Source organism: Wolbachia endosymbiont (group A) of Pipizella viduata (assembly GCF_964028555.1).
In the GTDB taxonomy this organism is placed as follows: domain Bacteria; phylum Pseudomonadota; class Alphaproteobacteria; order Rickettsiales; family Anaplasmataceae; genus Wolbachia.
The window spans coordinates 173,015-230,685 of sequence record NZ_OZ034787.1; the positions used below are offsets into that span (position 1 = coordinate 173,015).

Annotated in this window: 40 protein-coding genes, 1 other RNA gene and 5 pseudogenes (2 of these 46 running past the window's edge); 20 read left to right on the forward strand and 26 right to left on the reverse strand. The window is 33.8% G+C overall.

Annotated features, from left to right (window positions below):
* Positions 1–263 carry the 3' end of a hypothetical protein gene (locus ABWU50_RS00905; protein WP_353275981.1) on the forward strand. It extends 358 nt beyond the left edge of the window, so 263 of the gene's 621 nt are visible here — the last part of the coding sequence; its start codon lies beyond the left edge, outside the window; its stop codon occupies positions 261–263.
* Positions 264–484: 221 nt separating this feature from the next.
* On the opposite strand, the gene ABWU50_RS00910 is transcribed toward ABWU50_RS00905, so the two are convergent.
* The 3 genes from ABWU50_RS00910 to ABWU50_RS00920 all read right to left on the reverse strand — a co-directional run bounded on the left by ABWU50_RS00910 (position 485) and on the right by ABWU50_RS00920 (position 3,131).
* Entirely contained in the window at positions 485–1,870 is a 1,386-nt protein-coding gene (locus tag ABWU50_RS00910) for a hypothetical protein (RefSeq protein WP_353275982.1), read from the reverse strand.
* Between the two features lie 75 nt (positions 1,871–1,945).
* Positions 1,946–2,359 carry a hypothetical protein gene (locus ABWU50_RS00915; protein WP_341812713.1) on the reverse strand — a complete coding sequence of 138 codons (414 nt, stop codon included), beginning with the start codon at positions 2,357–2,359 and terminating at the stop codon, positions 1,946–1,948.
* 16 nt (positions 2,360–2,375) lie between these two features.
* A complete protein-coding gene (locus ABWU50_RS00920; protein WP_341812712.1) occupies positions 2,376–3,131 on the reverse strand; it encodes a hypothetical protein in 756 nt (251 codons plus the stop codon).
* 284 nt (positions 3,132–3,415) lie between these two features.
* On the opposite strand from ABWU50_RS00920, the gene ABWU50_RS00925 reads away from it, so the two are divergent.
* The 3 genes and pseudogenes from ABWU50_RS00925 to ABWU50_RS00935 all read left to right on the forward strand — a co-directional run.
* Positions 3,416–4,948, forward strand: coding sequence for a hypothetical protein (locus tag ABWU50_RS00925; RefSeq protein ID WP_353275983.1), 1,533 nt, complete (start codon positions 3,416–3,418; stop codon positions 4,946–4,948).
* 115 nt (positions 4,949–5,063) lie between these two features.
* Positions 5,064–6,242, forward strand: a complete 1,179-nt coding sequence (locus ABWU50_RS00930) for a hypothetical protein (protein ID WP_353275984.1) — start codon at positions 5,064–5,066, stop codon at positions 6,240–6,242.
* Positions 6,243–6,593: 351 nt separating this feature from the next.
* Positions 6,594–6,818: pseudogene (locus ABWU50_RS00935) on the forward strand (IS110 family transposase); the annotation flags it as partial.
* Here ABWU50_RS00935 and ABWU50_RS00940 read toward each other — a convergent pair.
* From ABWU50_RS00940 to ABWU50_RS00965, 6 genes and pseudogenes are all read right to left on the reverse strand, one after another.
* Positions 6,796–7,660 (reverse strand): annotated as a pseudogene (locus ABWU50_RS00940) (IS982 family transposase). The pseudogenes ABWU50_RS00935 and ABWU50_RS00940 overlap by 23 nt on opposite strands.
* A gap of 346 nt (positions 7,661–8,006) precedes the next feature.
* Positions 8,007–9,327, reverse strand: a pseudogene (locus ABWU50_RS00945) (IS4 family transposase).
* Between the two features lie 197 nt (positions 9,328–9,524).
* Positions 9,525–10,613 carry a hypothetical protein gene (locus tag ABWU50_RS00950; protein WP_353275985.1) on the reverse strand — a complete coding sequence of 363 codons (1,089 nt, stop codon included), beginning with the start codon at positions 10,611–10,613 and terminating at the stop codon, positions 9,525–9,527.
* A 212-nt stretch (positions 10,614–10,825) separates the two neighbouring features.
* Positions 10,826–11,281, reverse strand: coding sequence for an Hsp20/alpha crystallin family protein (locus ABWU50_RS00955; protein WP_353269682.1), 456 nt, complete (start codon positions 11,279–11,281; stop codon positions 10,826–10,828).
* A gap of 442 nt (positions 11,282–11,723) precedes the next feature.
* Complete coding sequence (locus ABWU50_RS00960) at positions 11,724–14,564, reverse strand: ankyrin repeat domain-containing protein (protein ID WP_353275986.1); 2,841 nt, start codon at positions 14,562–14,564, stop codon at positions 11,724–11,726.
* 380 nt (positions 14,565–14,944) lie between these two features.
* Positions 14,945–23,542 carry an ankyrin repeat domain-containing protein gene (locus ABWU50_RS00965; RefSeq protein ID WP_353275987.1) on the reverse strand — a complete coding sequence of 2,866 codons (8,598 nt, stop codon included), beginning with the start codon at positions 23,540–23,542 and terminating at the stop codon, positions 14,945–14,947.
* Between the two features lie 55 nt (positions 23,543–23,597).
* Here ABWU50_RS00965 and ABWU50_RS00970 point away from each other — a divergent pair, with 55 nt between their 5' ends.
* On the forward strand, positions 23,598–23,729 hold the full coding sequence (locus ABWU50_RS00970; RefSeq protein ID WP_353275988.1) for a hypothetical protein: 132 nt from the start codon (positions 23,598–23,600) through the stop codon (positions 23,727–23,729).
* A gap of 316 nt (positions 23,730–24,045) precedes the next feature.
* Entirely contained in the window at positions 24,046–24,918 is an 873-nt protein-coding gene (locus ABWU50_RS00975) for an IS982 family transposase (protein WP_353275950.1), read from the forward strand.
* Here ABWU50_RS00975 and ABWU50_RS00980 read toward each other — a convergent pair.
* Complete coding sequence (locus tag ABWU50_RS00980; RefSeq protein ID WP_353275989.1) at positions 24,862–25,980, reverse strand: ankyrin repeat domain-containing protein; 1,119 nt, start codon at positions 25,978–25,980, stop codon at positions 24,862–24,864. The genes ABWU50_RS00975 and ABWU50_RS00980 overlap by 57 nt on opposite strands.
* Positions 25,981–26,075: 95 nt before the next feature.
* Positions 26,076–28,676, reverse strand: coding sequence for an ankyrin repeat domain-containing protein (locus ABWU50_RS00985; RefSeq protein ID WP_353275353.1), 2,601 nt, complete (start codon positions 28,674–28,676; stop codon positions 26,076–26,078).
* 554 nt (positions 28,677–29,230) lie between these two features.
* Here ABWU50_RS00985 and ABWU50_RS00990 point away from each other — a divergent pair.
* Positions 29,231–30,311: pseudogene (locus ABWU50_RS00990) on the forward strand (IS481 family transposase).
* A gap of 436 nt (positions 30,312–30,747) precedes the next feature.
* On the opposite strand, the gene ABWU50_RS00995 reads toward ABWU50_RS00990, so the two are convergent.
* Positions 30,748–31,668: a patatin-like phospholipase family protein gene (locus ABWU50_RS00995; protein WP_065094350.1), complete on the reverse strand. Its 921-nt coding sequence runs from the start codon at positions 31,666–31,668 to the stop codon at positions 30,748–30,750.
* Positions 31,669–31,677: 9 nt separating this feature from the next.
* A complete protein-coding gene (locus ABWU50_RS01000; RefSeq protein ID WP_012673232.1) occupies positions 31,678–31,896 on the reverse strand; it encodes a hypothetical protein in 219 nt (72 codons plus the stop codon).
* Positions 31,897–32,020: 124 nt separating this feature from the next.
* Between ABWU50_RS01000 and ABWU50_RS01005 the strand changes: the two genes are divergently transcribed.
* The gene (locus tag ABWU50_RS01005) at positions 32,021–32,557 is read left to right on the forward strand and encodes an ankyrin repeat domain-containing protein (protein WP_353275355.1); all 537 of its coding nucleotides are present in this window, start codon (positions 32,021–32,023) and stop codon (positions 32,555–32,557) included.
* Here ABWU50_RS01005 and ABWU50_RS01010 read toward each other — a convergent pair.
* The 4 genes from ABWU50_RS01010 to ABWU50_RS01025 are packed head-to-tail and all read right to left on the reverse strand — an operon-like array spanning position 32,523 to position 35,068.
* Positions 32,523–33,503 carry a phage late control D family protein gene (locus tag ABWU50_RS01010; protein ID WP_353275356.1) on the reverse strand — a complete coding sequence of 327 codons (981 nt, stop codon included), beginning with the start codon at positions 33,501–33,503 and terminating at the stop codon, positions 32,523–32,525. The genes ABWU50_RS01005 and ABWU50_RS01010 overlap by 35 nt on opposite strands.
* Position 33,504: 1 nt before the next feature.
* Positions 33,505–33,678, reverse strand: coding sequence for a tail protein X (locus tag ABWU50_RS01015; protein ID WP_353275358.1), 174 nt, complete (start codon positions 33,676–33,678; stop codon positions 33,505–33,507).
* A 10-nt stretch (positions 33,679–33,688) separates the two neighbouring features.
* A complete protein-coding gene (locus ABWU50_RS01020) occupies positions 33,689–34,096 on the reverse strand; it encodes a phage tail protein (protein ID WP_208571643.1) in 408 nt (135 codons plus the stop codon).
* A 3-nt stretch (positions 34,097–34,099) separates the two neighbouring features.
* The gene (locus ABWU50_RS01025) at positions 34,100–35,068 is read right to left on the reverse strand and encodes a phage tail tape measure protein (RefSeq protein ID WP_353276305.1); all 969 of its coding nucleotides are present in this window, start codon (positions 35,066–35,068) and stop codon (positions 34,100–34,102) included.
* 147 nt (positions 35,069–35,215) lie between these two features.
* Between ABWU50_RS01025 and ABWU50_RS01030 the strand changes: the two are divergent.
* Positions 35,216–36,976 (forward strand): annotated as a pseudogene (locus ABWU50_RS01030) (AAA family ATPase).
* A 12-nt stretch (positions 36,977–36,988) separates the two neighbouring features.
* Here the strand turns inward: ABWU50_RS01030 and ABWU50_RS01035 are convergent.
* Together ABWU50_RS01035 and ABWU50_RS01040 are read right to left on the reverse strand one after the other, a co-directional pair.
* On the reverse strand, positions 36,989–38,098 hold the full coding sequence (locus tag ABWU50_RS01035) for a hypothetical protein (protein WP_353275360.1): 1,110 nt from the start codon (positions 38,096–38,098) through the stop codon (positions 36,989–36,991).
* The gene (locus tag ABWU50_RS01040) at positions 38,064–39,260 is read right to left on the reverse strand and encodes a hypothetical protein (RefSeq protein WP_353275361.1); all 1,197 of its coding nucleotides are present in this window, start codon (positions 39,258–39,260) and stop codon (positions 38,064–38,066) included. Before ABWU50_RS01040 ends, ABWU50_RS01035 begins: the two co-directional genes overlap by 35 nt.
* Before the next feature lie 349 nt (positions 39,261–39,609).
* Here ABWU50_RS01040 and ABWU50_RS01045 point away from each other — a divergent pair, with 349 nt between their 5' ends.
* The 7 genes from ABWU50_RS01045 to ABWU50_RS01075 all read left to right on the forward strand — a co-directional run bounded on the left by ABWU50_RS01045 (position 39,610) and on the right by ABWU50_RS01075 (position 46,310).
* The gene (locus ABWU50_RS01045) at positions 39,610–41,226 is read left to right on the forward strand and encodes a recombinase family protein (RefSeq protein WP_353275990.1); all 1,617 of its coding nucleotides are present in this window, start codon (positions 39,610–39,612) and stop codon (positions 41,224–41,226) included.
* Entirely contained in the window at positions 41,156–42,619 is a 1,464-nt protein-coding gene (locus ABWU50_RS01050; RefSeq protein WP_353275991.1) for a YifB family Mg chelatase-like AAA ATPase, read from the forward strand. The genes ABWU50_RS01045 and ABWU50_RS01050 overlap by 71 nt, the downstream gene beginning before the upstream one ends.
* 84 nt (positions 42,620–42,703) lie before the next feature.
* Positions 42,704–43,156 (forward strand): hypothetical protein, encoded by a 453-nt coding sequence (locus ABWU50_RS01055; protein WP_353275992.1) that lies wholly within the window; start codon positions 42,704–42,706, stop codon positions 43,154–43,156.
* A 238-nt stretch (positions 43,157–43,394) separates the two neighbouring features.
* Positions 43,395–44,591, forward strand: coding sequence for a cell division protein FtsZ (ftsZ, locus tag ABWU50_RS01060; RefSeq protein WP_253309308.1), 1,197 nt, complete (start codon positions 43,395–43,397; stop codon positions 44,589–44,591).
* On the forward strand, positions 44,591–44,989 hold the full coding sequence (locus ABWU50_RS01065; RefSeq protein WP_341820687.1) for an EVE domain-containing protein: 399 nt from the start codon (positions 44,591–44,593) through the stop codon (positions 44,987–44,989). Before ftsZ ends, ABWU50_RS01065 begins: the two co-directional genes overlap by 1 nt.
* Positions 44,983–45,435 (forward strand): rRNA maturation RNase YbeY, encoded by a 453-nt coding sequence (gene ybeY / locus ABWU50_RS01070; protein WP_253309310.1) that lies wholly within the window; start codon positions 44,983–44,985, stop codon positions 45,433–45,435. Before ABWU50_RS01065 ends, ybeY begins: the two co-directional genes overlap by 7 nt.
* Positions 45,436–45,521: 86 nt before the next feature.
* On the forward strand, positions 45,522–46,310 hold the full coding sequence (locus ABWU50_RS01075; RefSeq protein ID WP_353275993.1) for a succinate dehydrogenase iron-sulfur subunit: 789 nt from the start codon (positions 45,522–45,524) through the stop codon (positions 46,308–46,310).
* A gap of 3 nt (positions 46,311–46,313) precedes the next feature.
* Here ABWU50_RS01075 and ABWU50_RS01080 read toward each other — a convergent pair whose 3' ends face one another.
* Genes ABWU50_RS01080 through ABWU50_RS01095 form a run of 4 tightly spaced genes read right to left on the reverse strand, consistent with a single transcriptional unit; the run spans position 46,314 to position 49,747 of the window.
* Positions 46,314–47,450 carry a hypothetical protein gene (locus ABWU50_RS01080; protein WP_264731617.1) on the reverse strand — a complete coding sequence of 379 codons (1,137 nt, stop codon included), beginning with the start codon at positions 47,448–47,450 and terminating at the stop codon, positions 46,314–46,316.
* A gap of 42 nt (positions 47,451–47,492) precedes the next feature.
* On the reverse strand, positions 47,493–48,272 hold the full coding sequence (locus ABWU50_RS01085; RefSeq protein ID WP_253309312.1) for a GNAT family N-acetyltransferase: 780 nt from the start codon (positions 48,270–48,272) through the stop codon (positions 47,493–47,495).
* Positions 48,262–48,744 (reverse strand): phosphatidylglycerophosphatase A, encoded by a 483-nt coding sequence (locus ABWU50_RS01090; protein ID WP_264731620.1) that lies wholly within the window; start codon positions 48,742–48,744, stop codon positions 48,262–48,264. Before ABWU50_RS01090 ends, ABWU50_RS01085 begins: the two co-directional genes overlap by 11 nt.
* A gap of 19 nt (positions 48,745–48,763) precedes the next feature.
* Entirely contained in the window at positions 48,764–49,747 is a 984-nt protein-coding gene (locus tag ABWU50_RS01095) for an NAD(P)H-dependent glycerol-3-phosphate dehydrogenase (protein WP_353275994.1), read from the reverse strand.
* Positions 49,748–50,072: 325 nt separating this feature from the next.
* Between ABWU50_RS01095 and ABWU50_RS01100 the strand changes: the two genes are divergently transcribed.
* Positions 50,073–50,843 carry a response regulator transcription factor gene (locus ABWU50_RS01100; RefSeq protein ID WP_096616586.1) on the forward strand — a complete coding sequence of 257 codons (771 nt, stop codon included), beginning with the start codon at positions 50,073–50,075 and terminating at the stop codon, positions 50,841–50,843.
* Between the two features lie 48 nt (positions 50,844–50,891).
* On the opposite strand, the gene rnpB is transcribed toward ABWU50_RS01100, so the two are convergent.
* From rnpB to ABWU50_RS01115, 3 genes are all read right to left on the reverse strand, one after another.
* An RNA gene (rnpB, locus tag ABWU50_RS01105) (RNase P RNA component class A) lies at positions 50,892–51,241 on the reverse strand.
* Between the two features lie 157 nt (positions 51,242–51,398).
* Entirely contained in the window at positions 51,399–53,504 is a 2,106-nt protein-coding gene (locus ABWU50_RS01110) for a hypothetical protein (RefSeq protein ID WP_353275995.1), read from the reverse strand.
* Between the two features lie 261 nt (positions 53,505–53,765).
* Entirely contained in the window at positions 53,766–54,218 is a 453-nt protein-coding gene (locus tag ABWU50_RS01115) for a hypothetical protein (RefSeq protein ID WP_353275996.1), read from the reverse strand.
* Between the two features lie 342 nt (positions 54,219–54,560).
* Here ABWU50_RS01115 and nuoE point away from each other — a divergent pair, with 342 nt between their 5' ends.
* From nuoE to ABWU50_RS01130, 3 genes are all read left to right on the forward strand, one after another.
* Positions 54,561–55,061, forward strand: coding sequence for an NADH-quinone oxidoreductase subunit NuoE (nuoE, locus tag ABWU50_RS01120; protein WP_264731629.1), 501 nt, complete (start codon positions 54,561–54,563; stop codon positions 55,059–55,061).
* Entirely contained in the window at positions 55,062–56,279 is a 1,218-nt protein-coding gene (tgt, locus tag ABWU50_RS01125; RefSeq protein ID WP_264731631.1) for a tRNA guanosine(34) transglycosylase Tgt, read from the forward strand.
* A gap of 143 nt (positions 56,280–56,422) precedes the next feature.
* Positions 56,423–57,671, forward strand: the 5' portion of a protein-coding gene (locus ABWU50_RS01130; protein ID WP_353275997.1) for a hypothetical protein. 245 nt of this gene lie beyond the right edge of the window; only the first 1,249 of its 1,494 coding nucleotides appear in the window; the start codon lies at positions 56,423–56,425; the stop codon falls past the right edge of the window.

Consider the following 57,671-nt stretch of genomic DNA (forward strand, 5'->3'; position numbering starts at 1 on the left):
GTTTTGATGCTACAGACGAAAAAGACAAACCGTTAACGCAACAAAGGCAAGCAATCCTAGCTAGTGTTGTTGGTGCAGTGTTATTAGTGGGTAGCGTTGTATTTTATACATTGAAAATCGATGTTACAGTAGCAGTGGTTGTGGGAATAGTTGGACTAGCATGTATAGGCCTTGCGCTGTATAATATCATAAATCTCAACACCAAGCTCGAGAAAGTAGAGGAACAATCCATTACTGCTCATCCTCCTTTGAATCCAACATAAAAGGCTACATCTAAAAAACCATAAACGTCAGGAAAGTTCTTAAATAAGACAACTTTTTTAGAATAATCTCTAAATTATTAACTCAATACTTATTTCCCTACTACTTCTCCTTACCTTGAGTGTATAGTTTATTGAATACCTCCAAGAATCTTACTTTGAAAATACATCAATTTTTTTTACCCCTCCAAGACCTTTTTTTTGTTTAATAATTTTAGTTGACTTTATGAACACACTACTATTTCTTTCGAAACTTCCATCTTTTGCAGCTGGTCTAAACTATCAATTGGCCTCATAAGAGTAGACGGAGCATCTGATTCTTTTACTACACAATCTAATTGCTTAATAGTTTTACTTGACTCTATAGATACATTTCTTTCAAAATTTCCATCTTTTACAGCTTGTAGAACACTTTTTCCTCCTAAAAGGCAACTTTCCCCTAAACTTGATCGACCTTTTAACTTGTCAAACTTCTCCTGGCTCTCTCCATCAAGCTTTACTTCTATTATATTACTATCTTTATCACTAGAACATAGATGAACAATAATCTTTCCTACTTGAGTAGTAAAAGACATTTCAACGCTACCTCCTAAGACATCTGTATAATTTCTTTTTCCTCCTACATTTTCAACTCTTACTATACTCTCTCCAATATGAAATATATGATGTCTAAAACTTAAATCTTTCACTTTTGGATTATTTATAACTTTTGCAACCTCAACAGTGCTATCTTGCGAATATTTTACATAAAAATATCCATTATCCATTTCTGCGTGTAAAGCTTTGCCTTTGGCACTACTGTTTATAATACCTTCATATGCTACGCTTTTTAGCTTGTTATCGATTTCTTCACGTTCTGCAAAAATCTCATAACTGAACCCATAAGTTGCATACAATAACCTATCATCATAAAAGGAACTGTATTTTACTCTTCCGCCTTTTAATAGTAAATTATTCATGATATTGCGTATAACACCTATATTTTCGTCATCTGACACACCCTCATAGGCAGGAATATCTCTTATTTCCTTAAAAATTAAACTTGTTATAGTATACTCATCATCGTTACATTTTGAATTGAGCCTTATCCCTTTTTGCAAATATTTATTTGTTATGCACTCTATACGTTCTAAAGCAGTGTTTGTAAAATTTTCATGCTTATCCCTATAACCTTGATCATTTTTTGCTACTACACCTTTTAACTCTTTACAAAATTCATCAATTAGGCTTTTCTCATTCTCAGTCAGTGGTAGATCTAGCTTAATTAAAGCAGAGTCTCTTGGATTAATAGGGTAATGACCATCGTTTTTCCAGTATAAATCACTATCATCAGTTTCATTTTGATACGACAATGTATGTTTTACACATGTGCCAGCAATCTTCCCAGTTTCATGTCTCTGATCAAGGTCATAACATTCCGGACGATTACTTATTCCTTGGAAAAACAAACTATAATCACCTGAATCGGCTACGTCATTTTCAGGAGTTGGTCCCTCATTGCTATTACGCTCAATTTTTGACCACCGCGGCCCAGCACTCAATTCCTCTCCCAGCTTTTGGTCACTGATAGGTTCTACAACATGTTCTATAGACTCTGTAACTTCACTCATACCCTCTCCCTAGCACAGACAGACAGTTTATTATGTACGATATGTAACATGAGTCAAGCTAATTTAAACATAATTTTAATGTTTTTGAATAAAACTCCTGCGAGCGAGAGAGGCAACAGGATTACTTAAATCATCTTTTCTCTGCACCCGAATACTTAATTTCTCCGCTTCATCTGCTGTTTTTGAGTAAAGTGCTTTCAAGTTTTCTAAGAAATCTTCAATTGTTTGAAAAGTCACAAACCTTCCTTGTTTTTCTTGATTGTGATAAAGACATTCTAAATCTTTTGTCTCTCGTTCTATATTAGATAATGTTTCATTTATGAAGGTGATCAGCTCTTCATTTTTACTAGAATAAGCGGTCATTTTACCACAAAGAGTCTTGTTTTTTTGAACAAGTAAGTTAACTTCTTCGATTAATCCTTCTCTGTCATCTTCGATTTCTCGGATAATTTTTTCTTTTGAAGCTAAATCTTGCATTTGATTTTGCATTCTCCCTCTTAAATCTCTAACCTAAAGGAAAATGCGCCAAATATTCTTTCTTGTACTTTATTTGATTTAAATTATAATCTAGTGTTGCAAGGTAAGCATCTTTCTCTTCAATTTCCTGTTGCATAGTTTGGCATTTTTCTATAATAGAATCTCGTTGCTTTTTAAAATTTTCCATTTTCCCTTTCAACGTCTTAGTATTGTATTCACTAACCTTCCCTTCATCATCAAGAGCAGCTAACTGATTCTTTAATTCCCAGATTTCACTATCTTTATGACTTAACTCTTTGTTTTTTAACGTGCTTAATTTTTGTATTTCTTCTTCTTGGCTTTTTAATTCTATTTCTAATTTTTCTTTTCCTGTTGTTAATTCAGAAATGCTCTTGTATTTATCATCCAATTGTTGTTTTATATCAATTATCTCTTTATTTTTCTGCTGTAATTGATTCCTTAATTCTTCTGCTTGATTGTTTGCAGTTTCTTTAGCTTTTTCCTTCAGAATTAGTTCTTTTTCTAGCTCTTTTTTAGCAAATTTATTTTTCCTAGCCTCGATCTCCCCATTACTGCTAATTATTTTATATGAAAGTGCAACCGCTAAAAAAGATAGTATAGATAAAACCGTTACGATTGTAAGAGTTGAGTTCAAAAATTCAACTGAAGACAAAAGGCCAAAATAAGAGGCTGCAGAGAGTGCTGCGGATGCGAGCAATGTAAAAGTTGCAAAAGCACTAGCTATAAGATAAAGTGTGTTGGTTTGATTGCATAAATCCCTCATTATCTTTTCCCTACAGGTAAAATGATCGCCACATTATTATAAGCGTCTAAGGAAAGTAAGCTATAAAAAATTAACATAAATCTATACTCACTGTACATTTGCTATTTCAGTTTCAAGTGCTGCTATCTAAAGAGATAATTTTACTATCTTTTTTAGCTTGCAGAAGGTACAGTTAATCGTTATACATGACCTGTTACCAAAACACAGTCATTCTAATTGGCTTAATAATTATGTCAAGCTAAGATTCGTGGTGGTCAATAAAAATTTGTATTGGAGTAGGTGGTGTGAATAGAAAAAATATGCGAAAGGCGAATCTTACACCATTATTTTTTGCGAACAGTGTACCTCGAAAATCTGGTGCTGTTGTTGAGTCTGATTCTAAACAGGTGAAGGATAAGGATGAGAACACGAATTTGGAACAGGAAAGTGGTGTACCTAATACCGGTAGTTTTGATGAATTATGTGATACGCCTAGTAGTACTCGTAGTTTTTGTATTTCGGCTGGCACACCCGATGAAGAGAAGATACTGGGGCTTGAGTGGGATAATTACTCTCTATACTTTACTGATGTAAATCAAGATCTAAAGTTGAGTCAGAAAAGTCAAGAAGAGATTGTAATAACTTTCTCCCAGATTAATGAGAGTACTGACTTGGGCATAGTGCAAGAGAAATCGACAACAGTAGAGAGTAAAAAAGATGCTACAATAAATCTACAGTTAGATGGACAAAACAAAAATAAAATTTTAGTAGCATCGGATGAGGAGGCAAAAGGTTACGATGAGAACAATAACAGTCCACTAGTTAGTAGTGAAACACTATTGTCAGAAGGTGAAAATGATACTTCTAGCAGTGTTCAAGAAGCAACGTTTGCTAGAGATAATCCTAAAGTAATGTTAAGTGAAGAAGATATAGAACTGAGTATCAGTAACAATTTTGATATTAATAACTTTAGTTTTCTCAACTATAACAAAGAAAGTGGTAATGATTCAGGCGCCGAATTCACTGATGGTGATGATTCAGGACGGGAAAAAGTTGATAATGAAGCTGAAATATTTCTAGGATCAAATGAAAATATATCAAGTCCTATTTTAAGTGAAGAAAGTTTTGTTACTGCTAAAAATGAAGGCGAAACATATAAAAGTCCTAATAATAGTATTTTTATACATTCAAATGGTACTCAGTTTGATGTAAGTGAAGATGGTATTTATACACACGATGATTCACAAGATGTTTCATTACGAAATGAACAGAATGTTAGCAAAGAAGGTTTAACAGGGACTTTAGTAAAGTTGGATGATGGAGAAAATAAAAATATTAAAATAACTGGCAAAAGTGCCCCAGGAGCATCGAAGCAAAGTGAAGGTGATAATGATCAATTACTAAATGGCAGTGAACCACTGATTTCAAGAAGTAGTACTCCAAACAATTCACCAAAAGATGTAAATAGAAAGAGCACATATAGTAAATTATCAAAAATCTGTAGAGATAAAAATGAAGGTGAAAAATCAGTCTATAAAACTTCAAGCTATAATCCATCGCAGAAGAATTCTAAAGGAAAGAAGGTCTTTTTGTGTCTTACAGTGTTGTCATGCACTGTTTTTTTTGTATCAATAACTTCTTCATTTTTAGGAAAGCCTCTTATCTCTGATCTGAAAGGTAATCTCATATCATTAGCAATTTTGGGTACCGCTTGTGTAATTTTAGGTGCTATTACCCTAGTTCTATATTGCTATCCTCAAGATAAAGAAAACGAGCCACCTGATGCATTAGAACAAGTTAGCGTGGATGATACTGAAATCGAGATATTGTCATCATAAATTTTTGTGACCATTCGCCGGAATAAAAGGGGTTTATAAAGTTAGAATAAGGTACGGTATTGGCCATATGAAGGTATAACTTAGGAAAAGTTAGAGAAATTATGTAGGATTTAAAATGCGAACTTGCGGATTATTAAGCTTATCACTTTTAATATTAAGTAGTAGTTTTGTATATGCTGATAGAGCAGTGATATCTTCTTGTGATGAAATACCTTCAGATTATAGCGGCAAGGTTTTTAAAATTAAGACTGATTACCCGGTTGAGATTAGTAATATAGAAAGACCATGGGAACATATATCATTTAAGGAGGAACCGCAAAAATACGCCTATACAATTTTAAAGTATATATATGATGGGAATATAGACTGCGATTTTGATTTACATTGCAATAAGGTTGCTAATTGGTATCATGCGCCATGGATGCACTACGGGATAAATGGTAGAGAATTTGTTAATGGTTTAACGAGAGAACGATCCTTTAAGCCTGGTGAATTGCATAATGATCAAAAATCCATGCTACAAAATTGGGCAATTTCTATTGTTAATGAGCAAGGTAGCTATACATATGGGCAAGTCTGGAAAGATATAAACAATCCTGATATTACCAGAGGGGAATTCTTAGATGGTACAGTAAGCACAAAATTAGTATTCACAGAAGCAACACAGAAGGATATTCCAACTCTTAAAAACAGTATCTCTTGGACTAGCTATATTAATCAATCTGAAAAAGGAACTCCAAAGGTATTTAAGCAACTGAGATTATTTCAAATTGACTTTTTAGTCAAAGATAAGAGATCAGAAGAAACAGGATGGGTTGCAGGTACGTTTATTTATGATTGTACCATAAATAATAAAAATCCATGGTTGAATATGAAGTTAATGGGTATTGCTTGGGGTAACGACACTAATTATTTTACGGCAGATTATATAATCGGAAAAAGGTTATTAGAATGTTGGATAAATCCCGATGTGATGAAAAGTTCTTTAGGATATTTAGGTAGACTTAATGGTCCAATAGATAATAAAAAATCTTCATGTTTGTCATGCCATAGTACAGCACAACATCCTGAGAAATCTTCATCAGTACCACCAAAGCATGCAAAGGAACAAGAAATAAAACATTGGTTTAGGAATCTAAAGGAAGAATCATTTGATGATGGAGCATTTAATTTTGATTATTCCAAGCAGTTGAGCCATGGCATTAGAAACTACTATAGTGCTAAAAAAGAAAATGATCCTATTGGGTGTAATGCCTTTAATTATAAAGATATCACTCAAACTCCAATCAACTAATACAGTTTATGGCTTATTTATAATGGTCTTTTAAACGTGTGAGGGTGAAACTGTCAGATGGAAAACACAACAAGGCAATATCTTCTTGTGGATAGAATACCTTTGAAAGAAACACCTAACTTTAGCGTCACAAAAAATTTCATTATTTACTTTCTTCAAAAACACGAAAAAAGTACGTATATTTGTGAGAACAATTTAAACAAAAGCGGCGTTGTGAAAATAAAAACATAAAATTACTGCAACAAAGCTAGGCAAATTAATTCGTATATAAATGTGGCTAAAGTAGGCTAATATAGCTGGTTTTACGATATAGTAGAATTATTATATAGAAAAGTTCGAACGGTACACGTGGTAGCCCACTGTGTATCAAGAAGCAACAGCGTAATAGGTGCATATTGTAGAAGATTAAAGAAACGGCTAGGAGCACCAAAAGCGATTACTGCTACGGCAAGGAAATTAGCGTGTATCTTCTACAGTATGTTAAAGTATGGACAAGAGTATGTTGAGAGAGGGATTGACTACTATGAGAAACTGTATAAACCCCAGTTATGGATTAACCAACACAGTAAGGCTTAGAAATAGAAGGCTTTTTCGACTGCATGAAATATGAAATGAATGTTGAAAAAATATGTACCAAAAAATTTATTGGCGATCTGTGGCGTGTATGTTCAAGCTCAAATTTATTTTTCAAACAACCAAAGACTGTCTCAATAATCGATCTTTTCCTTAGTAAAATCTTCTCTTTAAGTGAAATTAGTGCGTTTTTCATACCTTTTTTTACTTTAGTGACTAGCTTCAGGCCTCTATCGAAGAGTTTCTCAAAGAGCTCTTTCTTTATATAGCCTTTATCTCCAAACAAAAGTCCAGTCAGTCTTTTAGTTATAGTTGGCACAGGCTTTCTGTCATCAACGTTGCCTTTGGTTAGAGTAAGTGATTGAATTTCTCCAATTTCATTAATCACCAAGTGCAATTTAAAGCCAAAAAACCAACCATACGTGCTCTTACCAATTTCTGCTAAACCATCAAAACCTAGAGATCCTTTTCTTGTGACAAACGGCAATTGTAGAAGTGTCGATATAAAAAGTACCTGTCATTTTCGCTTGTTCGCAGAACCATTGAAGAAGTAATACTAAATACCGTAAAACTCTCGGCTTTAAGGCAATAAATCTGTGATATGAAGGCATCTTTGAAAACTCTGATCTATAGAGTAGTTGAAGATAACAAAGATAAAAAGCCTTGAAGTTTTTACATGGCGATTGGTGATATAACAAGATTATGGTTAGAATTTCTGAGTGCGCTATTTCTGGTACTCTTGTTGGTTTCTTGCCATTTGATAAGAACTTATTTGCAAAATTTTCATCTACTGCACGACAAAAATCCTTGACGCAGCAGTAAAGTTCTGTAATATCTTTCTTCATGGGTAACCTCTTAATTTATTGCTAAAATATTCGAGTTTACCCTATTTCCCTCTTTATTAATTCTACTTTTATCTTTTTTCTAATCCATAACTGAGGTTATAAGGAGAGAGTATTGAAGAATTTAAACAAAAAGGCCAGTGAACTTGGTTATACTTTAATAAAAAAACATGAACTAATAGAGGGAGTTTGTTAGAAGCTTTCTTATGAAGTATATAACAATGTTGCAAAAAATAATATCATAGGATTCGGGGGAATGTTCAAAAAAGTGTGTCAAACCGAGAAGTAAAAATAAAATAGAAACAAAAAATGGAGGTTTGACACAGTTTATTTAACCATACGCGTCAAGTTAAGGGAAAATGAGCAAATTTAGGGAAGTTAAGGTAGATACTCTAGTTTTTCTGTACTTGTCTTTTAATGAAAATCGTGACCAAGTTATGGTAAGCTTTTTAAGAAAAATTTTCAAACTATTAACTCTATTCTTTAGTGCTAAAAATAACTCTCTAATTCGCCTTTTAAGCTCAATAAATGCCTTTGTTAAGCTAAGCTCCGTATATTTTTTCAGTTCTGTACAACCCACTATTCCATGAAATATAAGAATTGCACATAATTTAGCATATAATTCACATAATACTCTGTATGGCTTTCCTCTCAGCTTATCAAGCCTTATATTACTCTTATATAATTTGAACAATAATTCAATTTGCCACCTTGCTCTGTAGATTGTTAATACTTGCTCAGCACTAATCTTACTTTTTGGAACATTAGTTATAAATATCGACCAATTTAGTAACTTTTGGTTCCTTTGAGAAGATATGTATCCATGTGATCTTGCTACCCTATTAGCCTTTCTTCTTCTAGCCATAGCTTGTTCTTCAGCTAGTTTTTTACATATAATTCTCACTTTAACCCTTGTTTCTTTTCCTAACAACACCTCCTGTTCTAGAAAAGATCGATCTTCCAAATGTTCTAGTAAATCTATTTTTTGACCTATCTCTATATCATATATATTCGTGTCAGATTTATAACGACTTATAAAATAAGCTCCCGTTTCATTGATCTGTTTAAAAGAACTTGGGACAAAATAACCAAGGTCAGATATTAGCAAATCGTTACTTGATATCTCGATCAAATGCTCCCTATAACCTTGATCTGACCTTACTCCCTCCTTTATGTTAAGTTGATCCAATGTCTGATTTAAGTAATCAAAAACTAATTGTAACTTTATTCCAGACTTAGTGTTACTCTCATAACCTTTGTAACTAGTACCATACCCTTTATATAGATTTTCCATACTGTTAGGCAGAGCTACTATCCAATAACTCGACGCTTTTAAATTGCTGCAAGATTCTACAATCAATTTGCAGGGTATTTTTAAATAAAGCCATAGATTCATTGTACATTCTTTTCATAAATTCTACTACTTCTTTAGTAAACCTGAAATCTAAACCCTGTTTCGTTATTATCACAGATTCTTCATTTAATAATTGGCACATTGTATCTATGCTGCAGTTTGAAACCCCTATATTACCCAAAATTATAGCTTTTATGAATGATGAACCACTCAATTTTCTCTTCCTTTTTATAAATCCTGTTTCAATTGATATTTCATTTGCTCTCTCATTGAAAAATTTGTTGAGGTAATTTGATAAGCAAGTTATTTTATTCATCATTAGTTCTCTCACTAAAATATATCCGAGAGAACTTATACCTTGTTATCCTATCTTCTTCATACCTTTATTTCCTTAACTTGACGCGTATGCTTCTTTGAACGCTCTCACATTCCCTAACCAGATACAACTATAACTTTTATTGTTTAATAACATTTGTGCCATTCTCTCTAACTTGAGCTTATGGTTTAAAGTACTTAATGACCAAGAGCATAATTATTACTACAAATAGGTGGTCTTAGGCTTTCAAGATGACTATTTACTTTCAGCGAATCGTCCAAATCATGCTCTATTTTTTGTGTTTTTATCTCGAATTTAAATCCTAATTTTTCGCAGAATTTTTGAAAATATTCTTTAATAATATCAAACAAGTTTCTACTTTCCCCTTTATAATTTTTTAGTTCCTTAGGAATAGTAAGTAATAATTTGCCATCTTTATAGGTTACACCATCTTTACCATCTTGAGACTCAAGTACAAATTCAAGTGAAGTCGATAGATCGCATATTTTTTCTCCTGGGTTATCAAACTTCGTTACGGACACTAACATATCAGATTTTACTTTTGTACTGATTGGATCAGCACAATCAATACACATTGTTTTATTCTTGCTATATTCCCCTTTTAATCCATATTCCAAGAGTGAACTTTCAAGAATAGGGATGCTTACAGCAAATTCATACCCCGCTTGGTTACAATTAGTGATTATTTCTTCTAAAATAGAGTCATTTGGAACACTTGCTTCTGCGTATTGGAACATTTCCTTAAAAACTTCTTTTACAAATGGGCGATAGTTCTTATTCTCATCTCCTACTTTTAGTAATAGATGCAGATGCTCTCTTCCAGCATTGTAAAATCTCTCAAAATCTTTCCCATATGAGGTGGTTTTCTGATAATCAGGAATTTCAGAATTTTTGCAGTGACTTTTCCATAATTCACATAACGCATTATGTGCAAGTTCCTTTTCAAGATCCTTGAGGACTGAATCAACAAAAGCTCTACCATAATCTGTATCTATTTTTCTTTGTTTTTCTCTTGCGGTTTCAGTACTGTATATATCATAACTATTAAAAAGGTTGCTTTTGCGATATTGAGCTCCTTCCATTAACGCAGAGGTTAAAACTGTATCTATAATTTTTCCATTAATAACAAAGTTCATTCTTGGAAAATCGAAATATATTGTTTCACCAGAGTTTGCTGATTTATTGCTCTCACCAGCCTTTAATTCACTAAAACCAAATTCTTTAATTTTAGCCTTCAATGTAACTATTGGATTTGCCTCACTCATACTCCCTCTTTCTTCAAAGTCAATTATACCATAAGAGTTATTAATAGATTATTGACAATATGTAAGCTTAACAAAGGCTTTACACTATCTGTATAATAAATACGCTAAGACAAAAATTTAGATCTAGAAAAGATAATTGAACTTTATTACATTCCATCTATAATAATTTAAAGTAGCAAGCCTCAAACTAGAAGCCTGCTATTACTTACTGGTTACTTTACATCAATTCTCTTGATATGTTTCTCCGACTTAGGTATGGTTACGTGCAATACTCCATCTGAAAAATTAGCAGACACTTTATCTTGCTCTACATTTACTGGAAGCTGAATAGACCTATAGAAAGATCCATAGTATCTTTCTCGATGGTAAAACTGCTTATCTTTTGACTCGTTATTACACGTCTTTTCACCCTTCACTATTAAGCTGTCGCCAGATATACTAATGTCTATGCTTTCTTTGGAAATACCTGGTAGCTCTAGCGAGAGACAATAGCTTTCTTTTGTTTCATAAAAATCGCAAGCTGGTAATAGACTACTACCTCTTCTGGAAAGCTCTGAGTCCCATCCTGTAAAGAAGCTATCAAATATGTTATCAACGGCTCTTTGTAGTCCTCTTACACTAAAGTTATCACAGTTATTGTTTTTATTTGAATGAACTATATTACTCATGTTGTACCTCCTTTCACTAATATATGCATTACATAATCATTCTACTTACTAATTTCAATCCTAAATCTAAAGTCAGAGCTTTTGTTAGATGTGAAAAGTTGTTCCAATTTACTATGACTTGATTATGAGAAAAAAATCTTATTTGGATTACCATGGGTAATGCTATAAACTAGATTAATTGTAGTACGTAGAGTTATTGCATTCCTCCCATTTCTGCGATTATTTTCTTCATCTTCATTTGATAAGTATTTTACTTTTCAAACTTACCTCCAATGATTTATTTAATATTCCCCAACTTTGAGTGCACTAAATTTGCTCATTTTCCCTTAACTTGACACGTATACTTTTTTGAATATTCCCATAAAACCTTTAAAATAATCTTTAAATTACTAAAGCCATTACTTAATGTTGAAAGTAGCTTGTTCTGCTATTTTTCCTTAACTTAAACGTACTGTACTTGAGATGTACTTGAGGTAATCACTACATTGTTAATATTAGTATTAGGATTACTGATGCTAAGAGGTTTACAAGCATCTATCAAAATTCTTAAGTCTTCGTTACTCAGGTAACTAAATATTTTTTCAGTACAGTCATATGGTAACTCAGGAAAATTGTTAAAGAGAAAATGGAAAATTTTATTGCCTTGTTCAAGTAACTCTTTTCTTTCCATACCCTTTCTGAAATGACTTTCGATCATACTAGCATATATTGGAAATTTTGTTTTATAGTCGTCTGATTTTAAAACCTGCACTATATTTTCATTCCTCATATATATTGCTAATGAGCTTGTACCTTTTGCCAAGATATCATAAAATGAAATGTTAGAATTATTAATCTTCTCACTCTTCATCCTTGCTATTTCTTCCTCACATTCATCCTGAAAGCCACTTATTTCACCACTGATACTCATTGATAGTAAATTTTTTTCACTTACATATAAATTTGCGGTTTTCATTTTAACTATGTGGCGTTTAAGAGCTTCAGCAGTTACTTCACACGAACAGACACCACGATCAGGATCGTAATAACCATCATCATCAGAGTCATAGTTGTTGAGTTGACTATAGAATGACCTTATACCAGCCATAGCAGAATCAAGTGGTGTATGATTATTTCTACTCGTAATATTAATATCAGAGCCATATTCCAAAAGAGTTGTAACAACTTCTTCATGTCCTTCTTTAGAAGCAATGTGAAGTGCTGTTCTGCCATACTCATCTCTAGAGTTAATATCAGCACCAAATTTCAAGATAGTCTCAATAATTTCCTGGTAACCTTTTTGAGCAGCCAGGTGCAGTGGTGTTATGTCACTTTTAATTTTAGAACCAACTTTAGCACCGCATTCTAGCAATACTTTTACAACCTCTTTATGGCCTTTTTGAGTTGCAATATGAAGTGCAGTTATTCCATCTTTTTGCTTAGCGTTTGCGTTAGCTCCTTTGTTCAAGAGCATTTTGCTAATTACTTCATTTCCTTGTTGAGCAGAAAGATGGAGAGGTGTTATATCACTTTTAACTGTAGAATTAACATCTGCATTATATTCTAAAAGAGCTTCAACAACTTTCGTATATCCTTTCTGAGCAGCAGCATGAAGCGTCGTAATACCATTTTTGGTTTGAGCATTTATATTAGCTCCCTTACTTAGAAGCAGTTTAGCAATTTCTCCCTTAATATTAATATCAGGATCTTCATTAGTAAGAAATCCAAAAAAACCTTCACTCTCACTTAAAGCAGTAAAATGCAATGCTGTTCTTCCATATTTATCACTAGCGTTAATATCAGTATCGTGTTGCAAAAGAGCTTCAACGATTTCTATGCATTCCTTCTTAACAGCAATATTCAATAGATCAGGACTATCTTTTATATTAGCTCTATTAGTTAAAAGTAGCTTGGTAATTTTTAAATCGGCATTCTCAATAGCATAAAATATTGGAGTTTTTCCGGTTTTATCTTGAGCATTTATATCAGCTTCATAGCTTATCAACAATTTAGCTACTTCTTCCTGTTTGTTTTTGGCTGCACTATGTAAAGGTGTAAAACCTTCTTTAAATGTTGAATTGTATAACGTATTAACGTCAGCACCATACTTTAATAGGTCTTCAATAATTTTCAAATATCCTTTTTCAACAGCAGCATGTAATAACTTAGGATTATTTGCATCTTCTGGGTTAACAATAAGGCCATATTCTAGAAGAGCCTCAACAATCTTTTTATACTCTTCTCCATAGCCGTGCACTGCGATTTTAAGAGAGCTTCTGTTACTTTGATGATTAATATCAGGACAATACTTTAAAACATCCTCAACAATCATTAAATATCCTTTTTCAACAGCGAGGTGTAGTGTGGTTTTGCCATCTTTGTCCTGATTATCAACTTTAGCTCCATGTTGTAAGAGCAGCTTTACAACTGTTTTACGTCCTGTTTTGGTAGCAATATGAAGTGGCGTTAAATTACTATTTGTGCTAGCATTAATATCAGCACCTTTATTCAAGAATAATTTCACAGCTTCTTCATTGCCTAGTTCAGAAGCAAAATGTAGTGGCGTATATCCTTCCTTCAATGTGAAAGAATGAGTACAAGCACCATGGTTTAGAAGATCTTCGGCAATATGCATATATCCTTTCTTAGCAGCAATATGAAGAGGGGTTATACTATCTTCCCCTTTAACATCAACATTAGCACCTCTACTTAAAAGCAACGTGATAACTTCTTTACTACCTTTTTCAACAGCAAAGTGCAGTGGTGCATAACCTTTTTTCCATGTTGAAGTACACACACAATTAACATAAGCTCCATATTTTAAAAGATGCTCAACAATCTGTAAATACTCTCTCTCAGCTGCAATATGAAGAGGAGTTATACCATCATTGCTTCTGACGTTAATGTTAGCTCCACGATTTAAAAGTAGTTCAGTAATTTCCATTTTCTTATTTTCAATCGCATTGTGAAGCGGAGTTCTGCCATACTGATTTTTAGCATCAATGTTAGCACCTCTGTCTAGAAGCATCTTAACAATTTCTATGTCACCATTTATAGCAGCAAAATGAAGTGGAGTATTAGAAGGTTTTTTGTTTTTGCTGTTAACTTTAGAACCGTTTGTTAAAAGTAGTTTAGTAACCGCTATATGTTTATTCTCAATAGCATCACGAAGTAAAACATATCCTTCTGACCATGCTTGTGAATAAGATAGTCCAAAAGAATTAATTAACTCCCTTGCTCTTTCTAGTCTTCCTTCACGAACTGCAGAAATTAAACTGTAGCTTGTATTATCATTGCCTAGCATAACTACTTACCCTCCAGATTATAACATTTTCCTTATATTAATATAATCATAAATAGATGATATATTATCCACAGTATATAATATAAGTCAAACTAGTTTAAACATAATATTTTTACTATCTTGCAGTGTTTTAGTTTCTGTAATAAATCCAGGTGTTTACATATACTCTCCTTTAACGCAATAAATATGTCTAATAGAATAAAATGGTAAACTTGTAGCTGTGATGTGGAGTATAAAGTAGCCCATGTACCAAAAATTTGTACTTTTTTCTATATCTACTTTCCTTAATTTGACTCTATGGCTTGCTGAAACTCAGATATTGTAACTGATTTAAGTATAATATTAACTTAGGTTATATATAAATATTTCAATAGTATTATTCAAAGTTTCAAACTTTTAACCCCACTTCCTATATTGACGTCTTGTAAATTTTGATCTGGCTTTTTTAGCATTTCTAACAATTTACCCGCAACATTCTTATGTCCATTAGCTATAGCAACTTGCAATAATGTATTCCCTTGATTATTACGAGCGCTCGTTACAGCTAAAAATTCATCTTGCTTTACTACCCTTAGCTTGTTGATAATTTCAACATTATCTTTTTTTGTACCTTCAAACAATTCTTCAACTAATTTCAGGAAGTTAGCAACTTTCTGATCTTTGGAAAGATTAATAGGTGTTTTGCCTTCTTTATTCTCAATGTTGTAAGTTGCACCATGTTTTAATAAAGATTTTACAACTTCTAAGAAGCCATTTTTAGCCGCAACATGAAGTGATGTAGTACCACCAGAAGTTGTTCTAGCATTAATAAAGTCATTTAATTTATCACGACTTACATATTGTAATAAAACTTCAACAACTTCTCTGTAACCTTTGGAAGAAGCTATATGTAATGGCGTATTGCCCTTGTTAGTAATTTGAGCAACTTCAGCTCCATTTTTTAATAAGGTACTTATAACATCTATGTTGCCGTTGTTAACAGCATGGTGTAATGGTGTTCTTCCATCGGTATCTTTGAAGTTAACAATTACCCCTCTTTTGATGCAATTCTCAACCGCTAAAGGATTGTCATTTTCTATGGCCTCAAGTAACTTTTCAGAAAAAGCAGACTGTAACCTCTGATTGATTGACTCTAAAAACCTTTTTACAGGAATGTCAATATTAAGTTCAACCATTTCTATGAACGATCTTACATCTTTCTTTAACTCACTATGCAATAACTTATAATATTTTGTACCTTGCCCTTTGGAAACGAAGCATTCAGCCTTCCCACCGTAAGCTTCATCTGTATACCCTGACGTTATGTGTTTTGGATCAAATTCTAGTGCTACTAGCATATCATTTACTGACTGTATGCTTTTATTATTTATCGAACCAGGTACACAATCTTTGTATACCTCAACTAAGCGATATGCATTTCCTAGGTAATAAGAACCTTCCTTAAGAGTTTTCCAAGGAGAAGTATTCTTTTCTGAACTATATGGTTGCGACATGCTACGCAACATAGGAAGGTAAAGCTCAGAAAAACGGATATGCACCTCTGTAGCACTTTTAAGCTTCTCAAGTTGATCCAACTCACATTCAGGGCTAAACTGTGATTGAACTTGATCTGGCTCCTTCAGCATTTTTAACAATTTAGTTGCAATATTCTTATGTTTATTGGCTATAGCAACTTGCAATAATGTATTCCCTTGATTATTACGAGCATTTGTTATAGCTAAGAACTCATCAGGTTTTACTGCTCTTAGCTTGCTGATAGATTCAACATTACCATTTTTTATATCTCTAAACAATTCTTCGATCAATTTCAGTAAGTTAGTAACTCTTTGGTCCTTAGAAAGATCAATAGGTATTTTACCTTCTTTGTTCTCAATTTTATAAATTGCACCATGTTTTAATAAAGATTTTACAACTTCCAAGGAGCCACCTTTAGCTGCAACATGAAGTGATGTAGTACCACTAGAAGTAGTTTTAGCATTAACAAAGTCATTTAATTTATCACGACTGATATGTTGTAACAGAACCTCAACAATTTCTTTGTAACATTTGGAAGTAGCAGTGTGTAATGGTGTATTACCTTTATTAGTAACTTGACTAACATTAGCTCCATTTGTTAGTAAGATGTTTACAATATCTATGTGTCCATTGCTAACAGCGTAATGCAACGGTGTTCTTCCATCAATATCTTTATCGTTGGCATCAGCTCCATCTTTTAACAGACGCTGAACAGTTCGTATATCACCTTTACTAGCAGCAATGTTGATATCTTTCTGCAGATGCTGGAGAACCTCTGATGCTTCGCTACCCTCAAGCTTAAATCTAAAATTAATCATCTCTATCTTTTTTAAAATATCTAAAACACTCGGATGACTTGGTCCAAAAACAGCTTTTCTTTGATCAAAACTTTCTCTGTAGACTTTAAGTGCGCTGATCCATTTCCCTTGAGCAAAAAGTACATTTGCTATGTTGTATTGAGTATTCAAGGTTTCTGGGTGATTTTGTTGTAAAGCTTTTTTCTGGATATTTAAAACCTCTTGAAAAGCTTTCAAGGCTTCATGATATTTATTTTGATTGAAGAGTACCCCAGCAATGTTATGTAACGTTCTCAAGGTATCAGCATGATTAATACCTAAAATTATTTTCTTCTTTTCAAAAACCTCTTTATAGATTTTTAAGGACTCTTCGTATTTACCTTGGTTAGCTAGTACCATTGCTATATTATTTTTGGCACTCACAGTGGCTAGATCATGTGTACCTAGTGTTTCTTTCCTCTTTTCAAAAACTGCCCTATTGATATTTAACGCTTCTTCATATTTTCCCTGTTTATCTAATACTAATGCCATGTGAAACTGAGTATTTAAGGTATCTGAATGATTTGACCCTAGTATTTCCTTTTGTCTCTGATAGACTTCTTGATAAATATTAAAAGCTTCTTCATCTTTCCCCTGTCTATGCAGCACTAAAGCGATTGTACTTCTTGTACTTAAAGTATCCTTATCGTTTAAATCCAGCATTTCTTTTTGTTTCTGAAAAATCTCTTTAAGCATATTTAAAGCTTCTTGGTAAATTCCTTGCTTATATAGCACTTTGGCTATATATGTCTGAATATCTAAAGTACCAGGATTGTCTGGTCCTAGTATTTCTTTTCTTCTTTCAAATGCGCTTCTGAAAATACTTAAGGCTTTTTGGTAATTGCCTTGATTCAAGAGCACTAAAGCTGTATCAATCTGAGCGGATACGTCACTTTGCGATATCTGCTTCAACTGCTCGACTTTTGAAAAGTTACTATGTACTGCAGCAACTACTAACGTTTTGTTCTCTCTATTACGAGCACTCATCACTGCTTTTACTGTATCAATATCCTTTATCTTATTTAGGTCATTAATAACTTGAGCATTACCATCTTTAACCTTTTTAAATGATTCACTGACTAGTTTAAATAAGCTAGTTATACTTTTATCCACAGTAAAATCTGATGGTGTTTTCCCACTGTCAGAGACAGCATTGTATACTGCACCATTAGATAATAGGGCCTTTACAACTTTTAAGTGAGAGAACTTAGCAGCATAATGCAGAGGAGTAAACCCCTTGTTACCAACCACATTAGGATTAGCTTTATTTTGTAATAGAATATTGACAACTCCATCATAGCCCTTCCATGCAGCATAATATAATGGTGTTACACTATCAGCATTTTTGGCATTAACAAACGCTCCTGCTTTAATGTAATTCTCAACCTCTGAAGAGCTATTACGTTTTACAGCCTCAAATAATTTCTCAGTTGATGCTAATAGATTGATAACGTCTTTATCGTTAGTCATTTCTAATGGTCTTCTACAAAGCTTGTCAACAGCGTTATAAACTGCACCATTTTTTAATAAAACTTCAATAACGTCTTTATAACCAAAATTAGCAGCAATATGCATAGGGGTTAAGCCATTAGTATCTTTAGCATTAACGTCAGCACCTTGTGCTATCAAATACTTTACAACTTCTAACCGACCTTTCATTGCAGCATAGTGTAGTAATGTCTGGTTAGCTGTACCAAGCTCATTAATACTCAACCCCTTGCTAAGGAAAAACTCTACGGTATCTTTATAACCTTCTCTAGCTGCAATGTGTATAGGCTTTGATCCAGAGGCATTTTTAGCATTAATATTAGACCCTTCATCTACTAGACATTTTACCATTTCCAAGTTACTTTCCTGTGAAGCAATGTGCAGTATAGTCCAATCATCATTGCCTTTAGCATTCATATCTACTTTTTTATACTGCAGTAACATTTTAACCACTTGCAAATGACCATGTGCAACTGCTAATTCTAAAGGTGTTCTGCTCTTATTGTCCTTAACATTAACTTTTGCTCCATTACTTAATAGGACTTCAATAACATTAACATGGCCGTGTCCTGCAGCTATATGTAGTGGAGCACCTTCAACATTTACAAAGTTAACGTTAGCCTTGTTTGCTATCAAAATTTCAGCAACTTCTTCATGGCCTTCTTGTGCCGCAAGATATAATGGTGTTGTACTATTAATAGTCATAGCATCAACATTGGCTCCCCTTGCTATCAGAGCATTTACTATTTCCTTGTGGCCTCTTTTAGCAGCCAAATGTAATAGTGTAGCATCTTCAGGACCTTTCATATTAGTACGGGCCTTGTTTTTTAGCAAAATCTCTACAATATCCCTATAACCAGCGAGCACTGCTAATGATAAAGGTTCACCACCTTCTGCATTAACACTAGCTCCATTTTCTACAAGAACTTCAACGATTTCCTTATGATTATGCTTAATAGCAGAAAGCAATGGTGTTAGGTTGTTACTCTTAACATTAACATTGGCTCCATTTGCTACCAGAATCTCAACGATTTCCTTATGACCTGCTTCCACAGCTACATGTAATGGTGTACTGCCTGCAATACCTTCCGCGTTAACTTTAGCTTTATTTTTTATTAAAAGATTAACAACGTCTTTATGGTCTTCTACAACAGCTGCATGTAACGGTGTAAGACCATAATTAGCTTTAGCATTTACTTCAGCTTTATTTTTTATTAGGAAAACAACAGCATCTCCACGGCCATTTAGAGCAGCTGAATGTAATGGTGTCATACCATCATTAGTTCTAGCATCGACTTCAGCTTTATTTTTTATCAAGAGATCAATAACATCTTTGCTACCGTTCATAGCAGCTGCATGTAATGGTGTACTACCCTTAATGTCTTGAGCTCTAACTTCAGCTTTATTTCTTATTAGGAGTTCAATAATATCTTTGTGACCTTTCAGAGCAGCTACATGTAATGGTGTTAGATTATTATTGGCTTTATCATTGATTTCTACTCCATTTTTTATTAAAAGCTCAGCAACTGCCTTATGACCACTCTCTGCTGCATAGTGTAATGGCGTAGCATTATTTTTATCTTTAGCGCGAATGTTAACCCCATGCTCAAGAAGAGCAACAACTATCTTCAAGTGGCCACTCTGCACTGCAAAATGTAGTGGGGTTATACCTTCCACAGTGGCAATACTAGCATTTGCCTTATTTGTCAGTAAAGCCTTAACAATTTTCTCATGTCCATCTTTTGCTGCGTAGTGCAAAGGTGTGTTATTATAGGTTTTGTCAACAACATTAACATGAGCTCCATGCTTCAATAAAATATTAGCTATCTTTTCATGACCGTTTTCTATTGCATAGTGTAATGGTGTACAACCATTTATGACACTAGCATTAACATTTGCCCCTTTCAGAATTAAAGCGTTTACTATTTCCAGATGGCCATTAAACGCCGCTGCATGTAATGGTGTCCAATCTCTGTCATTTCTAGCATTAACGTCTGCCTTATTTTGAAGTAAGAAATTAACTAACTCCAGGTGACCACTTTCTGCAGCTTCATGCAATGGAGTAAAGCCACCCATGGCCTCATTAATATCAACATTCGTATCTTTTTCTAGTAGAACCTTAGCAACATTAACATGATTATTTCTTATTGCATAATATAAAGGTGAAAGACCACTCATATCTTGAGTAACAGTACTGGCTTTATTTTTTAATAAAACCTCAACAGTATCCTTGTGACCATTTTGGGCTGCAATGTGTAGTGGTGTTTTGCCATGATTATCTGCATCATCAACATATAAACCAGCTTCCCCTACAAAAAACTTCACAATATTTTTTCTTCCATGTGCAGCAGCGATCTGTAGTGGGCTTTGACCATTAATATCTTTAACATTAACGTCTAAATTTTGATTAAGAACAAATTTTACAATTTCAAGACTAGGTCCCTTAGCAGCAAAATGTAATGTAGTCCATAAGTTAATACTTCTAGCATTGATGTCTGCTCCTTTTTTGAGATAACTCTTTAAGTCTTCGAGATTCCCTTCTTCCAATGCGACAAACATTCTTTCCTGATTAGTAATAGTAATAAGACCTTGATCGTATTTATCCTTCAATTTGGAAGGATCGTCTCTCACTAACTTGCCAACTTTTTTCTTACTTTTCATTATGTTTTCTGAAGTAAGTTTTTTAGCGTTTAAGATAACTGCTATTGAGGGATCAGATAACAATACATCAACCAAGGCATTATCGTGTGCTAAGTGATTACGCAAACATTTTCCAGTTAGTAAAGGAGTATTCTCATCTAAGAAAAGTAAATTGTTTTCTAGATAATTCTTTGAGCTGCCTAAGATTGACATTATATCCAGAACAAGCATTTCTACTACTGCTTGCAATTTCTTATTACTCTTATAGGAAGGGAGTTTTTCAATTAATTTACCACTCAATGCGTTATTCCTTAAAATACTTTTCAGTTCAGATAGCTTCAGTGTAAGTTGGTTATTATATTTTTCTTCTGTTATATTGTAAGTCTTCTTTTGTTTGTATGCAGGAATAAAAGAACCTTTCTCATTCAACTTTTCTCTTAATTCCTCAATCCATTTGATATCACCTGTTCCAAATTCAGCAATATAAAAAATTTCGTAAGTTAATCTATTTACTTCATCAAGGTTGTCTTCTTGTATTCTTGACTTAACACTATGAGAAATCTTCTTCGATAGCTCAGCAATCTCTTTAAGGCTGTGAGATTCTATTCGGGGAACAATATTCTCTAATGTTTTATTAGCACGAAATTTCATTCCCCTAATAACGTTATGGTCAATCTTATTATCACTAAAGCCAATACTTAAACTCTTTAATAATGCAAACCCTGTAATATAATCAGTTCTGATATTTTCTGATTGAGTTCCTGCACAATTGATTATGTTATTAATTTTATTAAACAGCTCTTGCTCGTGACTTGTCTTTTCAGTTACACTATTGCTTAGTTCTGCAATGAGCTTTTTAAGCTTTTCGTGTTCCATTGTTACAAAGTTTCCTGAGATTATTTCATCTAATTTAGCGTTGCTAAACGCTTCGGTGACTTCTTTTATCTCATCCAAGTTCTCACTATTAATAATTTTTTTTAGAAGCATTCTGATAGTTTTAATTTTGTTGTCATAAAGAATACTAGTAATCACATCACCAACTTTCTTAGTGTCATTTTGAACACCAATAAAAAAATTAACATCTGTATTTTCCTCAATCTCTGTTCTTTTAGAGAGTGAATAAGCATGTGATAGTGAGTTACGTAAATCTATAATGACTTCTCTTGTGTTCTTTGGTAATGATAGTAGAAGAAGCTCGCTTGTAGTGCTAGATAACTTGGGAGATTCTAGAGTGTTTTTTAAATATTCACCAATAACCTGTAAAACCCTTGTAATAATTAACCGTCCTTCCCTTTCTTTAGGATTAGCTGATAATGCCAACTTTATATAATCACTTATTTTCTCTAAAGAATGAATATCCCTAATTTGTTGATAATCGCTATACAACTCTCCAAATTGAGGATAATTGCTAACGATCTCTGCAACAACCCTCTCACGTTTTAACTTCGGGAGATCAGCAAATTTACCAATGTCCACACCTTCTATAATATCTTTTTCTTCTTTAAGTTTCTTTGCAAAATTTTCCAAGTGGTCTAGTATTTTACTTTTATTCAATGTGGCATTATAGAATAGATTCATTTCCTGTCGTTTTATGTGAGAAGAAACAAAACTGATCAAACAAAATTCCATTTCTTCCCAAGGTAGTCTATCGTAGGTTGATTTCAACTGCCGCTTTAATATATGAATATTTTGTGCAATAAATTTTGCTATGAATAAAAACTTTTCATCTACTTTTTCTGTGTTTGAATACTCTGCCTTTAACAGGCTAATATTTTGAAGTACTAACTCAATCCGCTCTCTTATGTTATTAAGATAACTCTTCACATTCTGATCTTGTCCAGAAGCACTAGAGAAAAAACGGAGGTTTATCAACTTATTTTCAACAAAAATTTCTATCTCTTCTGACAAGAATACGTTCTTTAGTTTTAATTCCTCATAAGCTCGTGAAAGAATTTCATCTAATTCCCTGAAATGAACAGCAAAATAATTACCTGGCCATTTATTAATGAGTGTATCAAGAAGTTCAACATTACCTGAACGTATAGAATAATAAAACGCATTATGGCATGTTTCATCCTCATCATCTGGTAATATAGTAGTTTCTCTGATGCCAACAGATAAATTACTGAGAATTTTACTATTACTGCCAAGTAGGTATTCTAAAATCTTTACCTTATTATGTTTACAAGCTAAGATAACTAAGTTAGTACTCTTAACAGGGTTGTTAGCATTATCATAATAGTCTCTCAAAGTTACTTGATCTTCTGCATCACTTATGTAATCAATAAAGTTGCTTAATTTTTTTAAGCTATCGACATTACCATCTGATATTGCCTCTTCGAGTTCAGTTAAAATCAGGAGATAAAGTTCTTTAGCTTTTGCTTTTCTGCAGTAGAGTTTTTTATATTCTCTAATAAACTCCTCTTTTGATGTGTAAGAACGTGATAGAAACTGTTTATCTTCTTGATAAAAGCTGGTTTGTTGTTTAGATACATGCATAAGCTCTCTCTGAGATATATTTACACCAGTATTAGAATAGCAAAGTTTACTTAATATGGCAAAAATTAAAATAGCATCTTTTGTTAATAAAATATTTTTGAGAGAATATCTACTAATCCTGCAATTTCAGGACGAAAAGCCTTCACAACATTTGGTTTTGGGTGTGGGAAGTGTGTTGGTTGTTTAAATTATTAGTAACACCTACTAATAATAACCTGTTTGAAAACAACAAAGAGAAATGATGATTAACTTACATAAAAAAGCACTAAGTTTAGTGTTTTGGCATTATAGCAATCTCTCATGTATCACCTCTCTGGAACCATACGACTAATTGTTGTTCATAAAAATCTAGTACTGACAAAAAATATATTTATTCTAATCTTGCACGTTTGGTATCATTACTTATAACCCCAGTTATGGATTAGAAAATAGATAAAAGTAGAAGTAACAAAGAGTGAAATAGGGTAAATTCAAGTATTTTAGCAATAATGAAGAGGTTACCCATGAAGAAAGATATTACAGAACTTTACTGTTTTATAGAAGATTTTTGTTGCGTTGCTGATGAAAAGTTTTCAGAAAGGCTTCTATCAAGTAGCAAAAAAACAACAAGAATACCTGAAATTACTGTACCAGAAATACTTACTATAATCTTACTTTACCACCAATCGCCGTGCAAAAATTTCAAGTTTTTTTACTTGAATTATCTTAAATTATTGTACAGTTCTGAGTTTTCTAAACTCCCTTCATATCATAGGTTTGTTGCTCTAAAATCGCGGGTTTTATGGTATTTAGCAATGCTTTTGCAGTGGTTCTGCGAGCAAGCGAAAATTACTGAAATTTCCTATATTGATACAACTGCAATCGCTGTTTGCCACACAAAAAGGATCTCAAAAAATAAAGTTTTCAAAGAGTTGGCAAATATAGGAAAGACTACCTATGGGTGGTTTTTTGGTTTTAAATTGCATCTGGTAATCAATGAAATAGGCGAAATTCAAGGTATTACGCTAACTAAAGGCAGCGTTGATGACAGAAAACCTGTACCAAATTTGACTAAAAAATTGACAGGACTTTTGTTTGGAGATAAAGGTTATATCAAGAAGGAGCTCTTTGAGAAACTCTTTGATAGAGGTCTAAAACTCATCACTAAAGTGAAAAAAGGTATGAAAAATGCACTAATGTCATTAAAAGAGAAGATTTTATTGAGAAAAAGGTCGATTATTGAAACAGTTTTTGGTTGTTTGAAAAATAAGTTTGAGATTGAGCATACTCGGCACAGATCGCCAATAAATTTTTTGGTACATATTTTTTCAACATTAATTTCATATTCCATGCAGCAAAAAAAGCCTTCTATTTCTAAGTTTTATTGCCTTGGATAATCCGTAACTGGGGTTTATAGAAGTTTCATAAAGTCTTGTACTCGTTTCTACGAGATTATTTAAGAAACTTAAAGATTGAAAAGTACGCTTATTGGAATCATCAAACGCTACTGTAAAGTTTAACAAGTTATCATTAGATAGATATTCAGTTATATTATATGTAGAATCATGGTCCAGAATAATTTTCTTTTCTTTGGCATCTTGATCTGCTACATCTAATTTAGTATAAAATTGTATCTTACTTAGCTTATTTAATAAATCTGCTCTTTCTAAAAAAGGTTTTACCTTATCTAATATGATATCATTATATATAGGATAGCGTATGGAATAATCAATTTTTGCTAGTCTTACAGATAATTGATTATTGTATAGTACATGTATGTTGAAGTTATTTGTAACAAATTCATATAGTGGAAGGCTATCTTTTATTTCATCTGTTTTCATTTGAAGAATTTCACAAACACAGTCATCTAGATAACTTGATAATTTACTGTAATTACTGCATCCTTTATAAGGAGATAAGTCAATAATTTTTCCGTAATCCTTATTGAAGTTCCTTACTAAAGTAAATTTAATCAACAATTTAGCGCATGCTAGATCACTTACAGCGTTATCTAAAGATGTGGAACAATTATCATAAAGCCGTCGTTCACGATTTCTTATGTTAATATCAGCTCCATATTCTAATAGTTCTTTAACTACTCCCAGATTTTTACCACTTTTTTTTACAGCATGGTTCAGTGCAGTATTGCCTTTACGGTTTGTTGCATTTACATCAGCACCATGTTTCAGAAGTTCTCTAACTAATTCTAATTCCTTCCCCATTGTTATAGCAGAATGTAGTGGAGTTTCACTATACATGTTTCTTGCATTAACTTCAGCACCACCTAATAAAAGCTCTTTAGTAATTTCTACACTACTAGTAGTATGAAGTAACGTATCTCTATTCCTTTCTACTCTAAGGTTAGCATCAGCATCTGCAGACAAAAGAGCTTTAACTTTTTCTAAGTTTCGTTCATAGACTGCTCTTTCTAATTCCTTGTTAATACTATTATTTAGCATACTTTTACAATCCTCCTAAATTTCACTATTTTGTAACAAAATTTTTGTATATTTTCTAGATCTTGGCACCCTCATTAGAGTTTCATTTAAGAGAGCTATAACTTCAAACTCTTTACTCTATTTTCTACGCTGACATCTTGTAAACTCTGATCTGGACTTTTTAATATTTCTAATAATCTACTTGCAAGGTTTGAGTGTTTATTAATTACTGCAACCTGGACTAATGACTTGCCTTGATCATCACGAGCATTTGTTACAGCTACGCGCTCATCAGGTTTTATTGCTTTCAGCTTACTGATAATTTCAACATTGCCATTTTTTGCATTCTCAAACAGCTCTTCTACTAATTTCAATAGGTTAGTAATATTCTGGTCTCGAGAAAGATCAAGTGGTGTTTTACCTTCTTTATTCTTGATGTTATAAATTGCACCATGTTTCAACAAAGACTTTACAGCTTCAAAAAAGCTATTTTCAGTAGCAACATGCAACGATGTAGTGCCTTTAACTATTGTTTTAGCATTAATAAAATCACTCAATTTATTGTGGCTTACACGTTGTAACAAAGCTTCAATAATTTCTTTATGACCTTTGGAAGCAGCAGTGTGTAATGGTGTATTACCTTTGTTAGTAACTTTAGTAGCATCAGCTCCATTTGCTAGCAAGATATTTACAACTTTTATATGCCCATTATTAACAGCATAATGTAATGGCGTTCTTCCATCCACGTTTTTCGAATTAATGATTGCTCCATCTCTAATGGAACTCTCAATTCCTAAATAATTATTATCTTCTATAGCCTTAAATAACTTCTCAGTCAATTTTAGTAATTTTATAACTTCTGGGTTTCCTCTTCTTTCTGCAAAGTGTAATGGTAAAACATATCTATCTCCTTCAGCTCCAGCATTAAAGTATGCTCCGCTCATAAGTAGAGACCTAACTATATCTAAATTACCAATTTGTGCCCCTAAGTGTAAAGGCGTAGCATTTTTATCCATTTTTGCATTAACATCCGCTCCATTTATAATAAGAGTTTTAACTACCTTAGGATGACCATGTTGAGCTGCAAGATGTAGGGCTGTGCCTTTATTTTGATTTTCTTTTACATTTACATCAGCACCATGTTTCAATAGAACGGTTGCTATCTGATCATAACCTTTTTCTGCTGCAAAATGTAAAGGAGTCCAATTTGTGTGATCTAGAGCATTAACTTCTGCCCCTTTTTTTAAGAGCAATTCAACCACCTCTAAATGATCATGGTCTACTGCAAAGTGTAGAGGTGTAGTACTTTTAACTGTTTTAGCATTAATGTCTGCTCCTTTATTAAGCAAAGATTTAGCAACTTCTAAATTACCATCATATGTTGCACAATGTAGAGGAGTCCAACTTCTGTTATCTAGAGCATTAATATCTGCTCCATTTTCAATCAAGAAATTCATTATTTCCAAGTGATTATGTTCTGCTGCCAAATGTAGAGCTCTTCTACCATCATCCATCTTTGCATTTATATTTGCTCCTTTTGCAATTAAGCTCTCTACTATTTTTAAAGAAAAACCATTATATGCTGCATTATGTAAAGGAGTCCAATTCTGATCATCCACGGTGTTAATGTTTGCTCCATTTTTAATTAAAAAATCACTCACCTCGAAATGACTTTGCTGAATTGCTAGATGCAAAGGTGTAAAACCTTCGTTTTTTTTAGCATTAACATTGGCTTTTTTCTCTATTAGTAGCTTCACTACTTCTAAGTGACCATTCTGAGATCCTATATGTAAAGCTGTGGAATTATCGTGGCCTTTAGCATTAACATCAATTCCCTTTACGAGAAGAAGAGACTTAACTACTCCAAAGTGATTACGTTCTGCTGCTAAATGTAGAGGTGTAAGATTCTCATAATCCTTAGCATTAACATTAGATTTTGCTTTTAGTAAAATGTCTACTAACTCTAAAAAGCCATTTTGAGACGCTAAATGTAGAGGTGTAATCTTATCATCTGTTTTTGCATTAACGTTTGCTCCCGCTTCAAGCAGAACTTTAACTATATCTAACCTACCAGTTTGTGTTCCCAGATGTAAGGGTGTAATGTTTGCATCAACTTTACGATTACCTATGCCTGAAGATCCAGCGTTAATATTAGACCCTTGTGAAATAAGAGCTTTAACTACTTCGAGGTTACCATTTTGTACTGCAGAATGCAAAGGTCTTGCTCGATCATTATTTACAGTATTAACATCTAATCCCTTTTCAATAAAAACATTTACTATATCTAGATGACCATTCTCTGCTGCTAGGTGTAAAGGTGTATTAAGTTTATCTGTTTTAGTACTAAGATCTGCTCCATTTGCAATCAAGGTATTGACTATATCTAAATATCCTTGCTGGGACGCAAAACTTAAAGGTGTAAAGCCTAGAATGGCCTTATGGTTTACATCTGCTCCATGAGCAATAAGAAAGTTAACCATCTCTAAGCGATTTTTTGCAATTGCAAAATACAGTGGCGTAAAGCCATCGTACTTAATCTCTGAGTTAATATCTAAACCTTCTCCTAATAAAGTTTTGACTAAATCCAACTGACCATTTCCTGCTGCTAAATGTAGCGGTGTAAGACTAAGATGTTTCTGAATTTCATAATTTTCATTTAAAAACTCTACAAAAAATTGCAGCTGATCCAGATTATTAGATATTCTATTAGTAAACATAAAGGCCTCGCATGAAGAATTTATGTAAATATAGTATCTACAAGTTTTTAAGCAAGATAAATCTTCTTCTTAAAAAAGATACTGTATCCAATCTGTGTACTTATAACTTTTTTATTTGATCATGGGTGATCAGCTATCTCAGCTGCAATAGAGACACCTGCCTTAAGTAGCTACATCAAATTTCTCTGTTTTTTGCCCTTTTTTTTCGCTGATGAAGATGTCTTCATTCTTCTCAGTAGCCAATATTCTTTTTAAAGTATAATCGTTACGTGCACCAAAGCATCAATAATTATACACAATTGTGAAGAAATATTCAATCTTTTTATTGTTTTGAATGTGTTGATGAAAAAAACGTCTATCAGAGATCATCTGAGAATTGCATTTTAGGCTTTAGATGTAGAAGGGGTCTTATCGTCTTTTTATAAATACTCTAAAAATAGGCTTAAATCGCCAAGAGATGGATATCATGAATTTAGTTGTAATAGTTTAGACTTAATCTGACAGGGAAACAAAGTAAGATAAAAATATAAACAAGTTTTAAAGGAGTGTCAGATATGAATACAACACAAGAAAAAATACTAAAACCAAAGTTGGGATTGCTAGAACTTGCAAAGCAATTAGGAAATGTATCACAGGCGTGTAAAGTAATGGGATATTCAAGGGATACATTTTACCGCTTCAAAGAACTGTATGAAACAGGAGGAGAAGAGGCTTTACACGAGATAAGCAAAAGCAAGCCATTGTATGCAAATAGAGTGTCGGAGGATATAGAAAAAGCAGTAGTTGAAATAGCAATAGAGTTTCCAGCATACGGACAAGAAAGAGCAGCAAACGAACTGAAAAAGAGAGATCTCTGCAAGTGGAATAAGATCAGTGTGGCAAAGAAACGATCTTGAAAACTTTAAAAAGAGGTTAAAGGCATTAGAAGCAAAAGTAGCTCAGGATGGTATCATTTTAACAGAAGAACAGATAACAGCTCTAGAAAAGGCTAAGGAAGAAAAAGAGGCCCATGGAGAAATTGAAACAGAGCATCCAGGATACTTAGGTAGCCAAGACAGTTATTATATTGGTAATATCAAAGGTATTGGACGAATTTACCAGCAAACCTTTGTTGATACCTATTCCAGAGTTGCTTTTGCTAAGCTTTACACAGAAAGGACTGCTATCACAGCTGCAGATCTTCTTAATGATAGGGTAGTACCGTTCTTTGATGAACAGAAAGTATCATTGCTACGTGTTTTGACGGATCGTGGTACAGAGTATTGTGGCAGACCTGAAAATCACGCTTACCAGCTATATTTAGGGGTAGAAAATATTGATCATTCTCGAACCAAAGCTCGTTCTCCACAGACTAATGGCATATGTGAAAGGTTTCACAGAACTATGCAAGATGAATGTTACAATATTATCTTTAGAAAGAAAATTTACACCTCTTTGGCAGAACTTCAGTTAGACGTAGACCATTGGGTGCATTCTTACAATAGATCTAGACCACATTCAGGTAAATATTGCTATGGTAAGACTCCTATGCAAACCTTTTTTGATAGTATGCATATTGCTTATCAGAAAAATATTGATAGCATTAAACAGGATGCTGATATCGGTTTTGACTTTGTCAATTCTTCTGTTAGATAATTCATGCCTGTCAGATTAAGTCTAAACTATTACAATTTAGTAGCGTAAAAACATCAAAGATACCTCATATCATAAAGTTTAATGTCAACATTTGGTAGCAACATTCCCGATTTACAAAGCAGAGGCAATAAAGGTTGCAAATAATCTACGTATGTTGGACGTTTCTGTTGATGCTATTTCTAAAATAACAGATTTATCTATTGAGGAACTTGAAAATCACGCTTCCAAAACTTAACCTGAATTAAAAGCAACATTAGTTTACTGATTTCTACACAATATATTAAAATATCAATGAAGATGATTACATAATTAATCATCTTCATTGCTGGATGAAATTCTTGTGCTTCTGTATTCAATATATAATATTAAAAAAATATTTTAGTAAATTTATTAAAGTAGATACTAGAAACTCGCTTATTTCGTTTTTCTAGCTCAGTTATAGTTTTGGATTTTGCTTGCAGAATTTGTCTATCACTTTCTGGTTATCCTCTATCATTTTACTTGCCTCTTGCTGAAGAAATTTGATATTTTTGAGTGTAATATTGTCCATCTCAGTCGATGCTACTTTCAATTGCGATTGTATTCTTATGTATTTATCATCTATTACTTGTTCTAGTTGATAATCAACGCAATCCAATCCAGAAGCAAACATCACATTCAGTAGTGGCTTGATCCACCCTATTTTGCCAAATCTCCTTGAGTTAGCATACTTTATACTTCTATTTGTTCCACCAGTACCTATTGATAGCAGTATAATCTCATCATTTGGAAATAACCTTTTACCACTTGCATATGCACAAGCCGCTGGATTATTGGCAAACACTCCGCCATCTATCAACACTCTCTCTCTTTGGCTAATTTTTAGACGTTTTGGTGTGAAGTACGTTGGAGCAGCTGTTGTAGCTCTGAGTGCATCTTTTAACTTAATGTTTTCTTCTTTCCAACTTTTGAAGAAAAATTCACAACTATTGTGAATGTCATAACTGGTGAGCAGTAGATTACTAGCAACATCGGCCATAGTGCTTTCGCCGAAGTATTTGTTGAGAATAAATTCCATATTTTTATATGAGTACTGAGAACCACTCAGCCAAGAAGCAATTGATTTTCTCCAAAGTGATGCTTGAAAGATATATGGTCCATACTCTTGGTAAAGTTCAACCAAATCATTGGCAGAGTATTGAAGTTTATTGCTTTTACAAAGTCCAGCAACAACAATTCCACCGGTTGAGGTTCCTGCCATTAAGTCAAAGATCTGGGAAATTGGCTTTTTTGTCCTAGATTCAATTTCTGCTAGAATAATGGCAGGAATTATTCCTCTAATTCCTCCTCCATCTACAGATAAAATGTACTTTGTCATTTGTTATAGTTATTTTTGTCTCTGCTCAAGCTCGTTAACTTCTTCAGCAAGGTTTTTGACCCTTTCTTCAAGACGATAGATGATTTCTGTAGTCCTTTGATTTTGCTCTATAAATTTATCATGCATATGCACTCTTAAGTCGAGCTTAGCTAGCCACCAGATCAATGCTATTGTTTGTATCACCATAGTAGCAATTACTGCTACAGGGATCTTTCCTGTGTTTGTCATCTTTTTTAAAGGAAAAGTTGTATATATACATATACAAGATTCATCAAAAATACGTCCAAAAAATCTTTTCTAAAATAAAGTTAATTAGTTGCACTAAACAAGCGATGTAAATAATATAATCAACATGAAATCTAGCCTTTTTTGGAAATTGTTAACAAGTTCAATAATACCAATAATATGCGTTATTGTTCTGTATCAGCACTTTAGTACAGACCAATTATCAAAAGATGTGCCAATAAAAAGTAATGCAAGTGGCAATGATCTGGAAACATTATCTACTGCAGCTGAAAAATGTAATTTAGATACTGTAAGATCCTTAATAAAAAATGTAGTAGATATCAATGCTACTCATCATTTTGGTGCAACATCATTACACTATGCTACAAGCGGAGGCTGTTTAGAAGTCGTAAAATTTCTAATTGAAGAAGGCATTGATGTAAATACTACTGATGCTTTTAGCTGGACAGCTCTGCACTATGCTGCACGAAAAGGACATCTGGAAATTGCTAAATTTCTACTGAAAAATGGAGCAAATCCTTCTGCTAAAAACAAAGATAAAAAAACTCCTTCAGATCTTGCTGTAGAGGAATTAAACAATAATAAAGAAGATATCTATGAGGAAATTATCAATTTACTTTCCAACTATCAATTATTCCCGTAACAATAGTACGATAGCCAAGGTTATCAATTACATGCTCAGCCCTATTTATTATCCATTTACCATAAACTCCTTTGCGAAATCCAGAAAGATTAATCTTTGCTTCAGCAAATAATTCAGGATTTCCTGGCATTGTGACATTGAGTGTTGCTGCATTACTCATCAGCTGATTCAACTTCGCAGATGCTGCACTTTGTGCCAAATCACTACTTGCATAAATATCTCGCAAAATATAGCTTGGTTCTTGATCACCTACTTTTTCCGTTATTGTCTCTGCTTTTTCATAATCATACCAGTAAGCAATAACCGAGCCATATTGATTACGCTCATTAAATTTTACTTTCCAATTTGTAATATCTCTAGGTGTTAAAGTAATAGTGCTTAAAGTTTTTCCGGTAACTGATTTTGCTTTTCCTTTTGAAACAAACAGTAAATATCCTCCTGCAGGTTTTGCTATTGCTCCATAAATTTGAGCAAGCCTGGTTAAAAAATGCATATCGCTCTCTGCAGTTTGATCAATATGTGATATCATGATATTTACAAACTCTGCAGCAACTTTAGCTTGATAGCCATGTTTGTCTGCAATCTTTTTTACCAAATCATTTAAGGTGATTTGATGCCACTCATTAAACACTTGTTCCTTTAATGACTCTTTTAGATCCGCTGCATGACTTTTAATCTTTAGTGATTGTGGCGGGCCTTGTAGCGTAATTTCATTTACTATATAATCTCCCATTGGCACAATGCCAGTTTCCTTATACCCGAGTAAAATATTTAGCTTTGCCCCAGTTCTAGGAATCTCAAATAATGAATCACGGTCATCAAGATGAATTACAACAGTATCACTTATTACTCCTGCTTCATCAGTAATATGCATTGATACCAATCGACTCTTTATCAGCTCAGTGATTAAAACTCCCTCTACTGAAATACTAAAGTCTGGTGTCACTTTAATTCCATAGTTTTACTACTTGCTTTTGTGTCTCTTTTTGAATAACAGGAAGTTTAATGATTAATCCTGCAGGAAGACTTTTATACTCTGCAAGTCCAGGATTAGCTCTTAACACAATCTCAACTGCTTCTGAGCTGAATCCATAGTAGTTCCAGCAGATTAAATCTAACATATCATTTTCCTTAGTTTTGTAGTACATCATTGTCAGCTGCAGTAAAGTCAGTAGTGTTATTTTGTGATGATAAATTGCTATAATGTTTTAAACTTAAATGAAACTCAATCTTTCTTGGTTCACCATTTGGAAAAAAATATTTCTGCGTTTCTTCTATTTTCACAATAACAAAATGGCCTAAAATGTTACCTTGGCCATCAATAAGTAAAAGAGGTTTCGATGAATTTCGCATATTATTTATTTGCTTCAGCCCTCCTGAATAGATTACTCCTGCAAGCTCAACAATGTCCTCTCCAGGACCAATACTTTGAAGCAATGGCTTTTCCCCAATACGCTCAAGTGCAGGCCAGCGATATTCACTTCTGCGTGTAAAGCCTTGCTCAATTAATGAAAATCTATATGGACCAAGAGATAACATAATTTAATTTATATCGTAAAGTGCGCCACTAAATTGCTCTCTAATTCGCTCCATTACTTCATCAGCAATGCTACGTGTATCTTGCCCAGGGGTTGAATGAATATTAATACTGAAGTGATTATTTTGAGTTTTATTCTCTATAGCTTTACTGTGTGCCGCAATGGAGTACTTAAGAGAATCACTTATAACGTTATTTACAGACTTAACTTCTAGTTTAGACTCATTTCTTTTATTCCACAGATTACTGATTGTTCTAAAGGGCTGAGTAATATTATTCCAAAATTTTCCTACCCAATCAGAAAAAGATTTCCATACAATTTTCACTGATTCCCAGATAGTAACAAAAAAGTTCTTTACCACTTGCCATTTGGTAATTATCAAAGTTGCAGCAACAGCAAGACCGCCAATAACGAGTCCCATAGGATTACTCATTAAAGCAATTGTCAATGCTTTAAATCCAACAATAATTGCTGGAAAAACTGCAGAAAGACCTATTTTTACTAAAGTAATAACAGATCCAAACATTCTCCAAGTAGACAAAAAAGCGAATAAGGAACCTTTTACAAAAGTCCAAGCATAGCCAAGAGATATAGCTGCTATTTTAATGCTAATCAACGCTGTAGTAGTACTCATGATTACTGTAGTCAATACTGGATATTCCTTGGCATAAAGTGCTACTTGTGTAGTTGCTGACCTCAGAAGATTAACAGTAAAATTTAAAGGTGGTAATAATACAGAACCAAGATTCATTCCTACTTCTGCTATTGAATTCTTAAGTAGCTGAAGATTATTTGCTGTAGTATTTGCTCTATTTTCAAACTCTCTTTGCATTGAGCCCTTATATTCCCCGTTTATTAATCGTAAAGATTTTTTGTACTCGTCAAGACTACCAATGAGTAGTGCTATATCGTCTTGATATTCAAGACCAAAGGGACATTTCGTGGTGATAAGTTTTATGTAGGTGATGTACAGGGTAACAAAGGCAAAAGTACTGTAATAGAGTTAACAGGCGAAAAAGCTGGATTATGGAAAGATTTTGCAACGGGAGAAGGTGGTGACATTATCGACCTTTGGGCAACAGTACACGGGAAGAATGCGAAAACAGAATTTCCTGAAGTAATGCTCTCAATAAGTGAATGGCTTGGCATCAAAGAAAAAAATAATATTAGAGATCTATAACAACACCTGACTTGTAGTTGGAACTACTACGATGAAAATAACCAATTGATTGTAATAGTCTACCGTTATGATCCTCCTTTAGAGAAAAAACAGTTTAAACCATTTGATGTTAAAAAACAAAGATTCAAAGAGCCAGAGATAAGGCCACTCTACAACATTCCAGGTATTTTAAAGTCCAATAAGGTTATTCTGGTTGAAGGAGAAAAATGCGCAGAAGCACTTATAGAGAAAGGAATTACAGCTACAACTGCGATGTTTGGAGCAAATGCGCCTATTGATAGAACAGATTGGACTCCGCTTAGAGGTAAACATGTTATCATTTGGCCAGACAACGATGAAGCAGGTAATAAATATGCCAAAAACGCTGAAAAGAAGCTTTTAGAACTTGGTGTTGCATCACTTGCTACGCTTAAGATTCCACCAGATAAACTAAGGAGTTGGGATGCTGCTGATGCTGTACAAGAGAATATAGATATTTTTGACTTCATCGAAAAAAACTCAAGAAAAATAATTATTAAATCACCGCTTGATATTTTTAGCTGGAGTGTGGAGCGTTTTGTAGGTCCAGTACCAAAGCAAAGATTCTTAGTTGAAGGATTATTTCCTTTGGGTGTCACATCTATTTTAGCTGCAATGGGTGATACTGGTAAAGGTATGCTTCTTCTTGACCTAGCCCTCAAGGTTGCAAGTAGCATAGACCAGGTGTGTGGATTTGGCCCACCTGTTACTGAACATGGATCTGTGGTGGTATTTTCTGCGGAGGATGATACAAATGAAATACATCGTCGCTTAGAACGACTTGATCCAAAATGCGAGAGATTAAAATATAAAGATAGGCTATTTATTGTACCACTGCCAAATATAGGAGGATCATTTACCATACTTAAGAATGTTCGCGGTAAAGTTGTAGAAATATCTCCAGAATTTGAGTCTGTAGTGAAACAGCTGAGCAAGATAAAAGATTTGAGGCTCATTATATTTGATCCCCTTGCTTCTTTCATTCATGCAGATTTAAATGCTGATCCAGCAGTAGGGGATTATCTCATGTGTTTATTATCTGATTTAGCATGTAGCACTGGAGCTTCAATAATTACTGCACATCATATGAGAAAGCTGAAGGGAGAAAAGCCTATATCAACAGTAGAGCAAGCACGAGATGCTATTCGAGGTACTTCTGCTCTCGTAAATGGAGTCAGGTGTTCTTTTGCTTTTTGGCCTGTTGAGGATATGACTAAACCAATGATTTTTAGGTCAGTTGGAAAAATTCCAAGACAAAATGCCTTATTTTATGGAGCAGTTGTTAAAGCAAACGGCCTAGCTGATCGTACCATACGTACTTACCTAAGAAATGAAGAAACAGGGCTATTGGAAGACATTACTGAACAATTAAAAGCTCAAAATATTAGCGATAAAGATCTTAAAATATATCTTATTGACTCAATTGCGCGAGCTGCTATTTCAGGACATCCATTTACTCATACAGGAAATGCAGGAATACATAAACAACGACATAGACTACCTGAAATTTTTCATAGTATGGGAAGGGATAGATTAGAGCGTATAGTGCAAGAGCTTTTACAGGCAAAGCAAATAGTTAAAGGAATGGCTAATGGTTCAAAAGAGGATAAATGGCTTGATATTAAAACAGGACCATTTGCACGTGGAGTGGGAAAATTTACTCATGAAGCTGAAAATTTTTAAAATCAGGAAATTCTATTTTTTTATAGTCAAAGTAAAAGGGTTAATCCGATAACCATGTGATGATCTTTGCCAACCAAGTGTTTGTATTACATCATTACGTTCAATACTTAATCCTAATTTCTCAGCCAATGTAGCTTTGATCGTTTTTTGCATCTTGTTTAATGGTTTTCTGATTTGATGTTCTAAATCTGCTTCTAAATTAAGTCCCAAGAGTTTTTCTAACTGATTAATATTGAGAAGTGTATGTTTTTCAGGTGGTAATTCTTTCTCACAGTCATGTAAAAATTGCTTGAACAATATTCGAAAAATATTAAGACATGATACAGCTTTTTTATTTATAACTTCAACGCTATTAACATATACCATACCTTTAACTACCTGTAACTCCAAAAGCTTTGTTGGTACAATTGGTTCAACACGTTTAAGCGAAATATATGAAGCTGGTAAAACTTGCAAAGAAGTATTTTCTACTACCTCTGGTACTCCTCTTTTAGCTGCTTCTTGAAATATCTCAGTTAAAGTCTTAAGCTGACAAAACAGTTCTACCATTCGCACTACATATAGGCTCAATAATAGATTCGGTATATCTTTTTTTAGAGTAATGAGAACTGTTGGATGGACTCTAAGTTTATCTATAGTTAGAAATATTGCATCAGTACAAAAATCAAGGATTATTAGATTTACAATACGACCTTGATTACAAACATAATAAACTCCTTTTTCCACTTTTTCCCACATAAGTCTTGAATCATTCAACTCGGTTTCAAACCAGTCTATGATTTTCTCTATATTTAAGTATATGGATAAGAGATGAAATCTCTGTTTTTGATAAGTATTAGGTAAAATATGACGAGAACAGTTTTCACAAATAGCGTCATCACATGCTTCATCAAAGTCTGGATCAATGAAAATCTCATTGCTACAATTTGGATCAATTACATTTGGCCAATCAAGATGATCTTCTTCACGAGAACAAACAATATAGTACCTTTCTTGCATTTTTATTAATCCAAGATCAAATAAGTATCTTGCTGCTTTAATGTGATTTTGACTTAGATTAACCCAAGAACTATTTAAACTTAAAAGATCAGCAATTTGCTCGTGAAAGGATTTTAAGACCATAAGATTGTTCTATATGTTTCTTCAGTTCCTCTCTTTCCTTTTTATTGAGTGGATGCTCTGAATAATAAACTTCTCCACTTATTTTGAAAGAAAATGTTACCTTTTTGTTTTGGAACATTACTTTAGCTGATTGAATAGATTGTAGTATATTGCCAATAGATGACTTTAAAATATGTAACTCTGGTGCAATAGGATCATACGGCTTTACACTCAAAGTAAGATATGTATTACTATTTTTGAAATAATCTGACTTAAAATTTAACTCAAATATACAAATATTAGGGTCAGAACCCTCTATACATGCTTGAAGAAATTTATGCACTTGTAGTGGAAAGTTCTTATCCTGTATATTTACAAAAGTACATTCGCAGTCGAAATAGCAACTTACAATGCTATTTGCTATTTCGACAGCCTTGTTAGTATTTTTAGCACAGAGATTAACCTGAGTGCCATCAAGAGAGAAATCTAAAATCATCCACTCAGGTTTATGGCCATGAACAACCTTGTTTGAATTAAGTAGTAAATCTATGTCACTTCCTCGGCGTACAAACATATATATCCGATCTTGATGATGGAAAAAACCCTGCAATTGGTTTTCGAACTTTAGTATCTGCTCTACGGCTTCTCGTGACATAAATTCCTTGAATGAAGTATTTATTTGTCTTGGTGATTTCTGTAGAGCAAATGATACGAAACCTCTCTTTTGTACTTTATCAAAGTGATAGACAGATTTTAGAAGTTCACAATTTATGTGAAACAGTAAAAATAACAAGGATCTTTTATCATACTTGGTATTATTTTTTATCAGATACGATCTCATTAACTCTTGAGTAAGGGCAAATCTTGCTACTTCACTGACTGTAGCCTCAAGTTTCGTACGATCAAAGTAGCTAATGAGATAATAGTCAAAAAGAAAGTCAGAGTAACTGGTAAGTATCTTATGTTTTTGTTGAGTGGATCTATCATCATAACCCCCATCTTGAAAAAGCTGCCCATTTAAATGACTTTTAAAGCAATGCTGAAAAATGATGCTCAGTTGTTTACCAGAAAGGGAATCTAACCAAGATTGACGTATATTATAATCCTGAAAACGTTCTAGTAAAAGGTTGACCGGAACTTCTAAATCACTTTCCCAGAATTCGTAACTTGGATGAACATTCATACCATATTAAATAAGCTATATTATACATAATATGACAATTCAAGCAAAGATTTTTTGGACATAATTTTTTCAAATCTTGTATATTTATTAGGGAGAATTTCTTGTTTGCGCGAACTAGACAGCTTTTTTAAATAAGGTGTGCATTAGCTTAGTTTAAAATGGTAAACGTTTTCTTTTAGCTATGGCAATAGAAGTCTCCTAACCTATAAGAAAATTCACAGGAAGAAAAACATGCAAAAGGGAGAGTTGGCTATTTATTGGGGTTATAAACCTAATCGGTTGGCAGATACATATTTGGCAGATGCTTATGAACAATTATTGAAATATAAAATAAAGGAGGTAGAAGAAAATGGTAACGGTAAGCTTGTATGCAAGAGTCTCATCAAGACAACAGGCACAGGAGAATACGATAGAGAGTCAGATTGTAGAATTGGAGCGTCGCATTGGTAGTGATGGACATGAGTTATTAGATGAGCATAAGTTTGTCGATAATGGTTATAGTGGATCAAATTTAGAACGTCCTGGCTTAGAGAGTTTACGTGATAGAGTAGCAGAAGGTAAGATTGATAAGATATATATTCATTCACCTGATCGGTTATCACGCAAATCTGCATACCAAGCGCTCTTACTCGAAGAGTTTAGAAAAGCAGGTTCAGAGGTTGTTTTCTTAAATCATAAATTTGAGGATAACCCAGAATCTAATATGTTTTTAGGAATTCAAGGATTAGTAGCAGAGTATGAACGTGCAAAGATTATGGAACGTAATCGCAGAGGAAAACTTCATGCAGCTAAAACTGGCCGTATCAGTGTAATGAGTAATGCACCTTATGGTTATCGCTACATAGCAAAACATGTAGGTGAAGGAAGTGCTCAGTTTGAGATTAATGAAGAAGAGGCAAATGTAGTACGCAAAATATTTAATTGGGTTGGTCAAGAAAGAATAAGCATCAATGAAGTTATACGTAGACTTAGCGAGATATCGGTAATAACACAAACAGGAAAGGAACGTTGGAAAAGAAGTACTATCTGGAAGATGTTAAGAAATCCTGCTTATATAGGACGAGCAGCTTATGGTAAAACTAAGGCATGCTCGAAGCCACAAGTAAGGAAATCAAAAAAAGGAACTTGTGGTAAACTCAAAAATGGTCATTTTAGTAATGATAAAGAGAACTGGATTTACGTTCCAGTGCCAAAAATAATCAGTGATAATTTATTTGATTCAGTGCAAGTACAGCTAACTGAAAATAGGCAAAGGGCAAGAGCTCGAGAAAGAAAAGAAACTTTTTTGTTGCGGAGTTTAACAGTATGTCAGCGTTGCCAATATACTTATTGTGGTGTATATAGTAGAAATAAACGTTATTCTTACTACCGTTGTTCTGGCTCCAGGTTTAATGGCAACAGAATATGTGACAATAAATCAATACGCACTGATGTATTAGATGCAGTTATATGGGAAGAAGTCAAGAGTATACTAAAAGAGCCAGATAGGATTGCAAATGAATATCAACGTAGATTGTCAGAGAACAAAAAACCTCTACATAATCAAACACGTGAAAAGCAAGAAAGTAAGTTAAGATTAAGTATAAAAAAATTTATAGATAGCTATGCCAAAGGGTTTATAAGCCAAGAAGAATTTGAGCCAAGAATTACAACAATGAAACAGCATTTAAAAGAAATTGAGGAGGAAAAAGAAAAAGTACTTGATCAAAAGAAATTACAACAAGAATTGAGCCTTGTTACAGATAGCTTGAAAAACTTTTCCTCAAGTGTTGAATCAAAACTTGATCTGGTAGATTGGCAGACTAAGCAAAATATTATTAGAATGTTAATTCATCAAATTGAAATCAATCACAATCACTTGTATATAGTATTTCGCATAAAAAGTCTTGCAAACTTTGATCAAAATAGCCATAATAGAATTATGCAATGTTGTACTAGCAGTCAATATTGTTGGATTGCCGGATAAAACTGTTGCGGAATCCAAAGAGCGCATCAGAGCAGCGTTAAATTCAATCAATCTACTACTACCTCCAAAAAGAATTACAGTTAATCTCTCCCCTGCGGATTTGCTGAAAGAAGGTAGTCATTATGACTTGGCTATTGCTATTGGACTACTTGTTGTAATGAATGTGATACCAGTTGAAAAAGTTCAGTCTTATATAATCATGGGTGAACTGGCTCTTGATGGCAGAGTTATTCCAGTTTCAGGAGTGCTGCCAACAGCAATCAATGCAAAAAAGGCAAATAAAGGAGTAATTTGCCCAAGGGGAAATGGAGTAGAGGCTTCATGGGTAAAGAATGTTTCAATTCTAGCTATAGAGAAATTAACTGATATTATCAGACACTTTAAGGGTGAGCAATTAATTCAGCCAGTAATTTTTAATTATAGTGATGCACCCAAAGAAAAAAGATTGGTTCCCGATATGAAGGATATCAAAGGCCAAGTTGTTGCAAAAAGAGCAGCTGAAATTGCAGCAGCAGGTGGGCATAATATGCTTCTTGTTGGCCCTCCTGGTACTGGAAAATCAATGCTTGCTAAGCGCTTTATAGGATTGCTGCCTGATTTGACCGAACAGGAGATGATTGATGTTAATATTATTTCCAGCATAACAAAAACTGGTAATGAAATATTCAAAGTAACTCGCCCCTTTCGTGAACCTCATCATTCATGCTCTATGCCAGCAATGATAGGGGGAGGAAAGAATGCCAAACCTGGAGAAATCACTATGGCTCACAATGGCGTGTTATTCCTTGATGAGCTACCTGAATTTCCAAGACTTGTGCTTGATTCTCTGCGCCAACCACTTGAAGATAGAAAAGTTACCGTTGCAAGGGCAAATGCTCACATAACCTACCCTGCAAATTTTCAACTGATTTCTGCGATGAACCCCTGCAGATGTGGTTACTTGGGGGATGCAAGTAGATCGTGCAACAAAGCTCCAAAGTGTGGCACAGATTATAAAAACAAAATATCAGGACCATTGCTTGATAGAATAGACATATGCATTGAAATGCCAAACGTTAGCATACTCTCTCCTGAAATCTCTGTGGAGGGAGAAAGTACTAAAATCATAAGAGAAAGAGTGATAGCAGCAAGAAAAGTTCAAACTGAGCGTTATAGTAAATTGAATGTTCGTTGTAACGCAGAAGTAAGCGGTGAAGCATTTAATAAGTTTACTGAACCAGATCAGGCAGGGTTAGAATTGCTAAAATACGTACTGAAAGAAAATTACATTTCCAATCGAGGCTACACACGCGTATTAAAAGTTGCAAGAACCATTGCAGATCTTGCAAAAAGTGAAGAAGTAAAAAGAGCACACATTGCTGAAGCGCTGAATTACAGAATAAGGATATATTAAAAAATTAGTTTACTTGACAGACAATTTATTTCACTATATACTGTCCTTAATGAAATTTTAACATTCTATTTAAGGAGTAGAGTTATGGCATTAACAAATTATAAGTATAAAGAAGGGGATGGCATTTTTCATGCTATTTCAGAGGGATATAAAAAACCTGATAATGGACACTGGGGAGTTACAGGTGCTGCTGGTGGGCTTGGTCAGTATATTAAGGATAATAAGTTAAGAACAGCATTATTTCCGGTTGCAGTTGCAAGTGTTGTCTTTACAGCAATGCATATGAAAGCAGGCTTTGTTAGTGCAGCAGAAGCTTCTGGGTTTCTTGCTAAGACTGCCAGCTACTTTGTTGGGACAAATCAAGCAATAGCTGCTTCATTACCTGGATTTATCGGAACAGGTGTTGCTGGTCAGATAGTTGCAGGTGCCATAATGACAATTGCTGCAGCTGCTGTTCTTTATGGAACATATCAAGTTGCTTCAAAATTAAAAGATGTTGCGGTTGAAGCATGGAAAGGAGAAGGAAAAACTGTATAATAACTTCAACAAAACAAAAAGGGATAGGTTTCTGTCCCTTTTTATAAACATTTTTTATTTTTTTGAAGTAATATCATCCAAAAATCTAGTAATTATAAAATAGCACTTATTAGTATAAATATTAAGAATAAGTAAATCCCGTTTACTGTTTACGCCTATAGAAGTGAAAAGTATTTGCATATTATTAAAAAAGCGGTAACTTACTATCAAGTGAATTCGCTAAATTTGAGTAATTTAAATGTCTATTGATCTTAGTCTGCCGGAGTTACCTATATTACACCCAAGGATTACCGTTGTGGGAGTGGGTGGTGCTGGTGGAAATGCTGTGAATAACATGATCCAATCTAATTTGCAAGGAGTGAATTTTGTTGTCGCAAATACCGACGCTCAAGCACTAGAAAAGTCGTTATGTGATAAAAAAATTCAGCTTGGCATTAATTTAACTAAGGGTCTTGGTGCTGGTGCTTTGCCTGATGTTGGCAAAGGTGCAGCAGAAGAATCAATCGATGAAATTATGGAGCATATAAAAGATAGTCATATGCTTTTCATCACAGCAGGAATGGGCGGTGGTACCGGAACCGGTGCAGCACCGGTAATTGCAAAAGCAGCCAGAGAAGCAAGAGCTGCAGTTAAGGATAGAGCGCCAAAAGAAAAAAAGATATTGACTGTTGGAGTTGTAACTAAACCGTTCGGTTTTGAAGGTGTGCGCCGCATGCGCATTGCAGAGCTTGGACTTGAAGAACTGCAAAAATACGTGGATACACTTATTGTCATTCCAAATCAGAATTTATTTAGAATTGCAAATGAAAAAACTACATTTTCTGATGCATTTAAACTTGCTGATAATGTTCTGCATATTGGCATCAGAGGAGTAACTGACTTGATGGTCATGCCAGGGCTTATTAATCTTGACTTCGCTGATATAGAAACAGTAATGAGCGAGATGGGCAAAGCGATGATCGGCACCGGAGAGGCAGAAGGAGAAGATAGAGCAATTAGTGCTGCGGAAGCTGCAATATCCAATCCATTGCTTGACAATGTATCAATGAAAGGTGCGCAAGGAATATTAATTAACATTACTGGTGGCGGAGATATGACTCTGTTTGAAGTTGATGCTGCAGCCAATAGAGTGCGTGAAGAAGTAGATGAAAATGCAAATATAATATTTGGTGCTACTTTTGATCAAGCGATGGAGGGAAGAGTTAGAGTTTCTGTTCTTGCAACTGGCATTGATGGTCGCAATAATAAATCAGAAACTTCACCTATAAGTCAGAGCGAAGACTCAGAGAAAGAGAAATTTAAGTGGCCCTATAGTCACAGTGAAAGTACGCAAGACAAAACACTGGAAACAAAACCAACTGAACAGGTAAGCGAAGGAGCTAAATGGGGCAGCAATGTTTATGATATACCGGCTTATTTAAGAAGAAAAAAATAATGCAACTTTGGCTACTCAAGTCAGAGCCAAGTGAATATTCATGGCAAAAAATGGAAAAGGAGCAGGTAGTTGAGTGGGATGGCGTGCGCAATTATCAAGCTCAAAATTACATGAAAATTATGAAAGTAAGCGATCTTGCGTTTTTTTATCATACAGGTAAAGAGAAAGCAATACTTGGAATCGTTGAAGTATTTAAAGAGTATTATCATATTAATGATCCTAAGTTCGGATTAGTGAATGTAAAGTTTTTGAAACCTTTAAATAACCAAGTAACGTTAAATAATATAAAACAAAACCCACTTTTGAAAAATATGGCTATATTAAAACAACCACGTTTATCAATTGCCCCAGTTTCGGAAATTGAATGGAATGAAGTAATAAGGATGAGTGAATGTTAGAAGTAAATATTCTTGACAAGAAATGGTGCAGCATTATAGAAAATCCTAAAAATTTTGTATTAGGTGTCATCAATGCTTCTCTAAAAGAATTAAAAATAGACCACTATAAACCAAATATATCAATAGCTCTGGCTGATGATGACTTGCTACATCAACTTAATTTAAAATTTAGAGAAATGGATAAGCCAACTAACGTACTATCATTTCCGTGTGAACAATTGTCTAATGAGTGCGATTTAGGAGACATAGCAATTTCAATAGACACAATAAAAAGAGAATCGCATGAGTATTGTATACCTATTCTTGCTCACATTGCACACATGTTAGTGCATGGATTACTGCATTTACTTGGTCATGATCACCAAAAAAAAGATGAAGAAATTATAATGAAAAATCTAGAAAGAGAAATTTTAGCTTCGCTTGGCTACAATATGTGCGCGATTTAAAAGGAATTTAATAAAAATATAGTAGATGATAATAAAATATGTTATCTACAAAGGGTTTTAGCTATAAACAATAAAAGGTAAGTGATATGGTTCAGTTTTCTTTGCCAAAGAATTCTAAAATTAATCAAAAGGGCAAAATTTATCCTATTCCTGCTAGAGCAAAAAACATCAGAAGATTTCAAATTTACCGTTGGTCTGCTGATGACGAGAAAAACCCTAGAATAGACACATTTTTTATTGATATGGATAGTTGTGGCCCTATGGTACTTGATGCATTAATAAAAATAAAGGATGAAATAGATTCGACTTTAACTTTCAGACGTTCTTGTAGAGAAGGCATATGTGGATCTTGTGCCATGAATATTGACGGAACCAATACTCTTGCATGTACTAGATCTATACACGATATAAAAGGTGATGTAAAAATATATCCATTACCTCACATGTATGTGATAAAGGACCTAGTCTCGGACTTGAGCCAATTTTATGAGCAATACAAATCAATTAAACCTTGGTTACAAGCAGATAAGCCTGCCCTACAAAATAAAGAATACTCTCAATCTCCTGAAGATAGAAAAAAATTAGATGGCTTGTCCGACTGTATATTATGTGCTTGCTGTTCGACTGGTTGCCCAAGCTACTGGTGGAATAGTGATAAATTTTTAGGACCAGCAATACTATTACAAGCCTACAGATGGATTGCTGACAGCCGTGATAATAAGACAGGTGAAAGACTTGATGTTTTAACCGACCCATTCAAGTTGTATCGTTGTCATACAATAATGAATTGCACAAAAACTTGTCCTAAAGGACTTAATCCAGCAAGAGCAATAGCGAAAGTAAAACAGCTCATGGTAGAGAAAGAAGGAGTTTAAGTATCATCTTTTGCATTCTTCGTAAGAGAACAGCAAACCTTCCGAAGCGTAGGGTATTGTTAATACCCTGAACGCTTTTCCATTCGTGAAATGCATCGTATCATCATACGATGCAAATAATTTTTTGAATAACTCATGTCTTTGGTTACTAATAGTTTGAAAATCCTCTTTTTCTAAAAGCTTTTTAGATTCGAAGAGGTAAAGCATAACTTCATGATAAGTTGGGTAAGATGCCAAAAATTTTGGGTCAAATTGAAAGGTTTTTATGAAAGCATTATTATAAAATTTTAGCTTTTGATTCTTACTATATATTACTATAGCAACCGGCAACCTCTCAAGCAAATTTTTCTGTGTAGCTAAATAACTGTTTAATTCAGTATATAATTTCTCTGCATCACTAACATCTTTCCCATACATTACTATGCTACCAGAACCTTGTATTGGAATTTTAACAAAATCGAAAACCTTAGGTTCGTTCTTGTAAGTTACGACATGCCTTCCTGGTTTTGTGCTATGAGCGCTACTGGTAATAGCAAATTTCTTAGAGCCATCTACATATTTATCATAAAACAAATTATAAAATTCTACCTTTCTATTCTTGTTATATTTTAGTATTGGAAATGGTAAAGAGTTGAAAACATTTTTATAGCTCTCCACTTCTTGTGTAAGCTTACTATTTTCTAGCTCAAGTCCGTGAGCTTTTATTTTACAGTCTGAGACATTCCTTATCCATAACAGCACACCAATCACATTGTTAGAATCATCTATTATGCTTCTACCATAACATATGCAATAAACCTCACTGTCTTTTGACTTTAAATCTAGAGTAAAAGATTTATTTATTTCCTTTGCCTCAGCAAAATTTTTAATTAAACTGTCTGATTGCTCAAAAAAATTCACAAACTCATTAAATGAGTAAAAAACAGTATTAAGCAAAATTAGTAAGTTGGGAGAGAACTTTTCTATACGCTTTTTTGCATCCCAAATATAAAACCCATCATTCACAGTATCAATTAAATTATTTATGATAACATTTCGATGTTGTAAGTTCTTAATCTTATTACTAATTTTTAATTTAGAATAAGAGAGAAAGAATAATATTAGAATCAATATTAAAACCACTTCATACAAAAAAAACATAGCATTTCTAAAACAGATATAAAAACTTGTAACCGCTCAGAATTATGCTGAAGAGTTATATAAGTAAAGATTGCCTAACATCTGAAAGCCCAATCTCTTATAAAGGTTTACAGAAGGTTTCATACAATGTGCTACTATATATTTGCATTCAAGCTGTTTAGCTATCTTTATTCTTTCTAAAACCATTTGGGTACCTATTCCACGATTCCTGTAAATTGGTAAAACTCCATCACTATAAAAACCAGCTACACTGTCTTGAACATAAAGACCGCATGTCCCAATAATTTCACTATTTAGTGTTACAAGAAAAAATCTTAATCTTGAGTTTTTATCATCATAATTTGATAATCCGCGAAAAAATGTGCTGACAATTCCAACGCCATGATAAAAAATTTTAGAAGTGTGTAAATCTAACTGTTCTAAGAGGTCGCTACCATTTACAGCATTTAACCTCAAGTTTGGAATAACATCAGCAGGTAAAAAGTAATTTTTCATATTAAGTAAAGCTTTTTTTGGTGTGCTAACGTGTTTTATTTCACACTTTTCTAAAATATCTCTTATTTTCATATGTGAATTTATTACCCATGTTGCTTCTATATCTCTTGTTCTGAGATAATCTAGAGTTTTTTGTATAGAAAGCTCGGTACATTGATCTCCACAGAACACAAAATTAAATAATGACTCCCTAGTACCATTTATTGTAAATGTAACGTTATCAAATTCATCGTGTACTTCCCACTCAGATAAATTCGCTGTGTACAGTATATAATCCTTTAAATTTTGAACAATTAAGCTTGAATAATAAATTTTTTTATCCTGCATACATCAACAATAAACAATAAAAGGCTCCTATAAGAACACAGGCTAAAATTGCAGCTATAATGTCATCTAGCATAACACCTAAAGGACCTTTGGTATTTTTATCGATCAAATTTATAGGCCACGTTTTTATTATATCAAAAAACCTAAAAGAAAAAAAGCACAACAACAATGAAGAGCAATTCATCTCTTGGCTTAACAATATCGAAACTAAAAGTATTGTCAGCAATTGACCAACTACTTCGTCAATTACTACCTCTTTTGGATCACATGAAGTCTTGTAGTGTTTTATATAATTGCCTATAGACCATAGTCCAATCAAAAATAAAAAAAAAATAATTGCTGCACCTAAAATTCTGTCACTCAGTATCACAGGAACAATTGGATAAGAAGCTAAGCTGCCTACGGTACCTGGCATTTTTTTTACTGTGCCAGACAGCCACCATGTTGATATCAATTTATATAAAAATTTCACAATACACCAAAGTACAAAACTAATTTACAAGAACAGAAATAGTATCCTCTATAGAGGCGCTTTCATACAATAATCTATAGACCGCTTCACATATAGGCATTTTTATCTTTAGCTTTCTTGCTAAATTAAATATGGGCTCAGCAGTGCTAAAACCTTCAATCACTGACTTGCCTTCTGACAAAATCTGCTGAACATTAAAGCCATTGTCACTATTACCTATTTTAAACCCAAAAGATAGGTTTCTTGAATTCAAGGATGTGCATGTCATAATTAGGTCACCCAGACATGCCGGCCCAAGTAGTGTATTTATATCCACATTACCGTTACCAACTTTTGCTGAGTATAAAGCCTTAATTTCGCTCATACTTTTCGTAATCAATGCTGCATGAGCATTAAACCCAAGTTTACTACCTAGAACAATCCCACACGCTATAGCAAAAACGTTCTTTAACGCTGCACAAACCTGTATCCCTATAACATCACTACTAAGGCGTAATTTAACATTTTCTTGCTGTAGTTCTGATACTAGCTTTGAACCCAATATGTTATTTCGGCATGCAAGAACCATTGAATAGGGTAATTTTCTTGCAACTTCTACAGCAAAACTAGGGCCTGAAAAAATAGCAATAGGATTGTTAGGTAAAACTTCATTTACTATTTCACTAGGTAATTTTAATGTAGACTTTTCTATTCCCTTACAAGCTAAAATTATTGCTACATCTTTTTTCAGATTACAATTATGCAATTGCTGACATACCTCCCTCAGAGATTGAGTGGGAACAGCGAGGATTGTTACTGAAGCATTAATTGTGTCTTCAATAGCCAATTTTACTGACACATTATCAGAAATTCGACAACCGGGTAGCTTGTCACTTTCTCTTTTCCCGTTGATTGATTCAAATGTAGTTTCATTGCGAGTCCACAAAATCACATCTTTCTTACTACCTAATGAAATTGCGATTGCTGTACCCCATGCACCAGCACCTAAAATTGATATTGCCACACAATATTCCTGAAAGTATTACTTATACTTTAAAATAGTAGGATAAGTAAATTAAAAATATAACACAGGCATATAGAATAGTTAAATATTTATTAACCGAAGTATTCTTTTAATAATAGTAACTTTAATTCAATATTTACTAAAAATATTATTACTACCATGGTATATCTATTATATTTTAGATCTATTTATATAACTTTGGAACAATATATTTATTATTAATTAATAAGTGTAATTTTGATCATTTGTTAATAAAAATTTGATTTATTACTTTCCTTAGTGATATATATTACTAAAATTATAAATTATTTATGGGGTGTAAAATATGCGTATATTATTAATCGAAGATGATCAAGTAAGTGCAAAGACTGTGGTTAATGCCTTAACTTCTGATGGACACTTCTGTGACGTTGTTACTTCTGCACAAGATTATAACAATAATATGGTTTCCTCAAACGGAGATTACTATGACCTAGTTATTTTAGATATACACTTGCCTGGTGATATTGACGGATATGATATATTGTTAAGACTAAGAAGTGCAAAAATCAAAGTTCCTGTCTTAATACTTTCATGTATATCCGCTGTCAATCACAAAGCTAAAGGGCTTGGGTATGGTGCAGATGATTACTTAACCAAGCCATTTCATAAAAGCGAGTTATTAGCTCGAATTAAGGCCATAGTGCGTCGTACTAAAGGCCATCCTGAATCGGTGATAAAGATTGGTAATATAAATATCAATTTTGATCACAGGATTGTTGAGGTGAAAGGTAAAACGGTTCACCTTACTAATAAAGAGTATTCTATGATAGAATTGCTAGCACTGCGTAAAGGAACAGTACTAACAAAAGAAATGTTCTTAAATCATCTTTACAATGGCTTGGATGAACCTTCAGATAACAAGATAGTTGATGTTTTTATGTGCAAATTACGTAAGAAACTTGAAAGTGCAAATGATGGAAAAAGCCACATAGAAACCGTTTGGGGCAGAGGGTATGTTCTGAAAGAGTATATTGATGATGAAGAATATTCTAATGTTAATGTAGGCGAAAGTAGTGATGGCTATCAAGCAGAACAAGTGAAGGACAACGCATGAAATGCCTACACTTAAATATAGCATGGCTTATATCGCACGTATCATGTGACGCCTAGGTGAAATATAAGCCGAGTTCTGTTTATGTAGCTATTTATCTGGAGTAAATGTTACCATTTACCTCATGCGATTTACCCGAGTAGATATGAGAAAAACATAAAATCTACTTCTATTTAATCTTGCTCCTAGTGTTGGTTACTCGACTACCAATGTTGCCATTGCCATGGTGTGCTCTTACCACACCTTTTCACCCTTACCTAAGAATATTTTAGGCGGTAATTTTCTGTAGCCCTATAACTGGAGTTACCTCCGGCGGGCGTTACCCGTCACTATTTTTCCTTGGAGCCCGGACTTTCCTCTGCTATGTTTATCACACAACAGCAGCTACTTATTTCACCCAGGAATTATACTTTAACATGAAAATCACAAAAGCAAAAGACAATTTCCTAACAGTCTACATATTAAAAACATTCAGACAAATAGCTAAAGGTGATATTCCGGCACATCATCGCTATCCCAAGATAAGCTTTTTTCACTTTTAGACTCCGCTTCAGTCAGTCAAGAGCCTGGTCCACCGCTTGAAGACGACGAGCTACTTCTTGCTCGACTACTACTTTCTACTGATATACTGTTTAGCATTGTTTCAGATTGATACGTAGTTTGTATAGATATGTTATTATCACTGCTTGTTCTGCTATGGGTGAAAAAAATTTCTTCATTGCTGCTATTTGAATGCGATTCCAAATCAGCTAATTCTAACACATGAGCAGCATTATAATAACCGTGATATTTCTTAATACATTTATATGCTATAAATCCTATAATTCCAGCAATACCTATTGTTCCAATCAAAGATCCTCCTATCATTTCTGCCCTATTAGACCCTATAGCAAGTTGAGTAGGCTGTGGTGAAGAAGTAGGTTGAGGAAGTAAAGTCGTGGTAAATATAGGAGTTGTTGACTCTTTTGTTCTAGTACTTGGTATACTAAATACTGTTTGTATAGTTTTCTCTGAGTTTATTATTGGCACACTAGTTGACGTTGTAGCAACCGTGGTCACTTGTGAAGTAGTAGTTGTGTTTGCTACTGTTGTTGGCTTCACTGTTACTGTACTTGTTTGAGTCGTTGACTCCGTTGAAGGTTTATTCATTGTAGAAGTAGGTGTAACGGCTTCTGTTGTTGGCTCCATTGTTACTGTACTTGTGCGAGTCGTTGAAGGTTTACTCATTGTAGAAGTAGGTGCAACGGCTTCTGTTGTTGGCTCCACTGTTACTGTACTTGTTTGAGTCGTTGACTCTGTTGAAGGTTTACTTATTGTAGAAGTAGGTGCAACGGTAGTTGATGCTTCTGTTGTTAATTTGGTAGTCTTTACAGTGTCGGTTTCTGTTGTGCTAGTAATTGCAGCAGTCAGCGTTTTCTTAGAAGTCACAACCGTTTCTGTAATAGTTACAGGAGCCACGGTACTACTAGAAATGATATCAGGTGTCAATCGACCGTTAATGATATCAACAAAATCACTGAGAGTTTTGATACTACTTGCCGGTATTATTGTTACCTTAGAAAGCTTTTCAAATCTCTGATGATTGAAAATTGCGATGTTTTCTTCACTTATTGCAGTTACAATAAAACTGTCTTGACCATTGTCTTTAACGTACAATTGCTCTATAGAATCTGCAAATTCGCAAATAGTAAAGTTCGATTTTGATCCATTCTTAACAAGACTTGTTAAATGTAACGTTTGTTTATCAGACAACCGGTCTTCTGCAAGAAAGGCAACTAGATCATTGCCTTCAGTTCGCTTTACATACTGCAAAAAGCTTATTTCATATTCACTAGAAAAAGATGACGCTGTATTTATCTGACAATTTTTCTTACCAAGCAAACATTCATCTTCCTTTCTACTTTTCAGATCCTCAACCACTTTAGCCATATCAAATTTGAAAATACGTGTTTTTCTCACCTCTTGATCCCCAATAATTTTTCTGCTCACTTGCGCATAAAGCATCGTGTTTCCATTTAATGCCAATTGCCCCGGATTATCAAAATTGAACAATTTTCTTTCTGTAACACCACTTTTTCCATTTAATGCTTTAAATTTTCCACTTCCATTTGACTCTAAGTACCAAGAAACTAAAATTTGATCCTTTAAGTTATGAGCAATTACATCACCATTACCAACTTTCACTCCTTTTGGTTGAAAGTAACTATTGCCCACATTTGCAAGACTATTATTATCAATATTCTTTTGTAATTTTGTTTTACCTAAATGTTCAACTGAAGGAGTATTAACTGATTGTTTAATTCCGTAAGTGTTAAAAGATAAGCCTTTAACGTATTTTTCTCCTTCTTCGCCAATTCCTTCTTCAGGAAAGACAATTCCAACTTTATCTGTTTCAGGTGAATCTTCTATTAATGTGAGAGACAATTGATCTTTGAATTCATTTACTACGCTGACATTTGTACCCCATTCGTATGTTTTTGATTGATATAATGGACTAATAAGTAATTTTACTTTACTGCTCCCATTACCATTATCTTGATAGCTAAGTCCATAAGCGACTCCATCTCCTTCAATCAACCCTACGTTTGCTGGGTTAAAACCTACCGCTTCTTTAACTTCCGGTGTATTTGAGTTGATCCCGAGCAATCTTCCTAATATAGACATAATTTTATTTAAAATATTAATAAAATGCTATTATGATTACTCCTGTGTGTTAATGTCAATGAAAATTTTAACTAAAATTAAAAAATTAACGTCTTTATTTTATACTAAAAAGTAAGTATAGGCTCGAAAATGGCTAAGAAGTCTTATAGATGAAAGGAAGGTAGAGTTCTCAAAACCCTATAATCTACATTTAAAGGTAAATTTTTATTCGTTGTGTCTTATGCAGATTCCGCTAACAGGTAGCGGAATCTTAAGCTTTGGCTAAATTTTTTCTTGATTCTTTACTACTAGGATTTCTGCCTTTAGCTCATCTATAATTGTTTGAACCTCAGGAAGCTCCTTATGTTTTTCGTGATCTGATACATATTCTCCCTTTTTGTTGGAGGCTTTATATTCATGTTCTTGATAAAGTGAGTATAGAAATCCAACTCCAAAGATAACAATTGCTGCAAGTGCCATGTATTCAAGTGGTTTTTGCACTTTTTCTCTTAGATCGAAATATCGAGATAGCAGAATGAGAGCACAAGATCCTATTACTACTGCACCAGAACCAATTTTGTTGTACATGAAATACTTTTCATTGTAACTTTGTTCGTAATTTCTGTAAATAGTTGTGGCATGCTTTTGAAGATTTTCTTTATCTAGTGATGTGAGAAAATTTTTAAATTTCTCTTCACCAGTTTCTTTTATCCATAAATTTAATTGTTTACTCATAGTTTAACCTCATATTAATAAATATAGTTTATTATATACAACATTTATAATAAATGTCAAGGATAGTGTATTTATAAATAATATACTATAATTTCTTAAGCATTTTTTTAAAGTAGTTAGCTGTAGCTAAAATAATTGAGATTTACTAAAACAAACTTATGAAACAATTGAAGTTAGCGCATGATCAGATTTTTTAACTGGATCCTATGGCCAAGCCAAAAGAATTTACAAGTTGGGCAGTATGGGTAGTATGATACTGCAAAATGCTATTTCTCAAAAAACCAACAATTGCAATCATTGGTTCTACAGGTATAATCTGTAAAGTTTACACGAGTCTCATGAATGATAGAAAAAGAAGAGCAGTTTAGTTTTACATCAGAAAACCTTAAGAAAGCGGAAAAGTTTATAGAGATGTATCCCAAAGGTAGAGAAGGTAGTGCTGTCATGCCTTTACTATACCTGGTTCAAGAGCAATGCGGATGGGTTTCTGAATCTGCTATGCGTTATGTTGCTGATATGCTGCATATTCCACATATTCGTGTATATGAAGTGGCAAATTTTTACACCATGTATAATTTAAAACCAGTAGGCAAATATCTAATACAAATTTGTAGAACAACTCCTTGCTGGTTGTGCAATAGTGAAGAAGTTTTAAATACCTTTAAAAAAAAACTTGGAATCAATATCGGTGAGACTACTAAAGATAATTTGTTCACTTTAAAAGAAGTTGAATGCCTAGGTGCATGCGTTAATGCTCCCGTTGTGCAGATCAATAATGACTTCTATGAAAATCTTACTCCTGAGAAAGTAGAAAACATCATAACAGAACTTTCAGGCAAATAGATGAAAGAAGAATTTGCATTCAAGATAATCAAGCAATCAGGTTCTGCAAAAGTTGGAACAATTAAAACTCCAAATGGAAGCGTAGAAACACCAGCTTTTATATTCTGTGCAACAAAAGCTGCAATTAAAGCTGCAGATATCGAGAGAATTAGTGAAGCAGGTACTCAGATAATACTTTCCAACACCTATCACCTAATGCTCCAACCAGGGGAAGATACCGTAGCAAAACTTGGTGGTTTGCACAAGATGATGGGATGGAGTGGACCAATGCTCACTGATTCTGGTGGATACCAGATATTTAGCTTAGGGCACGGATCAGTTTCGGAAGAGATAAAAGGAATAAGAAAAAAACAAAAAACTCTGATCAAAATTAATGAGGATGGGGCAATTTTTCGTTCTTACATTAATGGTAAAACTTATTGCTTGACTCCTGAAAAGTCTATACAAATTCAACAGAAACTAGGTGCAGATTTAGTCTTAGTCTTAGATGAATGTACTCCATTTCACATAAGCAAAGAATACACAGCAAAATCAATGCTCATGAGCCACAAATGGGCTGAACGTTCTTTAAATGAATTTGAAAAAAACAATAATGGCAAGCAGGCACTGTATGGAATTAGTCAAGGCGGAGTATATCAAGATTTACGTAGAGAAAGTTGTAATTTTATTAACGATTTGCCATTTTTTGGTCAAGCAATAGGTGGATCACTTGGTCAAAGTAAAGAGCAGATGTACGATGTAGTTTCTTTCACTATGGACCATCTGAAAAAAGATAGGCCTACTCATTTGCTTGGTATTGGTGGAATTGTGGACATCTTTCGCGGAGTTAGTCTTGGAATTGATACGTTTGATTGCGTGCATCCAACCCGTTTAGCAAGGCATGGTGGTGCGCTTATTAAAGTAAAAAATAGAGATTCTATTTCTTCAAAGTGCAAAGAGCATATTAATTTGCGAAATCAACAATTCGAGCTGGACAATAACCCAATTGAAAGTGACTGCTTATGTTTTACCTGCAGAAAGCATTCAAGAGCTTATATACACCATTTACTGAAAGCTAAAGAGCTCCTGGCTTACACACTCGTTACCATTCATAACGTTTTCTTCATGAATAAGTTAATGGCATCTATAAGGCAGGCAATATTGGATGATAGGCTAGATCAAGAGAAAAATAATTGGATTAGTGAAATACCATTGCACTTTGATTTGGCCTCTCTTTAAGTCTTTTCTTTATGCCGTTGATTTTTACTTCTTGTTATATTTACTTTATTTATCACACTATTAATTAGAAAGGTTATAATAAATAATTAATCTATTAATGTTAGTCTCTACCCGTATGATTTGTAAGGATTAGAGGTGAAGATATGGCTAAAGGAAATAATACCCTATTAATATTTGATTTTGATAACACTATTACTAATGGACACATGCATAATATTTTCTCCGGTAAACACTCCGAGTTCAAAAAAAGTGATTTCAATTCTGGTGCAGAATATGCAGTGACCGATACTGATATAGGAAATTTTCTAAAGAATACAGGCGGAGTAAAAAATAAGGAGACATTAAAATCTGTGTTGCAATCTGCACTTTCAAATGGAGTGAAAGTTAATATCGCATCGTATACAGGATATTCAGACGCTGTGAGAAGGGTTGTAGAGAATCATTTGGGTTTATCTAAAGAACAAGCAGGCGGTATTTCTGTATTTGGTGGGTTTCCAGGAGATTATGATAATGAGCTTCCAAAAGGTCTCAAAGAACAAAAAAATCAAGTTGGAAAAAATTTACACATCTGTAAGGCAATTGTGGAGTATAAGGATAAACATGGTGAGTTGCCAAAAACTGTCATGCTAGTTGATGATGATGTAAAAAATATTCAAAAGATTAATGAGTTTGTTGCATCAATGAGTAAAAGAGAGGAATGGCTTGAAAAAAATGGGCTGAGTATTGAAGAGATACAAAAAATCAAATTTGAAGGTGTGCGAGTACCTAAAGAGGATAAAAATGTTGGTTATCTAGAAAGAGTACAGGAGTTTGTCAATGCTAACTTAGTGCAAGAACCAATTTATGAAAATTTGAAGAAGGAAGAACCTATATACCAAAATCTTCAAGATATTCAGAGATCATTGTCTGAAACGGTACCAAAAGAACCTATATATCAGAACAATGAAAATCGACCACCATTGCCTCCTAAAAAAAGGAAATCAAGTGATGGTATGGTTGCTGATGGTGAGAATAAAAAACAAGATATTAAGGACATGTCGTCATCCGAAACACAAGCAAACCCAACACGCTCAAAACGTCATGCAATGATGCTTGACCCTCAGCAAATAGAATCTATACACCAGAATGCTGAAGAGTTATCACCAGGTAAAAAATACGCACATATTCAAATCGTTTCCTTAGCACAGGAATTTAAAGCAATCAAAGCTTTTTTTAAAGATTGTGCTCAAGAAATAATAGATGCCATTTGCAATTTATTTAAAAGAGAAGTGGCAACAGAAATTGGAAAGCAGGGCTATAATGTAAGTAGTAAGCAAGGAAGTAGTGAAATTACTGTCAAAGGAAGTAAGCCAATAGATGCTTCAAGAATAAACAAAGATATTATTGTCGAGT

Coding starts and splice junctions, on each gene's coding strand:
- ABWU50_RS00910 (WP_353275982.1), bottom strand. CDS start 1,870: ATGAGTGAAGTTACAGAGTCTATAGAACATGTTGTAGAACCTATCAGT.
- ABWU50_RS00915 (WP_341812713.1), bottom strand. CDS start 2,359: ATGCAAAATCAAATGCAAGATTTAGCTTCAAAAGAAAAAATTATCCGA.
- ABWU50_RS00920 (WP_341812712.1), bottom strand. CDS start 3,131: ATGAGGGATTTATGCAATCAAACCAACACACTTTATCTTATAGCTAGT.
- ABWU50_RS00930 (WP_353275984.1), top strand. CDS start 5,064: ATGCGAACTTGCGGATTATTAAGCTTATCACTTTTAATATTAAGTAGT.
- ABWU50_RS00950 (WP_353275985.1), bottom strand. CDS start 10,613: ATGAGTGAGGCAAATCCAATAGTTACATTGAAGGCTAAAATTAAAGAA.
- ABWU50_RS00955 (WP_353269682.1), bottom strand. CDS start 11,281: ATGAGTAATATAGTTCATTCAAATAAAAACAATAACTGTGATAACTTT.
- ABWU50_RS00960 (WP_353275986.1), bottom strand. CDS start 14,564: ATGCTAGGCAATGATAATACAAGCTACAGTTTAATTTCTGCAGTTCGT.
- ABWU50_RS00965 (WP_353275987.1), bottom strand. CDS start 23,542: ATGCATGTATCTAAACAACAAACCAGCTTTTATCAAGAAGATAAACAG.
- ABWU50_RS00970 (WP_353275988.1), top strand. CDS start 23,598: ATGGCAAAAATTAAAATAGCATCTTTTGTTAATAAAATATTTTTGAGA.
- ABWU50_RS00975 (WP_353275950.1), top strand. CDS start 24,046: ATGAAGAAAGATATTACAGAACTTTACTGTTTTATAGAAGATTTTTGT.
- ABWU50_RS00980 (WP_353275989.1), bottom strand. CDS start 25,980: ATGCTAAATAATAGTATTAACAAGGAATTAGAAAGAGCAGTCTATGAA.
- ABWU50_RS00985 (WP_353275353.1), bottom strand. CDS start 28,676: ATGTTTACTAATAGAATATCTAATAATCTGGATCAGCTGCAATTTTTT.
- ABWU50_RS00995 (WP_065094350.1), bottom strand. CDS start 31,668: ATGACAAAGTACATTTTATCTGTAGATGGAGGAGGAATTAGAGGAATA.
- ABWU50_RS01000 (WP_012673232.1), bottom strand. CDS start 31,896: ATGACAAACACAGGAAAGATCCCTGTAGCAGTAATTGCTACTATGGTG.
- ABWU50_RS01005 (WP_353275355.1), top strand. CDS start 32,021: ATGAAATCTAGCCTTTTTTGGAAATTGTTAACAAGTTCAATAATACCA.
- ABWU50_RS01015 (WP_353275358.1), bottom strand. CDS start 33,678: ATGTTAGATTTAATCTGCTGGAACTACTATGGATTCAGCTCAGAAGCA.
- ABWU50_RS01020 (WP_208571643.1), bottom strand. CDS start 34,096: ATGTTATCTCTTGGTCCATATAGATTTTCATTAATTGAGCAAGGCTTT.
- ABWU50_RS01035 (WP_353275360.1), bottom strand. CDS start 38,098: ATGGTCTTAAAATCCTTTCACGAGCAAATTGCTGATCTTTTAAGTTTA.
- ABWU50_RS01040 (WP_353275361.1), bottom strand. CDS start 39,260: ATGAATGTTCATCCAAGTTACGAATTCTGGGAAAGTGATTTAGAAGTT.
- ABWU50_RS01045 (WP_353275990.1), top strand. CDS start 39,610: ATGGTAACGGTAAGCTTGTATGCAAGAGTCTCATCAAGACAACAGGCA.
- ABWU50_RS01055 (WP_353275992.1), top strand. CDS start 42,704: ATGGCATTAACAAATTATAAGTATAAAGAAGGGGATGGCATTTTTCAT.
- ftsZ (WP_253309308.1), top strand. CDS start 43,395: ATGTCTATTGATCTTAGTCTGCCGGAGTTACCTATATTACACCCAAGG.
- ABWU50_RS01065 (WP_341820687.1), top strand. CDS start 44,591: ATGCAACTTTGGCTACTCAAGTCAGAGCCAAGTGAATATTCATGGCAA.
- ybeY (WP_253309310.1), top strand. CDS start 44,983: ATGTTAGAAGTAAATATTCTTGACAAGAAATGGTGCAGCATTATAGAA.
- ABWU50_RS01075 (WP_353275993.1), top strand. CDS start 45,522: ATGGTTCAGTTTTCTTTGCCAAAGAATTCTAAAATTAATCAAAAGGGC.
- ABWU50_RS01080 (WP_264731617.1), bottom strand. CDS start 47,450: ATGTTTTTTTTGTATGAAGTGGTTTTAATATTGATTCTAATATTATTC.
- ABWU50_RS01085 (WP_253309312.1), bottom strand. CDS start 48,272: ATGCAGGATAAAAAAATTTATTATTCAAGCTTAATTGTTCAAAATTTA.
- ABWU50_RS01100 (WP_096616586.1), top strand. CDS start 50,073: ATGCGTATATTATTAATCGAAGATGATCAAGTAAGTGCAAAGACTGTG.
- ABWU50_RS01110 (WP_353275995.1), bottom strand. CDS start 53,504: ATGTCTATATTAGGAAGATTGCTCGGGATCAACTCAAATACACCGGAA.
- ABWU50_RS01115 (WP_353275996.1), bottom strand. CDS start 54,218: ATGAGTAAACAATTAAATTTATGGATAAAAGAAACTGGTGAAGAGAAA.
- nuoE (WP_264731629.1), top strand. CDS start 54,561: ATGATAGAAAAAGAAGAGCAGTTTAGTTTTACATCAGAAAACCTTAAG.
- tgt (WP_264731631.1), top strand. CDS start 55,062: ATGAAAGAAGAATTTGCATTCAAGATAATCAAGCAATCAGGTTCTGCA.